The organism is Bradyrhizobium sp. LA6.8, assembly GCF_040547935.1.
Taxonomy (GTDB): domain Bacteria; phylum Pseudomonadota; class Alphaproteobacteria; order Rhizobiales; family Xanthobacteraceae; genus Bradyrhizobium; species Bradyrhizobium barranii.
This window is the reverse complement of the sequence record NZ_JBEPQQ010000009.1, coordinates 1-56374: the sequence shown is the minus strand read 5'-3', so window position 1 is coordinate 56374 and position 56374 is coordinate 1. Positions and strand designations below refer to the sequence as shown.

The 56374-nt window shown below is 63.6% G+C and carries 53 protein-coding genes (1 of these 53 cut by a window edge); 31 read left to right on the top strand and 22 right to left on the bottom strand.

Annotated elements, in window-relative coordinates; genetic code table 11:
- A protein-coding gene (locus tag ABIA90_RS34410) for an FAD-dependent monooxygenase (protein WP_354120445.1) crosses the window boundary here: on the bottom strand, nt 1–1478 show its 5' portion. It extends 52 nt beyond the left edge of the window; 1478 of the gene's 1530 nt are visible here — the first part of the coding sequence; its start codon is at nt 1476–1478; the stop codon falls past the left edge of the window.
- A 48-nt stretch (nt 1479–1526) separates the two neighbouring features.
- Nucleotides 1527–2051 (bottom strand): response regulator, encoded by a 525-nt coding sequence (locus tag ABIA90_RS34405; protein ID WP_354122493.1) that lies wholly within the window; start codon nt 2049–2051, stop codon nt 1527–1529.
- A 552-nt stretch (nt 2052–2603) separates the two neighbouring features.
- Between ABIA90_RS34405 and ABIA90_RS34400 the strand changes: the two genes are divergently transcribed.
- Nucleotides 2604–2927, top strand: a complete 324-nt coding sequence (locus ABIA90_RS34400; RefSeq protein WP_049813059.1) for a hypothetical protein — start codon at nt 2604–2606, stop codon at nt 2925–2927.
- Between the two features lie 38 nt (nt 2928–2965).
- Here the strand turns inward: ABIA90_RS34400 and ABIA90_RS34395 are convergent, their stop codons facing one another.
- A complete protein-coding gene (locus ABIA90_RS34395) occupies nt 2966–3430 on the bottom strand; it encodes a hypothetical protein (protein WP_354120447.1) in 465 nt (154 codons plus the stop codon).
- 170 nt (nt 3431–3600) lie between these two features.
- Here ABIA90_RS34395 and ABIA90_RS34390 point away from each other — a divergent pair, with 170 nt between their 5' ends.
- From ABIA90_RS34390 to ABIA90_RS34380, 3 genes are all read left to right on the top strand, one after another.
- Nucleotides 3601–4869 (top strand): CaiB/BaiF CoA transferase family protein, encoded by a 1269-nt coding sequence (locus tag ABIA90_RS34390; RefSeq protein WP_354120448.1) that lies wholly within the window; start codon nt 3601–3603, stop codon nt 4867–4869.
- Nucleotides 4870–5081: 212 nt separating this feature from the next.
- Nucleotides 5082–6287 carry an acyl-CoA dehydrogenase family protein gene (locus ABIA90_RS34385; RefSeq protein WP_354120449.1) on the top strand — a complete coding sequence of 402 codons (1206 nt, stop codon included), beginning with the start codon at nt 5082–5084 and terminating at the stop codon, nt 6285–6287.
- A 9-nt stretch (nt 6288–6296) separates the two neighbouring features.
- The gene (locus tag ABIA90_RS34380; protein ID WP_354120450.1) at nt 6297–6860 is read left to right on the top strand and encodes a flavin reductase family protein; all 564 of its coding nucleotides are present in this window, start codon (nt 6297–6299) and stop codon (nt 6858–6860) included.
- Between the two features lie 24 nt (nt 6861–6884).
- Here the strand turns inward: ABIA90_RS34380 and ABIA90_RS34375 are convergent, their stop codons facing one another.
- Nucleotides 6885–7793: an NAD(P)-dependent oxidoreductase gene (locus ABIA90_RS34375; protein WP_354120451.1), complete on the bottom strand. Its 909-nt coding sequence runs from the start codon at nt 7791–7793 to the stop codon at nt 6885–6887.
- 165 nt (nt 7794–7958) lie between these two features.
- On the opposite strand from ABIA90_RS34375, the gene ABIA90_RS34370 reads away from it, so the two are divergent.
- The 6 genes from ABIA90_RS34370 to ABIA90_RS34345 all read left to right on the top strand — a co-directional run bounded on the left by ABIA90_RS34370 (nt 7959) and on the right by ABIA90_RS34345 (nt 14315).
- On the top strand, nt 7959–8942 hold the full coding sequence (locus tag ABIA90_RS34370; RefSeq protein WP_038958560.1) for an ABC transporter substrate-binding protein: 984 nt from the start codon (nt 7959–7961) through the stop codon (nt 8940–8942).
- Between the two features lie 76 nt (nt 8943–9018).
- Complete coding sequence (gene ilvD / locus ABIA90_RS34365) at nt 9019–10713, top strand: dihydroxy-acid dehydratase (RefSeq protein ID WP_354120452.1); 1695 nt, start codon at nt 9019–9021, stop codon at nt 10711–10713.
- A gap of 124 nt (nt 10714–10837) precedes the next feature.
- Nucleotides 10838–11683 (top strand): ABC transporter ATP-binding protein, encoded by an 846-nt coding sequence (locus tag ABIA90_RS34360; RefSeq protein ID WP_354120453.1) that lies wholly within the window; start codon nt 10838–10840, stop codon nt 11681–11683.
- Nucleotides 11680–12465, top strand: coding sequence for an ABC transporter permease (locus tag ABIA90_RS34355; protein ID WP_354120454.1), 786 nt, complete (start codon nt 11680–11682; stop codon nt 12463–12465). The genes ABIA90_RS34360 and ABIA90_RS34355 overlap by 4 nt, the downstream gene beginning before the upstream one ends.
- On the top strand, nt 12462–13229 hold the full coding sequence (locus tag ABIA90_RS34350; protein ID WP_354120501.1) for an ABC transporter permease: 768 nt from the start codon (nt 12462–12464) through the stop codon (nt 13227–13229). The genes ABIA90_RS34355 and ABIA90_RS34350 overlap by 4 nt, the downstream gene beginning before the upstream one ends.
- 39 nt (nt 13230–13268) lie before the next feature.
- Entirely contained in the window at nt 13269–14315 is a 1047-nt protein-coding gene (locus ABIA90_RS34345; RefSeq protein WP_354120455.1) for a 2,5-dihydroxypyridine 5,6-dioxygenase NicX family protein, read from the top strand.
- Here ABIA90_RS34345 and ABIA90_RS34340 read toward each other — a convergent pair.
- From ABIA90_RS34340 to ABIA90_RS34320, 5 genes are read right to left on the bottom strand one after another with little or no spacing between them, the layout of a single operon-like run.
- Complete coding sequence (locus ABIA90_RS34340; RefSeq protein WP_354120456.1) at nt 14312–15304, bottom strand: 3-hydroxybutyryl-CoA dehydrogenase; 993 nt, start codon at nt 15302–15304, stop codon at nt 14312–14314. The genes ABIA90_RS34345 and ABIA90_RS34340 overlap by 4 nt on opposite strands.
- 3 nt (nt 15305–15307) lie before the next feature.
- Nucleotides 15308–16396, bottom strand: coding sequence for an NAD/NADP-dependent octopine/nopaline dehydrogenase family protein (locus ABIA90_RS34335; RefSeq protein WP_354120457.1), 1089 nt, complete (start codon nt 16394–16396; stop codon nt 15308–15310).
- Complete coding sequence (locus ABIA90_RS34330; protein WP_354120458.1) at nt 16393–17919, bottom strand: class I adenylate-forming enzyme family protein; 1527 nt, start codon at nt 17917–17919, stop codon at nt 16393–16395. Before ABIA90_RS34330 ends, ABIA90_RS34335 begins: the two co-directional genes overlap by 4 nt.
- 2 nt (nt 17920–17921) lie before the next feature.
- A complete protein-coding gene (locus ABIA90_RS34325; RefSeq protein WP_354120459.1) occupies nt 17922–19211 on the bottom strand; it encodes an acyl-CoA dehydrogenase family protein in 1290 nt (429 codons plus the stop codon).
- A 12-nt stretch (nt 19212–19223) separates the two neighbouring features.
- Entirely contained in the window at nt 19224–20021 is a 798-nt protein-coding gene (locus tag ABIA90_RS34320) for an alpha/beta fold hydrolase (protein ID WP_354120460.1), read from the bottom strand.
- Between the two features lie 210 nt (nt 20022–20231).
- On the opposite strand from ABIA90_RS34320, the gene ABIA90_RS34315 reads away from it, so the two are divergent.
- From ABIA90_RS34315 to ABIA90_RS34305, 3 genes are all read left to right on the top strand, one after another.
- Complete coding sequence (locus ABIA90_RS34315) at nt 20232–20993, top strand: SDR family NAD(P)-dependent oxidoreductase (protein WP_014493755.1); 762 nt, start codon at nt 20232–20234, stop codon at nt 20991–20993.
- A 31-nt stretch (nt 20994–21024) separates the two neighbouring features.
- Entirely contained in the window at nt 21025–21861 is an 837-nt protein-coding gene (locus ABIA90_RS34310) for an enoyl-CoA hydratase family protein (protein WP_354120461.1), read from the top strand.
- 241 nt (nt 21862–22102) lie between these two features.
- Nucleotides 22103–23353 carry a flavin-dependent oxidoreductase gene (locus ABIA90_RS34305; protein WP_354120462.1) on the top strand — a complete coding sequence of 417 codons (1251 nt, stop codon included), beginning with the start codon at nt 22103–22105 and terminating at the stop codon, nt 23351–23353.
- 9 nt (nt 23354–23362) lie between these two features.
- Here the strand turns inward: ABIA90_RS34305 and ABIA90_RS34300 are convergent, their stop codons facing one another.
- Entirely contained in the window at nt 23363–23818 is a 456-nt protein-coding gene (locus ABIA90_RS34300) for a cupin domain-containing protein (protein ID WP_354120463.1), read from the bottom strand.
- A gap of 27 nt (nt 23819–23845) precedes the next feature.
- On the bottom strand, nt 23846–25021 hold the full coding sequence (locus ABIA90_RS34295; RefSeq protein WP_354120464.1) for an ABC transporter substrate-binding protein: 1176 nt from the start codon (nt 25019–25021) through the stop codon (nt 23846–23848).
- A 260-nt stretch (nt 25022–25281) separates the two neighbouring features.
- Here ABIA90_RS34295 and ABIA90_RS34290 point away from each other — a divergent pair, with 260 nt between their 5' ends.
- The 3 genes from ABIA90_RS34290 (at nt 25282) to ABIA90_RS34280 (ending at nt 28111) form a co-directional block, all read left to right on the top strand.
- Nucleotides 25282–25791 carry a MarR family winged helix-turn-helix transcriptional regulator gene (locus ABIA90_RS34290; protein WP_354120465.1) on the top strand — a complete coding sequence of 170 codons (510 nt, stop codon included), beginning with the start codon at nt 25282–25284 and terminating at the stop codon, nt 25789–25791.
- Nucleotides 25792–25939: 148 nt separating this feature from the next.
- The gene (locus ABIA90_RS34285; protein ID WP_354120466.1) at nt 25940–27631 is read left to right on the top strand and encodes a benzoate-CoA ligase family protein; all 1692 of its coding nucleotides are present in this window, start codon (nt 25940–25942) and stop codon (nt 27629–27631) included.
- Between the two features lie 21 nt (nt 27632–27652).
- Nucleotides 27653–28111, top strand: coding sequence for a RidA family protein (locus tag ABIA90_RS34280; RefSeq protein WP_502916662.1), 459 nt, complete (start codon nt 27653–27655; stop codon nt 28109–28111).
- 18 nt (nt 28112–28129) lie between these two features.
- On the opposite strand, the gene ABIA90_RS34275 is transcribed toward ABIA90_RS34280, so the two are convergent.
- The 3 genes from ABIA90_RS34275 to ABIA90_RS34265 form a co-directional block, all read right to left on the bottom strand.
- Entirely contained in the window at nt 28130–28858 is a 729-nt protein-coding gene (locus ABIA90_RS34275; RefSeq protein ID WP_354120468.1) for a CBS domain-containing protein, read from the bottom strand.
- A gap of 92 nt (nt 28859–28950) precedes the next feature.
- Nucleotides 28951–29925, bottom strand: a complete 975-nt coding sequence (locus tag ABIA90_RS34270; protein ID WP_354120469.1) for a CHAD domain-containing protein — start codon at nt 29923–29925, stop codon at nt 28951–28953.
- A gap of 25 nt (nt 29926–29950) precedes the next feature.
- Nucleotides 29951–31474, bottom strand: a complete 1524-nt coding sequence (locus tag ABIA90_RS34265) for a bifunctional aminoglycoside phosphotransferase/ATP-binding protein (protein ID WP_354120470.1) — start codon at nt 31472–31474, stop codon at nt 29951–29953.
- A gap of 183 nt (nt 31475–31657) precedes the next feature.
- Here ABIA90_RS34265 and ABIA90_RS34260 point away from each other — a divergent pair, with 183 nt between their 5' ends.
- Together ABIA90_RS34260 and ABIA90_RS34255 are read left to right on the top strand one after the other, a co-directional pair.
- Nucleotides 31658–32497, top strand: coding sequence for a universal stress protein (locus ABIA90_RS34260; protein ID WP_354120471.1), 840 nt, complete (start codon nt 31658–31660; stop codon nt 32495–32497).
- Between the two features lie 68 nt (nt 32498–32565).
- Complete coding sequence (locus ABIA90_RS34255; protein ID WP_354120472.1) at nt 32566–35259, top strand: bifunctional acetate--CoA ligase family protein/GNAT family N-acetyltransferase; 2694 nt, start codon at nt 32566–32568, stop codon at nt 35257–35259.
- 9 nt (nt 35260–35268) lie between these two features.
- On the opposite strand, the gene ABIA90_RS34250 is transcribed toward ABIA90_RS34255, so the two are convergent.
- Together ABIA90_RS34250 and ABIA90_RS34245 are read right to left on the bottom strand one after the other, a co-directional pair.
- Nucleotides 35269–35751 (bottom strand): phage holin family protein, encoded by a 483-nt coding sequence (locus ABIA90_RS34250; RefSeq protein WP_354120473.1) that lies wholly within the window; start codon nt 35749–35751, stop codon nt 35269–35271.
- Nucleotides 35752–36027 (bottom strand): hypothetical protein, encoded by a 276-nt coding sequence (locus ABIA90_RS34245; RefSeq protein WP_063982095.1) that lies wholly within the window; start codon nt 36025–36027, stop codon nt 35752–35754.
- Between the two features lie 175 nt (nt 36028–36202).
- Here ABIA90_RS34245 and ABIA90_RS34240 point away from each other — a divergent pair, with 175 nt between their 5' ends.
- The 6 genes from ABIA90_RS34240 (at nt 36203) to ABIA90_RS34215 (ending at nt 41277) form a co-directional block, all read left to right on the top strand.
- A complete protein-coding gene (locus ABIA90_RS34240; protein ID WP_354120474.1) occupies nt 36203–37339 on the top strand; it encodes an ABC transporter permease in 1137 nt (378 codons plus the stop codon).
- Nucleotides 37340–37341: 2 nt separating this feature from the next.
- Nucleotides 37342–38109: an ABC transporter ATP-binding protein gene (locus ABIA90_RS34235; RefSeq protein WP_354120475.1), complete on the top strand. Its 768-nt coding sequence runs from the start codon at nt 37342–37344 to the stop codon at nt 38107–38109.
- Between the two features lie 3 nt (nt 38110–38112).
- The gene (locus tag ABIA90_RS34230; RefSeq protein WP_354120476.1) at nt 38113–39216 is read left to right on the top strand and encodes an ABC-type transport auxiliary lipoprotein family protein; all 1104 of its coding nucleotides are present in this window, start codon (nt 38113–38115) and stop codon (nt 39214–39216) included.
- A gap of 127 nt (nt 39217–39343) precedes the next feature.
- A complete protein-coding gene (locus ABIA90_RS34225) occupies nt 39344–40057 on the top strand; it encodes a helix-turn-helix domain-containing protein (protein WP_354120477.1) in 714 nt (237 codons plus the stop codon).
- Nucleotides 40058–40140: 83 nt separating this feature from the next.
- Entirely contained in the window at nt 40141–40266 is a 126-nt protein-coding gene (locus tag ABIA90_RS34220; RefSeq protein ID WP_256461316.1) for a hypothetical protein, read from the top strand.
- 282 nt (nt 40267–40548) lie between these two features.
- A complete protein-coding gene (locus tag ABIA90_RS34215) occupies nt 40549–41277 on the top strand; it encodes a Crp/Fnr family transcriptional regulator (protein WP_354120478.1) in 729 nt (242 codons plus the stop codon).
- Nucleotides 41278–41281: 4 nt separating this feature from the next.
- Here ABIA90_RS34215 and ABIA90_RS34210 read toward each other — a convergent pair whose 3' ends face one another.
- Nucleotides 41282–42064 (bottom strand): cyclase family protein, encoded by a 783-nt coding sequence (locus ABIA90_RS34210; protein WP_354120479.1) that lies wholly within the window; start codon nt 42062–42064, stop codon nt 41282–41284.
- 429 nt (nt 42065–42493) lie between these two features.
- On the opposite strand from ABIA90_RS34210, the gene ABIA90_RS34205 reads away from it, so the two are divergent.
- The 5 genes from ABIA90_RS34205 (at nt 42494) to ABIA90_RS34185 (ending at nt 46368) form a co-directional block, all read left to right on the top strand.
- On the top strand, nt 42494–42652 hold the full coding sequence (locus ABIA90_RS34205; RefSeq protein ID WP_354120480.1) for a hypothetical protein: 159 nt from the start codon (nt 42494–42496) through the stop codon (nt 42650–42652).
- 21 nt (nt 42653–42673) lie between these two features.
- The gene (locus ABIA90_RS34200; RefSeq protein WP_354120481.1) at nt 42674–43645 is read left to right on the top strand and encodes a TRAP transporter substrate-binding protein; all 972 of its coding nucleotides are present in this window, start codon (nt 42674–42676) and stop codon (nt 43643–43645) included.
- A 62-nt stretch (nt 43646–43707) separates the two neighbouring features.
- Nucleotides 43708–44256, top strand: coding sequence for a TRAP transporter small permease (locus ABIA90_RS34195; protein ID WP_014493779.1), 549 nt, complete (start codon nt 43708–43710; stop codon nt 44254–44256).
- Nucleotides 44247–45539 (top strand): TRAP transporter large permease, encoded by a 1293-nt coding sequence (locus ABIA90_RS34190; RefSeq protein WP_354120482.1) that lies wholly within the window; start codon nt 44247–44249, stop codon nt 45537–45539. Before ABIA90_RS34195 ends, ABIA90_RS34190 begins: the two co-directional genes overlap by 10 nt.
- 22 nt (nt 45540–45561) lie before the next feature.
- Nucleotides 45562–46368 carry an SDR family NAD(P)-dependent oxidoreductase gene (locus ABIA90_RS34185; protein ID WP_354120483.1) on the top strand — a complete coding sequence of 269 codons (807 nt, stop codon included), beginning with the start codon at nt 45562–45564 and terminating at the stop codon, nt 46366–46368.
- A 15-nt stretch (nt 46369–46383) separates the two neighbouring features.
- Here the strand turns inward: ABIA90_RS34185 and ABIA90_RS34180 are convergent, their stop codons facing one another.
- The 4 genes from ABIA90_RS34180 to ABIA90_RS34165 are packed head-to-tail and all read right to left on the bottom strand — an operon-like array spanning nt 46384 to nt 50665.
- Nucleotides 46384–47082: a molybdate ABC transporter substrate-binding protein gene (locus ABIA90_RS34180; protein ID WP_354120484.1), complete on the bottom strand. Its 699-nt coding sequence runs from the start codon at nt 47080–47082 to the stop codon at nt 46384–46386.
- Entirely contained in the window at nt 47079–49205 is a 2127-nt protein-coding gene (locus tag ABIA90_RS34175; protein WP_354120502.1) for a xanthine dehydrogenase family protein molybdopterin-binding subunit, read from the bottom strand. Before ABIA90_RS34175 ends, ABIA90_RS34180 begins: the two co-directional genes overlap by 4 nt.
- 2 nt (nt 49206–49207) lie before the next feature.
- A complete protein-coding gene (locus ABIA90_RS34170) occupies nt 49208–49678 on the bottom strand; it encodes a (2Fe-2S)-binding protein (RefSeq protein WP_071911875.1) in 471 nt (156 codons plus the stop codon).
- Nucleotides 49679–49693: 15 nt separating this feature from the next.
- Nucleotides 49694–50665 carry a tripartite tricarboxylate transporter substrate binding protein gene (locus ABIA90_RS34165; protein WP_354120485.1) on the bottom strand — a complete coding sequence of 324 codons (972 nt, stop codon included), beginning with the start codon at nt 50663–50665 and terminating at the stop codon, nt 49694–49696.
- A gap of 234 nt (nt 50666–50899) precedes the next feature.
- On the opposite strand from ABIA90_RS34165, the gene ABIA90_RS34160 reads away from it, so the two are divergent.
- Together ABIA90_RS34160 and ABIA90_RS34155 are read left to right on the top strand one after the other, a co-directional pair.
- Nucleotides 50900–52990, top strand: coding sequence for a molybdopterin oxidoreductase family protein (locus ABIA90_RS34160; RefSeq protein WP_354120486.1), 2091 nt, complete (start codon nt 50900–50902; stop codon nt 52988–52990).
- A gap of 129 nt (nt 52991–53119) precedes the next feature.
- Nucleotides 53120–53902, top strand: a complete 783-nt coding sequence (locus ABIA90_RS34155; RefSeq protein ID WP_354120487.1) for an enoyl-CoA hydratase/isomerase family protein — start codon at nt 53120–53122, stop codon at nt 53900–53902.
- A 48-nt stretch (nt 53903–53950) separates the two neighbouring features.
- On the opposite strand, the gene ABIA90_RS34150 is transcribed toward ABIA90_RS34155, so the two are convergent.
- Nucleotides 53951–55174 (bottom strand): site-specific integrase, encoded by a 1224-nt coding sequence (locus tag ABIA90_RS34150; RefSeq protein ID WP_354120488.1) that lies wholly within the window; start codon nt 55172–55174, stop codon nt 53951–53953.
- Nucleotides 55175–56374: the final 1200 nt, after the last annotated feature.

Genomic DNA, 56374 nt, shown 5'->3' with positions numbered 1-56374 from the left:
CGTTGGCTTTCATCTCCGACCCACGCCACGTGCCCGTCTGGCCGAACCAGCACGGCTTCGGGCGCGGCGACCTGCCCGATGGCGGGGAGCTCCCACGCGCCGTCGTGGCTGGCGTTGACGACCCTGATGCGATCTGCCCAGGGTGCGATGTCGAACCCGCCGGACTTGCCGAAATTGATCAGCAGGGCCTGCGCTCCGTGCAGCAGCGTGAACAATCTCTGCGGATGGCCCTCGACGATCAGGTCGAGATCGGGCATCCGGCGCCCGAGCAGTTCGTGTCCTTCGCCGAGATCATAGCGGATGTCGAGTCCGCTCATCATCGCGCCAAAACGTTGGCGCGGCTCGTCCATGGCGAGCAGGTCGGACACCACGTTGCGCGCGGCCTTGAGGCCAGCCTCGCCGCGGCGGAGCATGGCGATTTGCGCCAGGGTGTTGCGCAAGACGCGCGCAGCAACGGGATGACGCTCGGCGTGGTAGGTATCGAGCAGGCCGTCGGGCGAAATTCCCCTGACCACCTGCGCCAGCTTCCAGCCGAGATTGACCGCGTCCTGCACGCCGGTGTTGAGGCCTTGCCCGCCGACGGAGTGATGGATATGCGCGGCATCGCCGGCGAGCAGCACGCGCTCCCGGCGATAGGACACGGCCTGCCGCGCCGCATCGGTGAAGCGGGAGATCCAGGCGGGATTTTGGAGCCCGAAGTCGGTGCCGTACACGGCGACGAGCGCATCGCTGAGATCGCGCAGGCCGGGTTCGCCGGTGCGGTCGAGCGTCGCTTCCGTCACGACGACCAGCACGCGACCGCTCTCCGCCTTGCTGAGGCCATGAAAGCCGATGGCGTCGTGGCGGAGACCCCATACCGGCTCGTCGCGCATCTCGACTTCGGCCATGAGATTGCTGAGCGTCGGATCGGAGCCGACGAAATCGATGCCGGCCTTCTTGCGTACCAGGCTGCGACCGCCGTCGCAGCCGACGAGGTAGCTTGCGCGCAATGTCTTGCCGCCGGCGAGCGCAACGTCGATGCTGGTCGCATCCTGAACGAAGCCGATCACCTCGGAGTTTCGATAGATCGGCACCGCGAGCTCCTCGACCCAGTCGGCCAGGATGCGCTCGATGTGGCTCTGCCGCAGCGCGAGGCCATAAGCGTGCCGGGTGGGGAGATCGCCGATGTCGAGCCTGGTCCAGGCGAAGCCCGCGAGCTGGGTGACTTGCCCCTCGCGCAGGAAGCGCTCCGCGACGCCGCGCTGATCGAGGATCTCGATGGTCCGCGCGTGCAATCCGCCGGCCCGCGTACCGACGAGCTCCTGATCCGGGCGCCGCTCGACCACGGCGACGTCGACATCCGCGAGCGCGAGCTCGGCGGCCAGCATCAAACCGGTCGGGCCGCCGCCGGCGATCAGCACGGCATGGTGACTCGCGCGGCTGGCGCCGGCCCGCTCGGTACGGCCGCGCGGCCGGGACGACGGAAGCAATACAGGCATGTGGACCCCCTCGCGTTGCTGCTTTGGATGCTCATTGGGGCGGGGGTTCTACGGCAGGGCGGGGGACTTGAAGCAAGCCCCTTGCGCACCACATATCAAACTGGGAGGAAGGGCTCCTTCTTCCGCGTTCGCCGTGTTGACACGTCGGGCAAAACACCGGCAGAATGGCATCATCGACATGAGTTTGGTTCGACCCGCGCGGGAGCTCCCGCCGCGGGTTTTCTTTTGGCCTCTGGCGTTCAGCGAACGCCGGTGGTTCGCCGCATGGTGTCGGGGAGCTCCTCGAACGAAAACGGCTTCCTGATCATTGGCAGGCCCCCGCGCCGCGGTTCGCGCCCCGATAATTGCAGGATCTTCAATTCCGGGCGTAGCTGCTTCGCCAGTTCGGCCGTCCATGCCCGGCATACTGATGTCCGTGATGAGGATGGAGATGTTCTCGTTCTGCCTGAGCCGATCAAGCGCATCCGGGCCGCTTTGGGCGCTTGTCACCTCGCAGCCGAGATCTTCCAGCATGCCCACGATGACGTCGAGGACGCCGGGATCGTCGTCAACAACCCGTACAGTATGGCTCATCGCGCGCACGGTCCTTTGACTGAAGGAATAAACGCGCCGCTCTTCGGCTAAGTTCCGGCACGGTGTGGTCGAACGAGGGATGTTTGACATGTCGAAACACTGGCAAATGACATCATCGAGACGAGTTTGGTCACCCGCGCTGGAAGCACCCGCCGCGGGTTTTTCGTCTCGATTTTGAGATCGGACGGTGGCCGCGCATCCGGCCACGCACTCGCTAGACCACGTTCAAGGAACGCCGACCGGCGCGGCGCCGGGTCCGTTGCTCGCGCCGCTGCGGTCTCGGGGCTCACGGACATAGGGTTCGCGCCCGAAACGATCGCGCTTGGTCACGCGATCTGTCGCTTTTTTTCTTTTTCGTGGAGAGACGATGACCGCCTAACTGATATCGCTCGCACTCGCGGGCTTGGTTGCAATCGTGTTGTGGGAGACGTTTTCTTGAACGATGAGATCGAAGGCGAGCTCGCGAGCGAGCCGGCCCGCCCGCCCGCGCGACGGAAGACGTCTAAGGCGCGGATGCTGACCGAGACTGATTGTATCCTTCTACTTCGCCAAGTGTGGTTTCGAGAACGTTGCAAGGATCATCAACCAGATGATGAAATCAGGGCGATCGTGGCTGAGACACTTGCCGAGCAACACAGGCTGCAACAGGAGAGCATCGATGCCTTCGTACTGAAGGCCGTCGCATCGGTGCTAACTTCCTTCGGAATCGAACACGACGACCGGAAGGAGCTAAGGGCTGATCTCCAACACGTGCGGAGGTGGCGAAAGAGCGTGGAGCAGGCGCAGAGCTACACCTTCAAGGCCGTTATCACGGTGATCGCGACCGGACTGATGGGGGCCGTTTTGCTAGGCGTTAGGGTCGTGCTGGGCAAGTGAGCTCCCACGGTGCCGACATCTCTGCACTTGCACGCACGCTATTTCCCGCAAACGGGCCGTACAAAATTCGCATCGTTGATGCATCCGATGACGACCTCGTCGATACGTTGGCTGATCTGCATCGGTCGACGTTCTTCGACGCGGCGGCCATGCCGCAATTCGGGTTGGGAGCGTGGTGGCTTGCCTAACATGGCGATGAGGCGGTCGCATTTGCCGGCGTCATACCGTCGACGCACATTCGAAACGGCGATACTTCCCGAGGGTCGGCGTGCTGCGACGGCATTGGGGGCAGGGACTTCAGGGGGCTGCGTATCGAAAGGGATGCCATTGTCTTGAATACGACGGACAACTTCATCCAGGCGGGCTATCGGCTCTTCGAGCCAGAGGTATCCGAGGCCTCGGCGCACACGCTCTATTGGCGGAAGTGGCTTCGCTGAGCGGGGTTTCCCGTAATGCGGAACGAGTTTTTCTCGGTGCAGGATGGCCAATGCGAGACACAGCATAGCTCGCACTCCCAAAATGTTCGGGGGCCCGACGGCTTGATGGCTGCTGGGCTCTTTTTGCGTATTGAAGCGATGCGGGTGAAGCACTTGCGAAGTTGGTGGTGCCGGGCTTTAAGTTTGCTCCTGCAGGAAATTCGGCAACCATAAGCCGATGTAAGGGAGCGCCGTCGATGCCCACCAAGCCTCAATTACCGGAACGTTCGTCGCGGGCGACGGGCGCGCCTACCGCGCTCGACGGTCTCTTGGTCGTCGATTTTACGCGGGTCGTGGCGGGGCCGGCCTGCACGCAGACGCTTGCCGATTTCGGTGCACGCGTCATCAAGATCGAGAATCCGGATGGTGGCGACGATACGCGGGCCTACGAACACGCCGAAATCGGCGGAGAAAGCGCCGCTTATCTGAGCCTGAACCGCAACAAGCGCGGCATCGCGCTCGACCTGATCGTGCCGCAGGCTCGCGAGATCGCACTGGACCTGATCCGGAAGGCGGATGTGGTCGTGGAGAATTTTTCGAGCGGGGTCATGAAGAAGTTCGGCCTCGACTATCAGGCGGTCGCGCCGCTCAACCCGCGGCTGGTCTATTGCTCGATCTCGGCTTACGGACGCTCAGGACCATTTGCCGCGCGGCCCGGCTTCGACCCCATTACGCAGGCGGAGAGTGGCTTCATGTCGCTCAATGGGTTTGCCGATGGACCTGCGGTTCGTACCGGGCCGCCGATCGTGGACATGGCGACGGGGATGTCCGCCTGCAACGCCATCTTGCTGGCGCTTTTGGCACGCGATCGGCTCGGCCGCGGGCAGCATGTCGAGGTCGCCCTGTTCGACGTCGCCATGGGCATGACCGGCTTCTACGGCATGGCCTATCTGATCAACGGCGAAAACCCTGGCCGGTTCGGCAATTCGCCGAACGGGTCCCCCACTGTTGGTGTCTATGAAGCTTCCGATGGGCCGCTTTACATGGCCTGCGCCAACGACCGGCTCTATCGCCGGCTGGTGGTCGAGGTGCTGAACCGGCCCGATTTGATCACTGATCCGCAGTTCGCGTCGCGCAAGGCGCGCTCTGAGAACAAGGAGCTCCTGCGGGCAGCCATTGCAGAGGTCTTCGCGAGCGATACCCTCGAGAACTGGATGGCAAAGATGAAGCTGGCCAATATCCCGGTCGGCTATCTCCGAACGGTCGAGGAGGGGTTCAATGCGCCCGAGGCCCGCGAGCGCCATCGCCTGAACAGGATTCCGCACCGTACTGCAGAGTGGGTCCCCAATATCGAACCTCCGATCAATATGAGCCTGACGGGAGCGATTGATCCCGTCGCTGCGCCCCTGTTAGGCGAGCATACCGAAGACGTCCTGCGTGATACGCTCGGTTACGACGAGCGCCGGATTTCGGAGTTCACTCAGAAGGGCGTCTTTGGATCAGGCAAGCCATCGACATCAGGCTAAGCCTGAGCGGTCAGCTCCATGGAGCCAGGCATCGCTAAGCTTGCGGATAGCTGCTTTGAGAAGACGGTATAGGCGACATCGCATTCCTGTGAACAGCCGGGGTGTGGGGCGACCACGCAACGTAAACCCTGCCCAGCTTGATTTGGCGAAGTTCCCGCCGCATAACTATGTGAAAGCGAGGGACTCGAATGGCGCCTGGTCAAGAGCCGAGCATGGGCGAGCCGACGGGGCAGGAAGCCGGCGAACGCGCCTATGCGGCCATGATCGCGAGGACCCGGGCGCTCGTGCCGCGGCTGCGAGAGCGGGCTGCCCGCACGGAGGAACTGCGGCATCTTCCGACGGAAACCGAGAAGGATCTCCACGACGCTGGCCTGTTCCGCATGCTGCAGCCGAAGCGCATCGGCGGTGCCGAGCTTGACTATGTCGCTCTTGTCGACTGCGCCGAACTGCTGGGAATGGCGGATGCGTCAGTGGCGTGGAATCTCGCGAACCTGGCGAGCCATCATTGGATGCTCGGCATGTTCGCGCAAAAGGCGCAGGATCTGGTCTGGGACCGCGATCCGGACGCGCTGATTGCGTCCTCGTTCATTTTTCCTGCCGGACGCGCCACGCGGGTCGAGGGCGGCTACAGGTTGCACGGCAGCTGGCCGTTTTCCTCGGGCGTTGCCTCCTGCGAATGGAACATGCTGGCAAGCGTCGTTTACTCCGACGACGAGGCGGACGGCATCGAGTATCGAATCTTCCTGTTGCCGAAAGTCGACTACAAGGTGCTCGACACCTGGAATGTCACGGGACTGCGCGGTACCGGCTCCTGCGATGTCGAAGTCAGGGACGCTTTCGTGGCCGACTATATGACGGTCGCGGTTGGCGATCTTGCCGGCGGCCCGACGCCGGGAAGCAAGGTCAATCCCAATCCGCTGTATTCGCTACCTGTGTTCTCGCTGTTTCCTTACGTCCTCTCTGGCGTCGCGCTGGGGAACGCTCAAGTATGTCTCGACGATTATGCGGAGGTCGCGCGTCATCGCATCTCGACCTACAACCGTGCCAAGCTCAGCGACTTTCAAAGCACGCAGATCAAGATCGCGGAAGCCTCGGCCAAGATCGACGCTGCGCGCCTGATCATGCGTTCGGCCTGCGTCAATGCAATGGAAGATGCGAGGCGCGATCGTACTCCTGATATGGCGACCAAGACCAGGTATCGTCGCGATGGAGCATTTTCGGTGAATCTATGCACCGACGCGGTCTCGATGCTGTTTGCCGCGAGCGGAGCGCGCGGTCTGTTCACGACGGGCGTGTTGCAGCGGCAGTTCCGCGATGCGCACGCGATAAACTCGCATCTTGCGTTCAACTTCGATGCGGCCGGTACCAATTACGGACGGGTGGCTCTGGGCCTGCCGTCCGAGAATCTCACGCTGTGAGGCCGGCCGATGAATGATCTGCCGAAGCAGCCCGCCATTTCCGATCCAGCGAATGAACTCGCCAGCGACAGCTCGCCGATCAATCCTCGTGATTTTCGCAACGCGCTGGGCACATACGGAACGGGCGTAACGATCATCACGGCCATGGCCGCTGATGGAAAGCCCTATGGTATCACCTGCAATTCGTTCGCGTCAGTCTCCCTGAATCCCCCTCTGGTTCTGTGGAGCCTCGGATTCTATTCCTCAAGCCTCCCCGTGTTTCAGAACGCCAGCCATTTCGCCGTTCACATACTCGGCACGTCGCAGCAGGCGCTCGCAAACAAATTTGCTAAATCGTCCGAGGACAAGTTCGCCGGCGTCGACTGGACTCCGGGCCTCGGGAACGCGCCGGTCCTTTCCGAGAGTGTCGCCAACTTTCAATGCCGATCGGTCAATCGCTATTATGGCGGTGACCACGTGATCTTTCTCGGCGCGGTCGAGGCCTATGCCTACAATGCCAAGGAGCCCCTGCTGTTTGCGCGCGGGGGGTATGGCCGGTTCCTGGCCGATGATGAACGCAAGAAGTCGCCATAAGGCGATTCGAGGACGCTCGTCGGCTCAGCGGTCTGTGGCCGAGAGCTTGTAGATTTCCAAAGCGTCCGCGTCGGCGCCGCGTGCAGCCTTGGCCAGCCTGAATATCTGTCCCGCGAGGGTCGCCATCGGCACCGGCGTTGACGTCGCCTGGGCGACATCGGCGACCGTGTCGAGATCCTTGAGCATTGTCGCGATATGGCCAAGCGGCGGCGAGTGGATGCCCTGGACCATGCGCGGCACGAAGAGCTGAAGCGGGATGGAATCCGCAAAGCCGCCGGCGAGCGCCTCGGGCAGCCGGCCTGCGTCAATCCCTGCATTCGAGGCAAGGCGCGTGGCTTCCGCCAGAACGGCCATCGCGCATCCGACGATCACCTGGTTGCAGAGTTTTGTGGTTTGGCCAGCCCCGATCGGGCCCATGTGGGTGAACCTGCGTGCCATGTGCAGCACATAGGGCCGTGCCCGCTCGATGTCAGCAGCTTCTCCGCCGGCCATGATGGCGAGCGTGCCTTCCTCTGCGCCCTTGGTGCCGCCGGACACCGGCGCATCTATCCAGCCCGCGCCATTCGCGTCTTTCAGCCGCGCTGCAAGATCGCGCGCGGCGTCGGGATGGATCGACGAGAAGTCGACGACGAGCTTGCCTGCGCCGGAAGCCGCTGCAAGACCGTCGGGCCCGAAAATCACCTCTTCGACGGCGGCGGCATCGGTCACGCACATGAAGACGATATCCGCGTTCGCCAACATGTCGCGGGGCGTGGTTGCGCGCCTGGCGCCGGCCGCGACGAGCGGAGCGACCTTGCCCTCCGAACGATTCCAGACAGCGACCTGATGGCCGGCTTCGAGCAGGCGCCGGGTCATCGGCGTTCCCATCAGTCCAAGGCCGAGATAGCCCAGCCTCTCGACGCCCTGCGGGCTTGTCTTGCTCGCATCAGCCATAGGTTGCCTCCTTCTGTCGCAGCGCAAACGCCGCCTTACCATACATTGCAGGTCGGACAGTGAAACCGCTCGGCTCGCATGGCTTGCCTGATTGTTTGAACCATGAAACATTTGAGTGTCGGGTTGGGCGGCGCCGGTCGGCGCCGGAGCAGCGGAGTGGGCACGATGCGAACCGTTTCGAAGTGGATCCTGGCTTTGGGAGCGGCCGCGGCTGCGAGCGCGGGGGCAGGCCCGTCATGGGCACAGCAGACCATTCGCGTCGGCTGGACCATCCCGGCCGAGGAATCCAAGTACTGGATGATGCGCAGGCCGGCTGAGTTTCCCAATATCGGCAAGGCCTACAACATCGAATGGACCCAATTTCAGGGCACCGCGCCGATGACGCAGGCATTGGCGGCCGGCGCGCTGGATTGCGCGACGCAAGCGCCGCTGTCGCTGGCCAACGGTGTGGTCGGCGGCAATCTCAAGGCCTACATCGTGGCGCAGCACGTCTTCGAGAAGCCCGGCGGTTTCTCGGTCTATTGGGCGGTGATGGATGACTCGCCGATCAAGACGATCGCCGATCTCAAGGGCAAGACGGTCGGCATTTCCGTGATCGGCGGCGGCACGCAAGGCCCCTTCAACCTGTTGCTCAAGCAGAATGGCGTCGATCCGGCGAAGGACATTAAGCTGGTTGAGGTCGGCTTTGCCGTCTCCGAAGATGCGCTGCGCCAGGGCCGTGTCGACGCGGTCAACATGAACCAGCCGTTTGCCGCACGTGCGGAGGCGAAGGGGGGCACAAGAAAGCTGTTCTCGTTGTCGCAGGCAATGCCGAACATCGTGCACATCCTGGAGGCCTGCCGTGCGGATTTCGTCGACAAGAACCCCGACTTGGTGAAGGCCTACGTGCGTGACATTACCTCAGGTATGAAGAAAGCGCTGGCCAACCGCGAAGAGACGCTAAAGGTCGTCAATGAGGTTCTCAAGGCGCCTATTCCGGTGCTCGAGACCTATCTGCTCAAGGACAACGATTTCGGCCGCGATCCAGGCGCGGCGCCGAACTTCCCCGCGATCCAGAAGATGCTGGACATCTACGCGGAGACCGGAATGCTGCCGAAGCTGGATGCCATGCAGTTCAAGCACGCGACGATCGTCGCGCCGCTGGAATAGGCGACGGGCGAATTGTCCGAACGAGGGGGCGCGGCGTCCCGGATCATCCCGGACGTTGCATGAAGAAGATGCGCGCATGAAGAAGTTGCGATCACGGGTCACGACTGACGGCCTCGACCGGGCTCCGCACCGCGCTTTCATGCGCGCAATGGGGCTCGACGACGCCGCGATCGCCAAGCCGATGGTGGGCGTCGTCAGCATGAAGGGCGAGCAGACGCCCTGCAATATGACCCACGACTTCCAGGTGGCCGCGGCCAAGACGGGAATCGAGGAGGCGGGCGGCACGCCGCGCGAATTCTCCACCGTGTCGGTCTCCGACGGCATCAGCATGAATCACGAGGGAATGAAGTTTTCTCTCTTTTCACGCGAGCTGATTGCCGATTCGATCGAAGCCGTCGTTCATGGTCTCGCCTATGACGCGCTGATCGGGTACGGCGGATGCGACAAGACGCTTCCCGGCGTGATGATGGGCATGGTTCGTTGCAACGTACCGTCCATTTTCATCTACGGCGGCAGCTCGCTGCCGGGCCGGGTGGACGGGCGGACTCTCACGGTGCTCGACTCCTATGAAGCTGTCGGCAGCTTCATGACCGGAGAGATCGACGGGGCCACGCTCGAACGGATCGAGCGCGCCTGCCTGCCGACCATTGGCGCGTGCGCCGGCCAGTTTACCGCGAACACGATGGGAATGGTGTCGGAGGCGATGGGGCTGACCATTCCCAACGTCTCGATGGTACCCGGTGTCTATGCCGAACGTGCACAGATCTCGCGCCGCGCCGGGCGACTGGTGATGGAGATGCTGGAACGTGGCGGCCCGCTGCCGCGCGACCTCGTGACTCGGAAATCCCTCGAGAACGGCGCGGCGATTGTTGCCGCCACGGGCGGCTCGACCAACGCAGCGCTGCATCTGCCGGCGATCGCGAATGAGGCCGGGATCGCATTCACGATCGATGACGTCGGCAAGGTCTTTGCCAGGACGCCGCTGATCGGAAACTTGCGGCCGGGTGGCAAATACACGGCGAAGGATGTCTACGACATCGGCGGCGCGGCCGTCGTGATCCGCGAGTTGATCCAGAGCGGGCACATCGATGGGAGCTGCTTGTCCGTCACCGGGCGCACGCTCGCCGAAGAATATAGCGCGGCCAACGCTCCCGATGGTGAAGTCGTTTACGCGTCTCGTGCGCCGATCATGCCTGATGGTGGCGTGGCGGTTCTAAAGGGCAATCTCTGTCCAGACGGTGCGGTGATCAAGGTCGCAGGGTTGAAGAGTCAGCACTTCGAGGGCGTTGCGCGCGTCTTCGAAGATGAGGAGGCGTGTGTCAAAGCGGTCCGTGACCGCGCCTACACGGCGGGCGAGGTGCTGGTGATCCGCAACGAAGGGCCAGTCGGCGGCCCGGGCATGCGCGAGATGCTCGGCGTTACCGCGCTGATCTACGGCCAGGGTATGGGCGAGAAAGTGGCCCTGATCACCGATGGACGGTTCTCCGGCGCTACTCGCGGCATGTGCATCGGCTACGTGTCCCCCGAAGCGTTTGTCGGCGGTCCGTTAGCGCTTGTTCGCGACGGCGACAGGATCCGGATCGATGCCGCAAACCGGCGGATGGATATGCTGGTCGACGACCAGGAACTCACGGCGCGCCGACGCGATTGGAAGCCGAGGCCGCCCCGTCACCGTGCAGGTGCGCTCGCAAAGTATGCGCGGCTGGTCGGACAGGCGCCGGGCGGGGCCGTCACACATGAGGGCCCTGCAGAATGGCCTTGGTTCGAATGACGCGCCGCTTCCGTGCGAGAATGACCGCCTGTCTGGCAAGTTTCTTGCTAAGCTCGATCAGCTGATGGAGGACATCAGCGGATCGGTTGCGTGACGTTCGCGCGTGAGTCAAGCGAGAGACGGGATGAGGGTAGTGCCTTCGAGATCGAGCGAATGGGTGAATCCGGTGACGTCACAAAGGCCGGCTTCTGCGATCATCGAGATCGACCGCGTCTCCCAGGTTTTCCAGACCTCGGCGCGCAAGGATCATTTGGCGTTATCGGACATCTCGCTGACGATCGGGGAAGGAGCCTTCGTCTCCATCCTTGGTCCGTCCGGCTGCGGCAAGTCGACACTTCTTTATATCGTCGGCGGCTTCGTCAACCCGACCAGCGGCGTGGCGAGGATGAAGGGACAGACGATCACGGGGCCGGGTCCGGATCGCGGACCAGTGTTTCAGGAGTTCGCTCTGTTTCCCTGGAAGACCGTGTTGGGCAATGTGATGTATGGCCCGCGCCAGCAAGGTGTGCCTGCCACCGAGGCCGGAGCACAGAGCCGGGCCTTGATCGAGATGGTCGGCCTCAAAGGCTATGAGAACTTTTATCCCAAGGAGCTCTCGGGTGGCATGAAGCAGCGCGTCGCGTTGGCCCGGACTTTGGCTTACCACCCTGAAGTTCTGCTGATGGACGAGCCGTTCGGCGCGCTCGACGCGCACACCCGTACACGTCTCCAGAATGATCTCCTGAACATCTGGGAGCGTGACCGCAAGACGGTGCTGTTCGTGACCCATTCGGTCGACGAGGCCGTGTTCCTGTCGGACAAGGTCGTGATGATGTCGAAATCTCCCGGCCGCATTCGGCAGGTGATCGACATCGATCTGCCTCGGCCGCGTCGCCGCAACGAGCTGTTGCTCGATCCGCGCTATCAGAAATACGTCGTCGACATCGAGCGCATGTTCGACGAGGTCGACGAGACCGGGGCGCCGTCATGACATCGCTGGCTGCGGCCGCCAGACGTGCCGCCCCGGTGTTCGCTTGCATCGGGCTGCTTGCGGTGTGGCAGGTCGCGTCGCTGGCGCTGAAGAATGACAGCTTTCCGACGGCGATCGAGGCGATCCGCGCGATCCCGGACATCCTTGGCGACAAGGAATCGCTGATCAATATCCTGGCCTCGCTTCGCCGCATGGCGATCGGGTTCAGTGTAGCCGTGCTCGTTTCGATCCCGCTGGGTCTGTTGATGGGGCGTAGCCGCGCCGTCGCGGCCTTCTTCAACCCGCTTCTGATGGTGATCTATCCGGTGCCGAAAGCGGCGCTGATGCCGATCATCATGCTTTGGCTGGGCGTCGGCGACATCACGAAGACGCTGGTGATCTTCCTCGGCGTCAGCCTTCCCGTGATCTATCACAGCTTTGAGGGCGCCCAGGCAGTCGAAGAGAAGATGCTGTGGTCGGGCGCCGCGATGGGACTTTCGCCGCTGCAACGGCTGGTGCGGATCGTGCTGCCCGCGGCGCTGCCGGAGATCCTGACCGGATGTCGCACAGGTCTCGTGCTGGCGTTGATCACGATGATCACCAGCGAGATGATCGCCCGCCAGTCCGGCGCCGGCAACATTCTGTTCAATGCGCTGGACATGGGCCAATACGACACCGTCTTCGCGATGATCATCATCGTGGGGGCGATGGGAATTTGCCTCGATGCGATTTTCGAGCGGGTCCGCGCACGGCTGGTGCGCTGGTCCGAGCCTCAGTTCGACATGCCGCTGAGCTTCTCATGAGATCGCGTCTTCCCCCAGCAAACGTCGTTCTCGGGCTCGCGCCAATTGTGCTGGTAATCGCGGTGTGGCAAAGCCTCGTATCGTTCGGCTTTGCGCCTGCGGTCTTGCTGCCGCCCCCGGGATACGTCTTCAGCAGGTTGCTCCAGCAACTCGTGACGTGGACGTTTCAGCAGGAGATCGCGGCGACCCTGATCCGGCTGTTTGCCGGCTTTGCGATTGCGGTCGTGCTCGGTGTAAGTATCGGCATCGCCGCGGCCGCTAATCCAGCGATCAATGCCGTGGTTCGGCCAATCGTGCGCGTATTGGCGCCGTTGCCTAAAGTCGCACTCTATCCGGCGCTGCTGCTTCTGCTCGGCTTCGGTCACGGATCGAAGATTACGCTGGTGGCTGCGGATGCGCTTTTTCCCATTTTGCTGTCCACCTATTACGGCGCGTTAGCCGTCGAGCAGAAGCTGATCTGGTCGGCGATGGCAGCGGGAACGCCGCGCTATGAAATCTTGTTCAAGGTGGTCTTGCCGGCGGCGATGCCGTCGATCCTGACTGGCTGCCGGATCGGCCTTGTCATTTCCTGCATCGTGGTGTTTCTGGCCGAAATGATCACGTCGACGGACGGGTTGGGGCATGTGCTGGTGACGGCGGCCCGAACTTTTCAGGCCGTCGACATGTTCGTGCCGCTGATCACGATCTCGCTGCTGGGGTTGATCCTGAACGGCTTGCTGGGCGCCCTGCGATCGTATCTCTTGCGGGGCTTCCCCGAAGCGTGATCTGACTGAACAAAGAAACCAGAAGACCGGGAGTGAACCATGCTGGCGGATCGCATCGAGGCAAAATGGATCGACGCGTTTTGCGAGATCTTTGAGCGCTGCGCCGTCAAGGCCGGCGACACCGCGGCAATCCTCTCGGAAACCCAATCGCGTACGTTGAACGTTCATTTGGCGGAGCTCGCGCTGCTGCGGATGGGCGCGCGGCCGTTTCATGTGGTGATGCCGACGCCGCGTAACCGGAATATCGTGCCGGTTCGCTCGACCGGGGCAAGCGAGGCAATCCAGCGGCTTGGTCCGGTCATCACCGCACTCCAGCAGGCCGGCTTTGTGGTGGATTGCACCATCGAGGGCTTGATGCACGCGGTGGAGACGCCGGAGATCCTCAAGGCCGGTGCGCGGATACTGGTGATCTCCAACGAACACCCGGAAGCGCTGGAGCGGATGGTGCCGGATCCCGCACTCGAGAAGCGCGTTCGCGCGGCGGCGAAGTTGTTGCGTGGGACGAAGCGGATGCGCGTGACATCGAAAGCCGGCACGGCGCTCGACGTTGACATGGTCGGTGCGTCCACGGTCGGCGTGTGGGGCTGGACCGACAAGCCGGGCACGCTGGCGCACTGGCCAGGTGGCATTGTGGTTAGCTTTCCCAAGAGCGGAACGATCAACGGGACGTTGGTGATGGCCCCCGGTGACATCAATCTGACCTTCAAGCGCTACCTGGCGTCCCCGGTGAAAATGACGCTGAAGGACGATTATGTCGTCGAGCTGGAGGGCGAGGGCACGGATGCGGCGATGATGCGCGCCTATCTCGCAGCGTGGGGCGATCGCGAGGCCTATGCGGTCTCGCATGTCGGTTTCGGCATGAATCCGGGCGCGCGTTACGAAGCGTTGTCGATGTACGACCAGCGTGACACCAATGGCACTGAAATTCGTGCTGTCTCCGGTAATTTCCTGTTCTCGACCGGCGCGAACGAATTTGCCGGCCGCTACACCGCGGGCCATTTCGATCTGCCGATGATGGGAACGACGATCGAACTCGATGGCGTCGCGGTCGTTCGCGAAGGCGTGCTGCAGGACGTCTTCGGCTAGCTGCGGTCGAGGACCGGTGGGCGCGCGAGGCCGAAATGCCGGAGCAGGTCGACCATGGCCTGAAGCCGCTTCACGCGATAGGCATCGACGTCCATGCCTGAATAATCGAGGAAGCCGGCACCCGTTCGCAAGCCGATCCGGCCTTCTTGCATATTGCGGGAAATGACGTCCGGCGCGCGATAGCGGTCGCTGCCGAGCGCGCCTTCGAGGTACCGGCTGGCGTAGTACAAGATGTCGCCGCCGCCCCAGTCGATGAACTCGAGCAGTCCGAGCACGGCATAGCGGAAGCCAAAGCCGTAACGGATCGCTTTGTCGATCTCCTCGGCGCTGGCGACGCCTTCCTCGACCATGCGTGCGGCCTCGTTCATCGCCAGCGCCTGGATGCGCGGGACGATGAAGCCGGGCGTCGCCGCGCAGACCACGGGGACCTTTCCGATGGCTTCGAGCAGCGCCTTGACCTCATCGATGATGGCGAGATCGGTGGCTTTGCTGGGTGAAACCTCGACCAGCGGGATCAGGTAGGCTGGATTGAGCCAGTGCACATTGAGGAAGCGGCGAGGGTTCACGATCGCACCGGAGAGATCGTCGACGAGGATGGTCGACGTGGTCGAAGCGATGATCGTATCCGGGCCGACTTGTTTTGAAGCCGCCCCCAGCACCTCGCGCTTGAGCTCGACGATCTCGGGAACGCCCTCGAAAACCATTCCGGCGCCGGACAGCGCTGCGCCGCTTCGGCTCGCTGGCACCACCGAGACCCGTGCGATAAGCGGATCGACATCCGCCTCGCTCAGCAGTCCCAGCTTCGACAGGCTGGCAAAGGTCTTCCTGACTTCGTCGAGCGCGTCCGCCTCCAGCCTGGCGAAATCTTCCGCGGAACGGCCCTTGATGTCGATCATCGTGACCATATGCCCTGCGTAGGCGAACGCGACGGCGATGCCGCGCCCCATGCGGCCGGCCCCGAGGCAGGCAATGTTGGCGCGGCTGGTCATCGGTCAAAATCCCCTGCGAAGAAGCGCCTGGAGCTCGGCTTTGCCGAGATTGCCAAGCCCCAGCGTCTCGAGCGTTCGGCCGCGCTGCGCAAAATCCTCGCCGCAAATCGCACCGCCGATGGCCAGAAAGGCCCTGGCCAACGGTGTGGGCGTGCCCGCCAGGGTGGCGGCGGAGACCAGCAGCGACAGCCCAAGCCGCAGATCCTCACGCATATAGCGGTGCTCGGTCAGCACGATCCGCTCACGCCAGTCGCCGGAATCGGTCAGCCGGTCGTGCGAGCCGCGGCCATACATCCAGATCTCGCCTTCTTTGGCGTAATGGTGGGCCAGCGGAAAATGCGGTGCGCCATAGCCAAGCGCTTCGCGCACCGCGATCCGTTCTGCGTCGAGCGCGTCGGTCACCCGGCGGATCGCGGCCTGCGTTCCTTCCTTGTGGATGTCCCATCGTTCGAAATGCTCGATCGGGCCCGCGTTCATCACGATCAGCGGCGGGTGAATAATGGGCCCAGCATTCATCAGCGCGCCGGAGAGCGCATCGCCGCAGGGCTCGATCGCATCAGGGAAAGCGCGTCCGATCACTTCGATTGCATGCGCGGCCCGATCGAGCGGAAACACGCCGACCGGCAACCGCTTGGCGCGGATGGTAATCGCGACTTCGAACGGCCCGTGCTTGCGGGTCAGCCAAGGTAGCGTGCCGGTCTCGGCAAAGCTTGCCTTGGCGTGGTTTCCGGCATCCCGCGCGGCTTGGGCGAAGATCATCGAGCCGAATGTGGCGGGCGGCAGGAACACGACCTGGCCGTCCCGCAAGTGCGGAGCGAGCAAACGAGCAATGTCCGGCTGCGCGAAGGCAGGGGCGGGGCACAGAATCAGCTTGGTGCCATCAATTGCTTCGGCTATGTCGGTCGTCACCAGCGCGAGCTTCACATCGTGCCGGCCATTATGATCCTTGACCAGGATGCGCGAGCCGGCCGCGCGATGCGCCGTCACCTGATCGGTGTCGCGGCGCCAGAGCCGGACCTCATGCCCTGACAGCGCAAAATCGCCCGCGGCTGCGAAGGAGCCGTTTCCCCCACCCAGAACTGCAATCTTCAAGATGCTTCTCCTTGCGCGCGCGACTGCGCATCAAGCTGCTTCAGCAGGAAATGCTGGACCTTGCCCAGTGCCGTGCGCGGCAGGTCGTCGACGAAGACGATGTCGCGCGGAACCTTGTAACGGGCGAGCTGCGTCTGAAGATGCGCTCTCAGCTCCTCCGCTTCGAGCCGGCAGCCGGACCGCGCGATGACATAGGCGATCGGCACCTCGTCCCAGCGCGGGTCCGGCCGGCCGATCACGGCGCATTCGCTGACATCGGGATGTTCGAGCAGGACGCGCTCGACCTCGGCCGGATAGACGTTCTCGCCGCCGGAAATGATCACATTCTTCTTGCGGTCGCGGACCCAGAAATACCCGTCGGCATCGCACAGGCCGATATCGCCGGTGCGATACCAACCGTCGTGCAGCGCATCGTGCGTGGCATCCGCATTGCCCCAATATTCGAAGAATACGTTGGGCCCGCGCACGGCGATTTCGCCCGGCGTACCCGCAGGGACCTCATTGCCGGCCTGATCGATCACCTTCGCTTCGCAGCACAGGCCGGCAAGTCCAGTCGATCCCGCGCGCGAAAGATCGCCGCCAAGCCGGGTGTAGACTGCGATGGGGCAAGTTTCCGTCGATCCATAGACCTGAAGCACCGGAACATCGCGCGCCACGAAGCGGTCGATCAGGTGCGGTGGCACGATGGTCGAGCCGGTCGAGACGGCTTTGAGCGACGAGAGATCGGTCGTTGTCCAGGCGGGATGCTCGCTCACGGCCTGGAGGATTGCAGGCACCATCACTGTCAGGGTCGGTCGTTCCCGTTCAATGGCCGCGAGCGCAGTATCCGGCGTGAAGCGGGCGTGGATCGTGACGGTCGCACCAAGCTGCAGCGCCGGCGTGGTCTGGATGTTGAGGCCGCCGACATGGAAGAACGGCAGTACCGTCAGCACGTGATCATCCGACGTCATGTTGTGCATGTGCTGGCTCATGACGCCGTTCCAGAACAAGGCTTCTTGCCGCAGAACAGCGCCCTTCGGCCGTCCCGTCGTTCCAGACGTGTAGACGACGAGCAGCGGGCAGGAGAGATTGGTGTGCGGGTTGCGGCCATTGCCTTCGCTGCGAGCCAGCAACGCCTCGAATGTCGCGCCACGAGGTGGCGTGAAGTCGAGTCCGATGACGGCCGTCCCCGGCGCAAGCTCCGGGAGAACTCCCGCAAATGCCTGCTCGAGTACCAGGACTTTTGCGCCCGCATCGGTGAGAATGAAGCGCTGCTCGGCAACCGCCAGCCGCCAGTTCAGCGGCACCAGCATCGCACCAAGTCGCGCGCATGCGTAGAGCAGAACCAGATAGTCCGGTCGGTTCAGGCTCAGGATTGCGACGCGGTCGCCTCGGCCGACGCCGAGCTCCTGCTTCAACGCCGTGGCGGTCCGTTCGATGCGCGCGGCGAGTGCGGCGTAGCTCAGCCGCTCACCCTCGAAGGCGATCGCCGTCTTGTCTGGCGCGAACGCCGCGTTGCGATCGATCAGACTACAGAGGTCCACGGTCAGTCGTCCGTTTCACCGGCCTCGTACAGCGCCTCGCGCCCGATCCGGTCGAGGCAGAGCTCGGCGGTCCAGGGTAGCATCAGCGAGCCGCAGCGGCTGTCGCGATAGATGCGCTCCAGCGGCAGCGAGCGGAGCATGGCCTGACCGCCGCAGGTGCGGATCGCGAGCGCGGCGAGCTCATTGGCGCCCTCCATCACCGAATATTGCGCGGCATAGGCGCGCAGCACCTGCTCCTTGCTTGGATTGGCGTGGGCCTCGGTGACCGCCTGGAACCAGATCGCCTTGATCTGCTCAAGCTTGATCTGCATCTGTGCGACCGCGATCTGCTTGGTCGGGTACATCCGGCGCTTGACCGGCGGCATGCCCGGCACCTCGCCGCGAAGATAGCGTACGGTGAAATCATAGGCGGCTTGCGCCAGGCCCATATAGGTCGGCGACAGCGTCAGGAACATATGAGGCCAGCGCATCGCTGCCTGAAAATAGACGCCGCGCGGCATCAGCGCGGAATCCTCAGGGACGAATACATCCTTGAACAGCAGCGTGCGAGAGACTGTGCCGCGCATGCCGAGCGGATCCCAGTCGCCGACCACCGAGACACCGTCCGATTTCGCGGAGATCGCGAGGTAAAGGGTGTTGCGGCGCGAGGCTTTTTCGCCCTCCTCCATCTCGGTGCAGAGCACGCCGTAATAGTCGGCATGACCGGACAGCGATGCAAAGATCTTCTTGCCGTTGACGATCCAACCGCCCTTCACGGGCCTTGCTTCCGTGCCGAACGCGACGCCGCCGGCCGCGGCCGCTCCGCCCTCGGAAAAGGGCTGCGAGTAGATCGCCCCATCCTCGACGATACGCTTGTAATGAACCGCGCGCCGCCGCTCGTGCTCGGCGCGGGTCTCCGCGTCCATGTCGAGATCGTCGGCGAGCGGACCTGACCACAGGGTCGAGCAGACGTGCATGTTCCAGGTGAGGGCGGTCGCGCCGCAATAGCGGCCGATTTCCGCTGCCGCCAGTGCGTAAGTTTGATAGTTCGCGCCGAGCCCGCCATGCTTCTTGGGAACCGCGATGCCGAGCAGGCCGACGCGATGCAGGTCGCGATAATTCTCTGTCGGGAAGATCGCCTCGCGATCGTAAGTCGCCGCGCGACCAGCGAACACGCTCTGGCCGATCTCGCGGGCGCGCGCGACGATGCCGGCCTGCTCGTCGCTCAGGCGGAATGCGACGGGATCGAAGATCGGAGCATCCAGCGCGACCTTGTCGGTTGCGCCGATGTTCTTTCTGACTTGCATGGTCATTGCGCAGCCACCCTACGTTTTGGTCGCGACGGAATTCAGGAACCGGCCGAGGGCTTCGTCGAACGCGTCAGGGCGTTCAAGGTTGGCGAGATGGCCGACCCCGGCCAGCTCGACATATTCGGCAGAGGGAATGAATGTTGCCGTCTTTGCCATCATGGTAGCAGGCGCGTTGTTGTCCTTGGAGCCGGACAACAACAGCGTCGGGACGGAAATGTCCTTGAGCGTGCTGCGCTGATCGAAGCCCATCAAAGCCAGCATCATGGCGCGATAGCTCGCCTCGGGCACGCTTGCCATGCACTCGCGCGCAAGCTCCATTCCCTTCGGATCAGGATCGTCGCCGACAAGCTCCTTCACCAGGGAAGGAGCCAGCGACTTCATGGTCTCGCCGCGATCGAGCGGCCCAAGCCGCGCCGCGATGAACGATTTCTGCCAATCGCCATCGGCCTTGCCGAAGGCCGGGCTGGTCTGCGCGAGGACGACCGCGCGGGCCAGCTTCGGAGATTGCGCCAGCCATTTCTGGACGATCATGCCACCGATCGAATGGCCGACCAGAATTGGCTTGGTTGCACCAAGCTGCTCAATGAATTGCTGGAGCGCATCGGCAAGGGCCGCGATGCTGACGCTGGCGAGCGGCGCCGATCCGCCGTAGCCCGGCATGTCCCATGCAATCGCGCGGAACTGGGTGCTGAATCTCGCGAGCTGCTGCCGCCAGGCCCGTGCCGCGCCGCCAATGCCATGCAGGAAGATCAGGGGTGTCGCGTCCGGATCGCCCGCGGCTTCATAGGCGAAGCGGCCGTCTTTTGTTATCATTGGCGCAGGCTGCGACACGCGACATCCTTTTGCTCGGCCGGTCGATGCTAACAGGCCTGTAGGGGATGGGAAGCGATAATTTTATACTTAAAGCAATTTTCGGGCCGGTCTCTCGCGCGAAGGCGTTCGCGGCGCTACGGCAGCTTCGTTGCAAAAACTTGAAGGTTAAAATATATCGAGGAACGATCAGCAGAGCCAAGGAGCCAGCGCATGTCCGGATTGCCGCACTCGCCGCACGCGCTCGTGACCGGTGGCGGTCGCGGCATCGGCCGCGCCATCGCAGCCTCTCTTGTCGGGGCAGGCGCAACCGTGACGGTGCTCGGCCGGAACGCCGCTGTTCTAGAAGAGGCGGTCAGCGCAGGTGCCGCGCATTTTGCTGCGATCGCCGACGTCTCGAACGAATTATCACTGAAAGCCGCTATCGCTGAAGCGAGCGCGCGAAAGCCGATCGACATCCTGATCGCCAACGCGGGAAGTGCAGAATCCGCGCCGTTCGCGAAATCGGACGCTGCCCTGTTTGCGCGCATGATGGACGTCAATTTCATGGGCGTTGTCCATGCCATCCAGGGCGTTCTGCCGGGCATGAAGGATCGTCCCTATGGCCGCATCGTCGCGATTGCCTCGACGGCAGGGCTCAAGGGCTACGCCTATGTCAGCGCGTATACGGCGGCGAAGCACGCCGTCGTCGGTCTCGTGCGCTCTCTTGCCCTCGAGACGGCCGGAAGCAATGTGACTGTGAATGCGGTGTGTCCGGGCTTCACCGACACCGATCTGGTCGCCGGCAGCATTGAAAACATCATGAAGAAGACCGGCAGGAGCCGCGAGCAGGCGATCGCCGAGCTCGCGAAGCACAATCCGCAGGGACGGCTGATCACGCCTCAAGAGGTGGCTGACGCAGTGCTTTGGTTGTGCGGCGAAGGCGCTGGCGCGATCACCGGGCAGGCGATTGCAGTCGCAGGCGGCGAAATCTAGTAGCGCGGAACAAACATAGTTAGGAGATCGCATGAGCAGACCAGCCAATCCTGTGACCGTGCCGCTCGCGGATTATTCGCCGCAGCACTTCCTGCTGGCGGTGGTCGACAGCGTTGCCACGGTGACGCTCAACCGTCCCGAGCGGAAGAATCCGCTGACTTTCGAGAGCTATCGGGAACTGACGGATTTCTTCCGCGCCTGCGCTTTCGATGATGCAGTCAAGGCCATCATCGTCACCGGCGCCGGCGGTAACTTCTCGTCCGGCGGCGATGTGTTTGAGATCATCGGCCCGCTCGTGAGGATGGACACCAAGGGGTTGACCGCCTTCACGCGGATGACCGGCGACCTCGTCAAGGCGATGCGCGCCTGCCCTCAACCCATTGTGGCCGCGGTCGAAGGCATCTGCGCCGGCGCCGGCGCGATCATCGCGATGGCATCGGATATGCGGCTCGCGGCGAGCGGCGCGAAGGTCGCGTTCCTCTTCAACAAGGTCGGCCTTGGCGGCTGCGACATGGGCGCCTGTGCGATCCTGCCGCGGATCATCGGACAGTCCCGCGCCTCCGAGTTGCTCTACACCGGCCGGTTCATGACGGCGGAGGAGGGCGAGCGCTGGGGCTTTTTCAGCCGCATCGTCACGCCCGAGCAGGTGCTGCCCCAGGCGCAGTTGCTGGCCAAGCAGGTTGCGGAAGGCCCGACCTTCGGCAACACCATGACCAAGCGGATGCTGGCGATGGAATGGGCGATGTCGATTGAAGAGGCGATCGAAGCGGAAGCGGTTGCCCAGGCGCTGTGCATGACCACGGCGGATTTCGAGCGCGCCTTTGAAGCATTCGCCAACAAGGTCAAGCCGGTCTTCAGGGGCGACTGAGCCCCGGACTTGCTGCGGGAAGCCAGCAACGGTGACTTGCGCCGCAATACCTGCCCGGAATCGATCAGATTTTCCGCAACGGCGTGCGCGACCGGCGGGATCTCGAGGAGCTGAGAATTAAGGCTAAGCCCAAGACCCGGGCCGAGCTCAAGGTGGAGGCGACAAAGCTGCTTGCGGCGGAGTGACCGCCCGTGCGACTTTAGCCCCATTGCCTGGCGTATTTTCGAGTGGAGTAAGGGCGATGAAGGCGATTATCGTCGGTGGCGGTATCGGTGGTCTCACCACGGCATTGATGCTGCGCTCGCGCGGCATCGGATGCGAGATTTTCGAGCAGGCCGACACCATCCGCGAGCTCGGCGTCGGCATCAACACGCTGCCGCATGCGATGCGGGAGCTTGCCGGCCTCGGTCTCCTCCAGCAGCTCGACGACGTCGCGATCCGCACCGACCAGCTCTATTACCTCAATCGCCACGGCCAGGAGGTCTGGCGTGAAGCCCGCGGCATCGACGCCGGCCATGACGTGCCGCAATTCTCGATTCACCGTGGCCGCCTTCAGGGCGTCATCCATCGCGCCGTCGAGGAGCGGCTCGGACCGGAGGCAATTCACACCGGCTGCCGCCTCGGCGCCTTCACGCAGGACGAGGGCGGCGTCACCGCTTATTTCTTCGACCGCTCGGGCGCGCACATCCATACTGCGCGCGGCGATATCCTGATCGGCGCTGACGGCATCCATTCTCGCGTTCGCGACACGCTGTTCCCGAACGAGGGACCGCCGTGCTGGAACGGCCTGATGCTATGGCGCGGTGCGCGCGATTGGCCGCTGTTCCTCACCGGCAAGTCGATGATCGTGGCCGGCGGCCTCAACGCCAAGGTGGTGATCTATCCGATCGCAGAGGGATCGAGCCAAGCGAGCCGTCTCACCAACTGGGCGGTGCTGGTGAAGGTCGGCGAAGGTAATGCCCCGCCGCCCCGGAAGGAAGACTGGTCGCGGCCCGGCCGGCGCGAGGAGTTGATGCCGCATGTCGCGCGCTTCTCGGTGCCCTATATCGACATCAAGAGCCTGATCTCGGCAACGCCTGAGTTCTACGAATATCCGACCTGCGACCGCGATCCCTTGCCTTACTGGTCGTCCGGGCGCGTTACGCTGCTCGGCGATGCCGCGCATCCCATGTATCCGGTCGGCTCCAACGGCGCATCTCAGGCGATCCTCGACGCGCGCTGCCTTGCCGATGCGCTGGTGCGCGCCGAGCATCCGCGCCAAGCTTTGCTTGAATATGAGAAGAAGCGTCTGCCGATGACCGCTGACATCGTCCGCTCCAACCGGCGCGGCGGCCCCGAGGGCGTCATCGACGCCGTCGAGCAGCTTGCACCCGATGGCTTCGACAACGTCGACAACGTGCTGAGCTATTCCCAGCGCGAGGCGATCGTGCGCGGCTACGCCACCAAGGCCGGCTTCGCCGCCGTGCCGGGTCTGGCGGCGGTGCGCGCTTAGGACTCGCTGCTAGCCGCCGGGCGGCGGCGGCAGGAAGTGGATGTTGAATTCGGCGGCTATCGCCACCACGTCCTCGGGCTTCTGTTCCTTCATGTTGTGAAGGCCCCAGAACAGGTCGAACAGCTTGCGGGTTGGCGACACCCAGAACAGCACCTTTGCGGTCTGCTCAGACTTGTTGAAGATGCCGTGCGGCACGCCCATGCCGAGGCGGATCAGATCGCCCGCGGTCGCCTGCGACTCCGAATTGCCGAGCACGAAGTCGAGTTTGCCCTCGAGCATGTAGAGATACTCATCCTGGTCGGGATGGATGTGCGGCGGCACGAATGTGCCCGGCGGCAATGTCGCGTGCCAGGAGAAGCTGTGCTCGGTATTGCTCTTCGGCACATAGGTCTGGCCGAGGATGTTCCAGGAAATGCCCTGGATCCCTTCATTGGCCCGTGTGATGCCGGTGATCTCGCTTTTCATTGCAGTCCTCCCGTAGTGCGGTGCGGCTTAGTTTGCCGCCTTGCAGTCCTTGGCATAGCGGTCGCCATAGTTCTCGAAGACCTTCTGAACGATCTCGGTCTGGAACTTGCCGTCCGCACGCTTAGCGACCTTGGTTAGATAGAAATCCTGGATCGGATAGCCGTTGGTGTTGAACTTGAAGGCGCCGCGCAGAGAGGTGAAGTCGGCCTTCTTCAGCGCAGCCCCAACCGCATCCTTGTTCGAGAGATCGCCTTTCACGGTCTTGACCGCGCTGTCGATCAGCATCGCGGCGTCATAGGCCTGGAAAGCGTAGGTGCCGGGCACGACGTTGTAGGCGGCTTCATAGGCCGCGACGAACTTCTTGTTCTGGGGATTGTCGAGATTGGGCGCCCAGTTCGCGCCGCCAAACATGCCGACGGCCGCATCCTGCTGCGCCGGCAAGGTCGATTCATCCACCGTGAAAGCCGAGAGCACCGGAATGCTGTCGGCAAGGCCGGCCTGCCGGTATTGCTTGACGAGATTGACGCCGAGGCCGCCCGGCATGAACGTGAACAGCGCATCGGGCTTCTGCGACGAGATCTTGGAAAGTTCCGGCTGGAAGTCCAGCGTGTTCAGCGGCATGTAGGATTCTTCGACGATCTCGCCCTTGTAGTCGAGCTTGAAGCCCGCCACCGAATCCTTGCCGGCCTGATAGTTCGGCACCATCAGATACATGCGCTTGTAGCCGCGATCCTGCGCCACCTTGCCGAGGATCTCGTGGACCTGATCGTTCTGGTACGACGTCACATAGAAGAACGGGTTGCAGTCCTTGCCGGCGAAAGTCGATGGGCCGGCGTTGGGGCTGATCAGGAACGTCTTGGACTCCGTAATGGGGCGGTGGATCGCCTGGAGGATGTTGGAGAAGATCGGGCCCACCACGAAGTCGACCTTGTCGCGCTCCAGAAGGCCCTTGACCTTCGTGACCGCTGCGTCGGGCTTCAACTCGTCATCGGCGACGATCACCTCGACATCTCGGCCCCCCATCTTGCCGCCGAGATCCTTCACGGCGAGCGCAAAGCCGTCGCGGACCTGCTGGCCAAGCGCGGCGGCGGGGCCCGACAGGGTCACGACCACGCCCAGCTTGATCTTCTCCTGGGCGAGGGAAGGGCTCACCGCGGTGCCGAGCAGCAGGGCGGCAGCGGCCAAGGTCGTTTGCGTCTTCATGATGTGTCCCCCGTGACGATCGGGCCTGCGCAGCAAGCCGCGTACTCCAATCCAAGCTTATGCCGATGATGGCGGCCGCGGCAAGCAAGCTCAAGGCGTGGCCATCCTGCGGGCAGTGGCGCATGCAAGTGGCGCGCCAATTATTTGAAGCCTAAAGAAATTCGAGTGTGGTCGATTGTTGCAGCTTTAGGCTTGCGGCCGGGGCCGATTTATTTGAAGCTCAAAACGTTGGGGAATCCGTGCTGGCGCCAGGGCCGGCCATGAGTGACTGCATCGAGATGCTCGATTCCGAGACCAAGGCCGTCGAGACGCCGGAGGACCACGCCGAAGAGCTTCGGCTGTGGCTGCGTCTGCTCACCTGCACGACCCTGATTGAAAGCGAAGTCCGTGGCCGCCTGCGACAGCGCTTCGACGTCACGCTGCCCCGGTTCGACCTGATGGCGCAGCTCGACAAGGCGCCCGATGGCATGACGCTGTCCGAGGTCTCCAAGCGCATGATGGTGTCCAACGGCAACGTCACCGGCCTCGTCGAACGGCTGGTGGAATCGGGCCATCTCGACCGGCGCACCTCGGAGACGGACCGCCGCGTCCAGGTGATCCGCCTCACAAAGCTGGGTCGCGCCGAGTTTCGCAGGATGGCTGCGGAACACGAGACCTGGATCGCCGATCTGTTCGCCGACCTGACCCCGAAGGATGTCCGCGAATTGATGCGGCTCCTGGCCAAGACAAAGGCGTCGGCGCAGAAATCGGCCGGTCGCCGCCGGCCGTAGTCCGCCAGCGGGGCACCCCGCCAGTCCCACCTTGCCGCAGGAAAATGCATGGGATGCCCAAAATCCGCTATTGCGCCGAATTGTTTTAAGCCTAAAATGTTTTCCAGATGATGCTGCCGGGTGCTTTCCATGCTGAAAGGAGCGTGCGATGGCCAACGCCGCTAAGGCTCAAGAGTCGGGCTCGTATGACGGCAACGCCGCGACGGCCCACGTCGATACATTCGCACGGCAGCATCTGCCGCCGCGCGAGTTCTGGCCCGAATTCATCTTCACGCGGCCGGAGCTGCACTACCCGCCGCGATTGAACTGCGTCAGCTATTTTCTCGACCGCTGGGTCGATCAGGGCCACGGCGACGCGCCGTGCGTCATCAGTCCGGCCGTCAGCTACACCTATCGCGAGCTGCAAGCGCTCGTGAACCGCATCGCCAACGTGCTGGTTCGCAAGCTTGGTCTCGTAACCGGCGGACGCGTGCTGCTGCGCTCCGCCAACAATCCGATGATGGTTGCGACCTATCTCGCGGTGATCAAGGCTGGCGGCATCGTCGTGGCGACCATGCCTCTGCTGCGCGCCAAGGAACTATCTTATCCGATCCAGAAGGCGGAGATTACACTCGCGCTCTGCGATGGAAAACTCTCGGAGGAGATGGAGAAGGCGAAAGCGGCGGCGCCCGGCCTCAAGCACGTGGTCTATTGGGGCAACGGCGCGTCGGACTCGCTCGAGGCGCTGATTGCTGATGCAAGCCCGGAGTTCAAGGCGGTCGATACCGCCGCCGATGACATCTGCCTGATTGCCTTCACGTCGGGCACGACGGGCGATCCCAAGGGCACCATGCATTTCCATCGGGATATGCTGGCGGTCTGCGACGGTTATGCGCACAACATCTTGAGGGCGGAGCAGAAGGATCGCTTCGTCGGTTCAGCCCCGCTCGCCTTTACCTTCGGCTTCGGCGGCGTGTTGTTTCCGATGCATATCGGCGCTTCCTTCGTCGTGCTGGAGAAGACGACGCCGGACGACATGCTGACGGCGATCGAGCAATACAAGACCTCGGTCTGCTTCACCGCGCCGACCGCCTATCGCGCCATGATCGGCAAGCTCGCAGGTCGCGACATTTCATCGCTGCGAAAGTGCGTCTCTGCGGGCGAGACCCTCCCCAAGCCGACATTCGATGCCTGGCTCAAGGCCACCGGCATCAAGCTGATGGACGGCATCGGTTCGACCGAGCTGCTGCACATCTTCATCAGCGCGACCGTGGACGAGATCCGTCCCGGCGCAACCGGCAAACCCGTGCCGGGTTACGAAGCAAAAATCGTCGATGACGACGGCAATGACCTGCCGCCGGGCACGATGGGGCGGCTCGCGGTGCGCGGCCCGACCGGCTGCCGCTATCTCGCCGACGAGCGGCAGCGCAAATACGTCCAGAACGGCTGGAACATCACCGGCGATACCTATCTGATGGATAGCGACGGCTACTTCTGGTACCAGTCGCGCTCCGACGACATGATCGTGTCAGCCGGGTACAACATCGCGGGCACGGATGTGGAGGCGGCGCTGCTGACGCATCCATCCGTAGCCGAGTGCGGCGTCGTCGGTGCGCCGGACGAGGCGCGTGGCATGATCGTGAAGGCCTATGTCATCGCCGCCCCCGGTGTGACGCCGGACGCTCAACTCGCAGCGGAGTTGCAGGAGCATGTCAAACGTGAGATTGCGCCTTACAAATATCCGCGCGCGATCGAGTTCGTGGTGCAACTGCCGAAGACCGAGACCGGCAAGTTGAAGCGATTTGCCCTGCGGCAGCTGGCGCAGGCTGCAGCGACGTCCTCTGGCGTTGCGGCGGAATAAGAGAAGGATGAAGAATTGTCCGTGACGACGCCGAAAGGCCCGCACCTCGCGGTGCTGCCGACAGCAGCCGAGAGCGAAACCGGCTCCAGGGCGCAGGTGCTCCAACCGTCCGGCTGGCCGCTACCGAAAGGCTATGCCAACGGCATGGCCGCCGAGGGACGCATCGTCGTCACCGGCGGCGTGATCGGCTGGGACGCCGAGGAGCGTCTCGCGGACGGCTTTGTCGCACAGGTGCGCCAAGCCCTGAGCAACATCGCCGAGATATTAGCCGAGGGGGGTGCGCGGCCCGAGCACCTCGTGCGGCTGACCTGGTACGTCGTCGACATGGACGAATACCTGGCGAACCTGAGGGAGCTCGGCAAGAGCTACCGTGCCACCTTCGGTGCGCACTATCCTGCGATGGCGCTGGTGCAGGTCGTCCGCCTCGTCGAGAAGGCGGCGCGCGTCGAGATCGAAGCCACCGCTGTCATTCCCCGCTAAGTCGCCTTCGGTTCGCGCCTAGCTGGCCCTGGCGAGATCGTCGTCCTCGGGCGAATTCAGATAGACGCCCGATACGGTGTCGACCCAGCACAGATGGTCGTGCACCTTCTTGACGCCCTCGACGTTCTCCGCCGCGACGACGGCGGCCTGACGCGCGCGTTCCTCGGTGATGACGCCGCTCAGATGAACGATGCCGTCCCGGACGATGACGTTCAGTCCGAACGGGCACCAGTCGTTTTTCTCCATGGTGTCGATGATACGGCCGCGAATGTGATCGTCGTCGGCCGTCGGATCCGGTACCTCGCGGGCGAGCCCCGCCACCGCCTGCAATAGATTGGCGCGCGAGACGATGCCGACGACCTTGTCGCCGCGTACCACCGGCAGCCGCTTGACGTTGTTCCGTTCCATGAGATCGACGATCTCCGCGAGCGCGGTATCCTCGGTGATGGTCACGACCGAGGCGGTCATCACCTCCGAGACCTTGCGGCCATGTTCGTGGACGAAATCGCTGGCGGATTTGCCGGGGCCGAGGATGAACCGCAGCCAGCGGCCTCGCTTGCGCCCGGTGCCGATTTCGCTGCGGCGGACGAAATCCCCCTCGGAGACCACGCCGACCAGCTTGCCGGCATCGTCGACCACGGTGAGGCCGCTGACGTGCCGCTTCAGCATGATGTTTGCCGCCTCGACGATGCTGGTGTGGGGGGCAACCGAGATGACCGAGCGGGTCATGATCTGGTGGGCGCGCATGGGGAAGCTCCGCAAGTTCACACGAATATCGATGTGTGGAGCTTAGGTCACCGGCAGGAAGCTGATTTGACCCAAGTCAAGCTGGTCCGCACCTAATCTTCGGGCTCTGCATTCGGGGCGAGGTCGGAGGAGCGGAACGGCTTGGCCTTGTCCAGTTTCCGGTAAGCGTTCGTGGCGGTCCGCAACAGCTTCTTTTGGCGCTTCCGGTTGAGGAAGCGAATGCCCGCCTCGGGGACGGCCTCGTTCAGTGATGCTGCCAGGGTTTGCCCTCGCGCATCGTCGTTCAATTGCCCGAGGGACTTCTGCGCCTTGCGCAATTGCTTGAGGATCGACTTCTGTTTGGTCAGCGATTCGTCTGCAAACAAATCCTCTAGCGATTCGATCGAATAGGTCAGCCGCTTGTTGAGGAGCCGCAGCTTGTGCCGTTTTCCGACGTCGAGCTTGCGCAGTTTCCGCGCCTTCCTGAGCAGCGTCGTTTCCCATTCCGTGAGCTGCGTCGTCGCGTGGTCGGCAAGCGGGCAGCGGCGCAATCGGATGGCATCCTTGCTGCGCCGGGTCGACCAAGGACCGCTCTCGATCCAGGCCGAGGTCTGCTCGACGAGACGGCGATACCGCGCCGATTGCAGCGCGCGCGCCAGCAGGCGGTGGCTCTCGGCACGCTTCTCGTCCCAATGCTGAAGCTCGGCGATCACGTCAAGCTCACCCCCGCTCTCGGCGATAACCCGCTCGATCGCCACGTCGAGGTCGCGCACCATGCCGAGCTGGCTGTTCAGCCATTTCAGTTCGGCCCAGACATTCGGCCGCAGGGCATCGTCGACCATGGGCGAGAAGAAGCGGATGGCGGTGCGCAGATGCGTCAGTGCGATCCGGATCTGATGCAGCGCCTCGGGATCGCCGTGGCAGGTGCCATCGTGCTGGGCGAGGACGGCATCGAGGTGACGGCGGGCGATGATCCGGAACGCGGTGTCGCAGGCCATGCCGGGGCTGAGGCGGCCCGGCAGAACATTGCGCCGTGCCGCAGGCTTGGCGCGAGCGGTCGCCATCGAACTCGTGGTGGGTCGCGCCATCCTAGCCCGCGCCAATCAGATTGCCTTATTTGCCCTCAGCGATTACGTCCCGGCAGTTCTGGAGCGTCTGCGCTTGTGTCCCGGATGCATCGATGGTCGCCCAACCGACATGGCCGATATTATAGTGCTCTTGCTGCGCGGCAACCTCTTGCGTGGCGTCGGACGCGTCGCCCCGGCGACCGCCGATTCGCGCCTTGCGGGTGGCGAGGTCGGCGACGAGGAATAGTCCATTGAGCGGTACGCCGCACTCGCGTGCCAAGGCGGCCATCTCGTCTCGCTCGGACTCACGCGCAAATACGGCGTCGACGATTGCCGAATGGCCTTGCGCCAGAACCTGCCGGGCGCGCTGCATCAGCACCTCGTAGACCTGCGCCGTCACGCCAGGCCGGTACGTGGACGGCGGTAGGCGTTCGGTGTGTCCCACCTGAAACAGCTGCTTGCGAATGACGTCGCTGCGCAGCACGACGGCGCCCGGATGTGGCGCCACGGCGGGCGCCAGCGCGCGGGCGAGCACGGATTTGCCGGTGCCCGACAGTCCGCCAACCGCGATCAGGCGAGGGGCGGGGGGATGAATCAAAGCCTGGGCGAGCTCGAAATAGCGGCGCGCCTCGTCGAGAGTGCCGGGGCCATCGGCATCAGGCCGCCTCAGCCGCGCCAGCGCCACCTGCGCACGGATCGCCGCGCGAATGGACATGAATAGTGGCAGCGCCGCCAGGGCGTCGAGCGTTTCGTCGGGCGCCGTCATCAGATACTGGTTCAGGACGGCATTGGCCGTGGCCGACTGGTCATGGCGCAGCAGGTCCATCAGCGTGAACGCAAGATCGTAGAGCACGTCCACAGTCGCCATCTGCGCGTCGAATTCGATCGCGTCGAAGAGGACAGGCTGCCGGTCGATCAGCACGATATTGGCAAGATGCAAGTCGCCATGACAGCGACGCACGAAGCCGTGGCGCGCGCGTTCTTCCAGTGTAGCGCGGACGCGCAGGAATGCCTGGTGTGAGGCCTCGCAGAGTTGCTCGATCTGGGCTGCTTCGAAATGATCGCCATTGCGCAGGCCGGTGCTGTTGCCATCGATCAGCGCGGGAATGGAGGCAATCCATGCGGTGCCGTCCGCGACGGACGCTCTCGCATGCGATGCTGCGATCGCATCCGCGATGGCCGGGGCGAGCTCTGCATCCAGCGGGCCGGTTTTGGCCACATGGTCCAGCGTACGGTTTTCGTCGAAGCGGGACATGTCGACCGCATACTCGATCGGCCGGCCGCCACCGTCGATCTCGATCGATCCATCCGGCTCCTCCGTGATCGCCACGACGCGGTGATAGATTTGCGGCGCGAGCGGCCGGTTGATCCTGATCTCCTCTTCGCAGGCCGCCTCGCGCTTTTCGAGCGTCGAATAGTCGAGGAACGGAAACTTGACAGCCCGCTTGATCTTCAGGGCGCGCGTTCCGTCGAGAAACACCGACGCTGCGTGGGTGTCGATCCGCTTTACGCCAGGACGCGCGTTTAGAGCTTCGAAGACCCGTTCCTGGATTGCAGAATCGTCTGTCATCTCAGCAGGCATTTCCAGATGCGTCAGCGGTGAGGCAGCAGGCTAATCCTTAGAGGCGGATCGGGGCCAGTCCTTGACATCGGTCAAAGCCTGTCGTCGGCTGGCTGCGCGGTGTTCCCGCCTTGAGGAGGATCAAGCTTCCCGGCGAAAGGTGGCTTATCCTGACCGGTAAGGAGAATCCCGATGCCCATCAAGGATGTCTTTCTGCCGCTTGTCGGCCAACCGCGCGGACCGGCCCTCGCCGCGATCGCGACATGCGTGGCTGTCGCCGCCGACCTCGGCGCCAGGATCACCGCGCTCGCGCTCGAGGAAGATGTTTTCGTGCGGCCGAAGGTCATCATCCCTGGCGATTTGGATCCCCCGGAGGCGAGCGGTTCGCGTGAGGTAAGCGACGTGCAGCAACTCCTCAACGCCTTCACCAATGCAGCCTCCCGCGCCAACATTCGTGCCCAAAGCCGATCGGGTAAGGTGCCGGCGGACCAGATCGCGTCGATCCTGGCCGAGCACGCGCGCTTCAGCGATCTGACGTTGGTCCCCGTGAGGCCGCATGACAGTCAAACGGAACGCATCATCGAAACGCTCCTGTTCGAATCCGGCCGGCCGCTGCTGCTCTGCCCGGAACAGCATGTGGACGAGCTGCGACCGGAGTTCGAGAACGTCATGATCGCCTGGGATCACTCCGCCCGTGCCGCGCGGGCCGTCGGCGACGCGCTGCCCATTCTTCAGGCTGCTTCATCCGTCCGGGTGGTCACGGTGGCGGACGACAAGACCGATGCCATCGTGCAATCCGGAACCGCGCTCGTCGACCATCTGAGGGAACACGGGGTCTACGCCTCGTTCGAAACCGCGAAGGGCGGCGGCAGCTCGATCGGCAAGGTGCTCGGAAGCTGGGCGAATTCCCATGCCATGGATGCGATCGTGATGGGCGCCTACCATCATTCACGCCTGAACGAGATCGTCTGGGGTGGTGTGACAAAGACCGTCATTGGCCAGCCGCCGTGCTGGGTTATGATCTCGCACTAGGCGCATCGCCAGTCTATCGGCCGATCGTCAACCATCGGAACCGCCACCGACCGGGCGCATATGCTTTCATGTCAACCTATCGCTTGAAGAATTTGCTGTCGCCGCGTTCGGTTGCGCTCGTTGGCGCGAGCGCCCGCCCGGTCTCGGTCGGACGCGCCGTTCTCGAGAACATTCACAAAGCCGAGTTCAAGGGTCGGTTCGGCCTCGTCAATCCGCGCCATGCCGAGATCGGCGGCATCGCTGCGGTGGGCAGTCTGGACAGGCTGGACTTCGTGCCCGAGCTCGTGGTCATCACCGCGCCGGCGCGAGAGGTTCCCGGCATCATTGACCAGGCCGGACGTCGCGGCTCGGCCGGCGCGCTGATCGTCTCGGCGGGCCTCGGTCACGGACCGGGATCCCTGCACGAGGCCGCGATCGCTGCGGCACGCAAATACGGCATGCGGCTGATTGGGCCGAACTGCCTCGGCATCATGATGCCGGGCGTCAGCCTCAATGCAAGCTTTGCCGCGCACATGCCGGGGGCGGGCAACCTCGCGCTGATCTCGCAATCCGGCGCGATCGCGGCCGGAATGGTGGATTGGGCTGCGCAGCGCGGCGTCGGGTTCTCCGGCATTGTCACGATCGGCGATCAGATCGATGTCGATATTGCCGACCTGCTCGATCATTTCGCGATGGATCCCAAGACCCGCGCGATCCTGCTTTATATCGAATCCATCAAGGACGCGCGCAAGTTCATGTCGGCGGCACGGGCCGCGGCGCGCGTCAAGCCGGTCGTCGTGGTGAAGTCCGGCCGCATGGCGCAGGGTGCCAAAGCGGCGGCAACCCATACCGGCGCGCTCGCCGGCGCCGACGCCGTCTATGACGCCGCGTTCCGCCGTGCGGGCGTCCTGCGGGTCTCCGATCTGCGCGAGCTGTTCGATTGCGCCGAGACGCTCGGTCGCGTCGAACCGCCGGCGGGAAAGCGTCTCGCCATCCTCACCAATGGCGGCGGCATCGGTGTCCTGGCCGTGGATCGGTTGGTGGACCTTGGTGGAATCCCGGCGTCCATCTCGGCTGAGACGCGCAAGAGGCTCGATGCAGTGCTGCCGCCGACCTGGTCCGGTGCAAATCCCGTCGACATCGTCGGTGATGCCGATGCATCGCGCTACGCGGCGGCGCTGGAGGTGCTGCTCGCAGATCCTGATAATGATGCCGTCCTCGTCCTCAACGTGCAGACCGCGATCGCCCCGGCGGCCGACATCGCCGCGACCGTGACCGAGCTCGTCGGCAAATATCGCGAGAAGCAGCGTCGATGGGCGAAGCCCGTGCTGGCGGCTTGGGTTGGAGCTGATCAGAACATCGTTCAGGCGCTCTCCGGCGCGGGCATTCCGAATTATCCGACCGAAGATGATGCGGTGCGCGGCTTCATGCATCTCGTGAGGCATCGCGAGGTCGTAGAGGAGCTGAGCCAGGTTCCTCCCGCGATGCCCGACACGTTCGTGCCTGACGCCCGAGCTGCCAGGCAGATCGTCGCCGCTGCGATCGCGGACGGCCGCAAATGGCTCGAGCCCATCGAGATCAAGCACCTGCTCGGAGCCTATGACATCGCGATGGTACCGACCCGTGCTGCGACCGATGTCGAGCAGGCCGTCGCCTACGCCAGCGAGATGTTCGCGAAGGGCGCCACAGTCGTGCTGAAGATCATGTCGCGCGACATCGTCCACAAGTCGGACGTCGGCGGCGTCGTCCTCAATCTGACCACGCCGGAGGCCGTGCGCGCAGCTGCCACCGACATTCTCGCGCGCGCGAGGAAGGTCCGTCCCGAAGCCCGCATCGAGGGCGTCATCGTGCAGGCGATGGTCGTCAAGGCGAAGGCGCGCGAGCTGATCCTGGGTCTTGCCGACGATCCCACCTTTGGCACCGTTGTCGTCTTCGGCCGGGGCGGGACGGCGGTCGAGATCATCAACGACAAGGCACTGGCGCTTCCGCCGCTCGATCTGCAACTCGCCCGCGACCTGATCGGCCGCACGCGCGTATCACGGCTGCTGCAGGCCTATCGCGACGTACCCGCGGTCGAGCCGGACGCCGTCGCGATGGTGTTGGTCAAGCTCGCCCAGATGGCCGCCGACCTTCCCGAGATCCGTGAATTCGACATCAACCCACTGCTTGCGGACGAGACCGGCGTGACCGCGGTCGACGCCCGCGTCGCGGTGGGGCCGCCGCAGCGCAAATTCGCCGGCTCCGGCCCGGCCAATTTCGCCGTCCGGGCCTATCCGTCGCAGTGGGAGCGCCGCCTGGCGCTCAAGGATGACTGGCGCATCTTCGTACGGCCCTTGCGTCCGGAGGACGAGCCGACCATCCACGAATTCCTGCGTCACGTCACGGCGCACGACCTCCGCCTGCGCTTCTTCGCCCCGATGAAGGAGTTCACCCACGAGTTCATCGCGCGCCTGACCCAGCTCGACTATGCGCGCGCAATGGCCTTCATCGCATTCGACGAAGCCACCAACGAGATGGTCGGCGTGGTCCGGCTCCATTCGGACTCGGTCTATGAGAGCGGCGAATATGCGATCCTGCTGCGCTCCGACCTCAAGGGCAGGGGGCTCGGATGGGCGTTGATGCAGTTGATCATCGACTATGCGAGGTCGGAGGGGCTGAAGACCATCTCGGGCGATGTTCTCAGGGAGAACACCACAATGCTTGAGATGTGCCGCCAGCTCGGCTTCGACGTGAAGCCGGATTCGACTGAGCCCGACCTCTGTGACGTCAGGCTCAAGCTCTGAGTGTTCCGATCACGAGTGCGCTTCGCGCGATGCGGCGGATTCCGTGGCCGTTTTCCGCAGACTCTTGACGATGATCGCGATCAGCGGCACCAGCACCGGCACAATCGTGCTGAGCGGGTGATGGACCGCGCCTGACACCTGGGCCTGGAGCGCCCGCGCCTCGAGCTGCAAGGCTTCGATGGATGCGCCGTGAATTTCATTGGCGAGCTCGATGTCGCGGCCGGATGGAGGACGGCCGGCAACGACGAAGAGAACCGCCGCGATGGCGAAATTGACGGTGCCGAGGATGGCAGCCGCCGCAATTGCGCTCCAGATCTGGACCAGCGCGAAATAGGCCGACAGCTCCAGCATCAGGAGCCCGAATGAGGCGATCAGCGCCGCGAAGGCCCGCAGACCGAGACCGATCAGCAGATGGCGCAGCCTGATGTCCGCGATGATCCTGTCGGTGCGCCACAGCACGCGCAGATGTCTAACGATATTCTCCGTGTTCACCTAGTGTCTCCTCAGCATGACGCCGACGACGACGCCGAGTGCGAAAGCGGAGGCGAGCGATGTGACCGGGCGCTCCGCAATGAGGCGCTGCAGCTGCTCCTGCTCGTCGCTGACGGTTTCTCCGAGCTCGGCAAGCGCAGCCTTGATCTGATCGGCCAGAGCCTCGGCCCGGTCTTTCGAGCTGTCGAACATCTCTTCGCCTGCGGTGCTCAGCAGACGCGTGACGTCAACCTTCAGCGCTCGCAGTTCTTCGCTCATCCTGTCGCTGTTGAACATGGATTTGAGAACTCCCTTGAATGGAAACAACCCTAGGGCCCGGCGACCCGGCGCCCTTGATTTGCGTCAAGGGATGGCGCGTGGCCCTGGTGTTGAGACAGGTCAACCCGGCCGCCACATGCTGGCCTAGAAGTGGCGGCTGAATGGGGACCAATTGTCCCGATGAGGTGGAAGCGTGAACTCCGAACCGCTGTTGCTGGCAACGCCCTCCGGCGATGTGCTGAAATTGCGCCCGGAAGGGCCGTGGACGGCAGCCAATGTGTCGGCGCTCGAAACGCTGTCCCGATCGGTTGGAGCGGATGTCGATCGATCCAGTGCCGTGACGCTGGACATGTCCGGCGTCAGCGCGCTCGACACGCTCGGAGCCTGGGTCCTGGAGAAGTTGTCGCGCAGGGCCGCATCTTCCGGCAGATCGGCCGAATTCGTGGGCGTTGCCGATCATTTCAGCGGCCTGATGGACGAGGTGCGTCAGGTCAACCGCCACACCCCGGCGGCTGCGGCCGCGCCAAACCCGGTCCTGCTCAGGCTCGGCGATCTCGGCAAATCCACGGTTGGCGCGCGCGAAGACGTCACGATCTTTCTTCAAATGCTGGGTGCATTGTTCATCGCCGTGATCGGCGTGCTGCGCCGGCCACGCTCGCTGCGGCTGACATCGCTTGTCTATCAGCTCTACCGGATCGGCTGGCAGGCCATTCCGATTGTCGTTCTCATTACCTTCCTGATCGGTGCCATCATCGCCCAGCAGGGGTTCTTTCATTTCCGCAGGTTCGGTGCGGAGTCCTACACTGTCGACATGGTCGGCATCCTGGTGCTGCGCGAGCTGGGTGTGCTGATCGTCGCCATCATGGTCGCCGGCCGATCGGGGAGCGCGTACACGGCCGAGCTCGGCTCGATGAAGATGCGCGAGGAGATCGACGCGCTCTCGACCATGGGCCTCGATCCCGTCCATGTCCTGATATTGCCGCGAGTAGCAGCCCTCGTCATCGCGCTGCCGATCCTCGCGTTCATTGGGGCGGTTGCGGCGCTCTATGGCGGAGGACTGGTCGCACAATTCTACGGCGGCATGGCACCGGCGATCTACATCGCGCGGCTGCATGAGGCCATCTCCGTCACCCATTTCGAGGTCGGCATCCTGAAGGCGCCCTTCATGGCTCTGGTGATTGGGATCGTCGCCTGTAGCGAAGGATTGCGCGTGAAGGGCAGCGCGGAATCGCTCGGGCGGCAGACGACCACGTCGGTGGTGAAGTCGATCTTCCTGGTGATCGTGCTCGACGGCCTGTTCGCGATCTTCTTCGCTTCGATCGGAATGTGACGATGGACGAATCGCAAGAGGTATTCGCGATCCGCGTTCGCGACCTCGTGGTCGGCTTCGGCCGCCAGACCGTGCTCGACCATCTGTCGCTCGACGTCCGCCGAGGCGAGATCCTCGGGCTCGTCGGCGCGTCCGGCGGCGGCAAGTCGGTCTTGATGCGCACTATCATTGGCCTCATCCCGCGCCAGGGTGGGAGCATCGAGGTCATGGGACGGCCGATCGGTGGCCGCACCGAAGGCGCGGCCACGACGTGGGGCATTTTGTTCCAGCAGGGTGCGCTGTTCTCCTCGCTGACGGTTCGTCAAAACGTGCAGTTTCCGCTCCGCGAAAATCTCGTGCTGTCGCAGGAGCTGATGGACGAGATGGCGATTGCCAAGCTCGAGATGGTCGGGTTGCGAGCGCAGGACGCTGACAAATATCCGTCCGAGCTCTCGGGCGGCATGACCAAACGCGTGGCGCTGGCCCGCGCACTCGCGCTCGATCCGCCGATCCTGTTCCTGGACGAGCCGACCTCCGGTCTCGACCCGATCGCCGCCGGCGATTTTGACGCGCTGATCGGGACGCTGCAGAAGACCCTCGGCCTCACCGTGTTCATGGTCACCCATGATCTTGCGAGCCTCACCACGGTCTGCGACCGCGTCGCCGCGCTCGCCGACGGCAAGATCGTGGCGATCGGTCCGATGCGCGATTTGCTGCAATCCGAGCATCCCTGGGTGCGCGCCTATTTCCACGGCAAGCGCTCGCAGATGCTGCAACACGAGATGAGATGAGACATGGAAACCCGGGCTCCCTACGTGCTGATCGGCGGCTTCGTGCTGGCCGCTATCCTTGCGGTGTTCGGCTTCGTCTATTGGCTGAACAACACGGGCGGCATCGGGCCGCGCGCGAACTATCATGTGCAATTCCAGGGTCCGGTGCCGGGTCTGCTGGTCGGTGCCGGTGTGCTGTTCAACGGCATCCGGGTCGGCGAGGTGACGCAGATCGGCCTCGCGCCGGATAATCCGCGCTTCGTCAATGCGACGATCTCGGTTGCCTCGACGACACCCGTGCGTACCGACACCAAGGTCGGGCTCGATTTCCAGGGGCTGACCGGCGTGCCGGTGGTGACGCTGGAGGGTGGCATGATCGTTGCCAAGGCCGGCGGGCCCGTGACCCTGATCGCCGAGGCCGGTGCAGGCCAGAGCATGACGCAGGCTGCGCGCGATGCGCTGCGACGAGTCGATACCGTGCTGGAGGACAATTCCGGTCCGCTGAAAGACACCATCGCGAACCTCAAGACATTCTCCGACGGGCTCGCGCGCAACACCGGCAAGATCGACGGTATTCTGGCAGGCCTGGAAAAGATGACCGGCGGCGGGACGCCGGCTCAGAAGATCACCTATGACCTGCGCACGCCGCAGAATCTTGCGCCGGCCGGCAAGACGCTTTCGGCGTCGCTGGCGATTCCCGAGCCGACCGCGGTCGCGATGCTCCAGACCCAGCGCATGTTGTTTGCACCCAGCGGGGATAATCCGGGCTTTGCCGAATTCCTCTGGGCCGACAGCATTCCGAAGCTGGTGCAGGCGCGGCTGATCGACAGTTTTGAGAATTACGACATCGCCCACGCGCCCTTGCGCACGAGCGATCTCGGGCAGGCGGACTACCAGCTCCTGATCGACATCAGGCGCTTCCGGATCGCCACGGAAGGCGAGGCTCGGGTCGAGATCGGACTGTCGGCACGCATCGTCGACAAGAACGGCAAGGTGGTCGCGTCGCGCCTCGTCGAGACCAGCGAGAAGCTTGACAAGGTCGAGCCGGCCGCAGCGGTCGCAGCGTTCGACACAGCTTTCGCCCGCATTGCAAAGGAGCTGATCGGCTGGACGGTGCAGGCGGTCTAGCAACAGCACAAGACGGCCATGCCCGCCAAAATTGATCTGGGTCAATCGGCTTTGGCGCAGTGCAGTAAAATGCAGCCCGCGCGGTGGGCTCGGCCTGATGCGGGGCAGCCGGTGCTTGGAGCGGTAGATGAAGGCTTCCGTGGTGACGATCGAGCCGAATGGGCATTTCTGTAGCGATTGTGCGGTCCGTGACTTCGCGGTGTGCTCGTCGCTGGACCCGGCCGAGTTCAGGGAATTCGAGCATCTGGGGCGCCGCGTCCTCTTTGACGGGGGCGAGACCGTCTTCTCCGAGGAGGACAGCACGACCTCGTTCTACAATCTCCTCGACGGCGTCATGCGGCTCTACAAGCTATTGCCCGACGGTCGGCGGCAGATCGTGGGATTTGCGTTACCAGGCGATTTCCTGGGGATGAATATTTCCGGCCGTCACAATTTTTCGGCCGATGCGATCGGTGGCGTCACAGTGTGCCAGTTCGCGAAGGCGTCCTTCGGCCGCTTCGTCGAGAGCCGGCCGCATCTCCTCAGGCGGATCAACGAGCTGGCGATTCGCGAGTTGAGCCAGGCGCGCGACCACATGGTCCTGCTCGGCCGCCGATCGGCGGACGAGAAAGTCGCGACGTTTCTGCTTGCCTGGCGCGAGCGGCTATTTTCGCTAAAGGGGGCGTCGGACACGGTTCAGCTGCCGATGAGTCGTCAGGATATCGCCGATTATCTCGGCCTGACCATCGAAACCGTCAGTCGCACCTTCACCAAGCTGGAGCGACATGGGGTGATCGAGATCGTTCAAGGCGGCATCAGCCTGCTCGATCCGGCGAAGGTCGAGGCCTTAGCTGCGGCCTGATCCGGCGCTCGCCAATTTTGATCCCAATCAATGACGGCGGTCGTGCGCCGCCAATAATGCCCCAAATAACAGGGGAGGGCATCATGCCGACTGACGCGCTGCTGGTGACGATCGCTGTCGTGGTCGTTTTTGTCACATTCGCCGGGGCTTTGGCATGGGCAGACCGGCAAACCAGCGCAGGTCGCCCCGATTCGGACGCCAAGCACTGACGGTCCTGAGATCACAATCGCGTTTTACCGTGCTTGCCGCGGAGGCTTCCACGGCCAGCTCGCGGCCGTTCGGCAGCGCCTCAACGCAATGGTGCGCGCGATAGCTGCAACTCTGCATCGACCGGGACACATTGGCTCATCCCCCGGATGCCGCCTTGGCGCCCGACCGCGGCATTTTCGCCGTATTTGGCTCAAACCGTGCATATGCTTTCCGGTTGAAAAGCCTGCTAACGTTGACTACGCAGGAACTCCAGTGCCTCGCAGTCTTAGGAGCCCAGCGGCGTGCCTCAGGACAAGACCGGCGACCCCCGACAAGCTGCGGGCAACAAATTATCGGTCCTGCGCAAGCACCCGATCTTCGCGGATCTGGAGCCGGATGCGCTCGATCAGCTCTGCCGCTACGCCAAGCACACCACGGTGAAGCGCGGAGCGACGATCGCCGCCAAGGGCGATCCCGGCAACAACCTGTTCGCGGTGATCACGGGAACAGTGAAGATTTCCTCTTCGTCGCCGGATGGAAGGAACGCTATTCTCAATCTGATCGGTCCTGGAGAAATCTTTGGCGAGATCGCGGTTCTCGATGGCGCGCCGCGCTCGGCCGACGCGACTGCCAACACCAATTGCGAACTCTACATCATCGACCGTCGCGACTTCCTGCCGTTCGTGAAGAGCCAGCCGGCGCTGGCGATGAAGTTCATCGAGCTGCTCTGCGCGCGCCTGCGCTGGACCAGCCAGCAGGTCGAACAGGTGATCCTGCAAGATCTGCCGGGCCGGCTTGCGAGCGCGCTGCTCGGTCTCACCGAAGAGCGCAAGTTCGACTCTGGCAGCGGCACGCTCGCCATCACGCAGCAGGAGATCAGCGAGATGGTGGGGATGACGCGCGAGAGCATCAACAAGCAATTGCGCGCCTGGGCCGGCCGCAACTGGGTTCGTCTCGAGCACGGCGCCATCGTCGTGCTGGATACCGATGCGCTGCACGACCTCGCCGAGAGCGGCCTCGACGGCGAGTGAGGCCTCAGACCTGATTGTCGACGATGGCGACCGCTCGGGTCCACCCTGCGGACGCTCGCTCGATCTTCACCGGGAAGCATGAGACCGTGAATCCGGTCGACGGCAGCTTGTCGAGATTGTGCAGTTTCTCGAGATGGCAATAGCCGATGTGTCGTCCCGCCTTGTGACCTTCCCAGATCAGGCCGGCATCTTTTGTTTCGGCATATTTCTTCGCGGTGTAGACGAACGGCGCGTCCCAGCTCCAGCCGTCGGTGCCGGTCAGCCGCACACCGCGTTCAAGCAGGTACATGGTGGCCTCATAGCCCATGCCGCAGCCGGAGTTGACGTAATCGGCCTGGCCGAATTTGGCGCCGGCGCTGGTGTTGACGACCACGATCTCCAGCGGCGACAGCGTGTGCCCGATCCGTTTCAGCTCCTTCTCGACGTCGTCGGCAGTCACCACGTACCCATCGGCCAGGTGGCGGAAGTCGAGCTTCACGCCGGGCTGCAGGCACCATTCGAGCGGCACCTCGTCGATCGTCCATGACCGCTCGCCGCGATTCATGATCGGGTGGAAGTGCCAGGGCGCGTCGAGATGCGTGCCGTTGTGGGTGGACAGCGAGACCTGCTCGACCGCCCAGCCCTGGCCATCCGGCAAATCCTCCGCCTTGAGGCCGTCGAAGAACTGCAGCATGCGGGGCAGGCCCTGCTGGTGATCAATATACTGGATCGTCGGGTGATTGCCCGGCGGATCGGCCGTCACGTCGTTTCCGAGCGGTACGGAAATATCGATCAGCTTCCGCGGCATGGGCATTTCCTCGCGATGTTCCGTTTCGGCGCATCTTGGGCGGGCTCTACCTGTGGCGTCAAGTAACGCCCCGGTGCAGGCGATTTCGGAAAAACGGGGGCATTCGCCGATCGCGCCGTCGAAGTGATGCATGATCGATCGATGCAACTCCAGCATTGATCGATGCCGGATTTGGCTTGGACTCAGAATGCCGCCCGCCCTAGGGACGACGTTGGCGACATCGCGCTGATCAGCGCGCATCGCACAAGGATGGGGCGACCGTCACGTCTGCACCTCCAAGCCGCAACCAATAGCGGTCGATTCTAAAACCGGAGGAACGTCCATGGATATGACGAGCATCGTCACCTCGCGTCCGGCATTGGCCGACGGCGAGGCGGGATTAAAGGGAAGCCGGCACCTGCCGCGCAAGTCCCCGCCGGAGAGGGCGCGATGAAGCTCGCACCTTTCCTCGCCGTGATCATCCACCAGTCAAATCCGCTCGACTCCGCCGCGCAATCCTACCAAGGTGGTGCGCTTGTAACGCTTGACTTTACACCTGAAGTGGAGCGACCCAAGGCGGCCTGCAGCATCGGCCCAACGACGACATAATCAACTCAGGAGGAAGCCCAGATGAAGACACTTACCGGCATCATCGCAGCCGCCGTACTGGCGGTCTCAGCGCCGCTGGCGACCGCACGCGATTTCCGTTCGGCCGACATCCACCCCGCCGATTATCCGACCGTCGAGGCCGTCAGGTTCATGGGCAAGCAGCTCGCGACGGCGAGCGGCGGCAAGCTCGGCGTGAAGGTGTTTCCCAACGGAGCCCTGGGCTCCGAGAAGGACACCATCGAGCAGCTGAAGATCGGCGCCCTCGACATGATGCGGATCAACGCATCGCCGTTGAACAACTTCGTGCCCGAGACCATCGCGTTGTGCCTGCCCTTCGTGTTCCGGGACACGCAGCACATGCGCACGGTTCTCGATGGTCCGATCGGCGACGAAATCCTGGCGTCCATGGCGCCCGCGGGCCTGATCGGCCTTGCCTATTACGACAGCGGCGCCCGGTCCATTTACACCGTCAAGGCGCCGGTCAAATCGCTCGCCGACCTCAAGGGCCTGAAGATCCGCGTCCAGCAGTCCGACCTCTGGGTCGGCATGATCCAGAGCCTCGGCGCCAACCCGACACCGATGCCGTATGGCGAGGTCTATACCGCGCTCAAGACCGGCCTCGTGGACGCCGCCGAGAACAACTGGCCGTCCTACGAATCCTCGCGTCACTTCGAGGCCGCCAAGTTCTACAACGTCACCGAGCACTCGCTCGCGCCGGAAGTTCTCGTGATGTCCAAGACGGTCTGGGACACGTTGAGCAAGGAGGATCAGGCGATGGTCCGCAAGGCGGCCAAGGAATCGGTGCCCGTCATGCGCAAGCTCTGGGACGAGCGTGAGCAGGCCTCCCGCAAGACCGTCGAGGCGGCCGGCGTGCAGGTCGTAACGATCGCCAACAAGGCGGAATTCGTCGACGCGATGAAGCCGGTGTACGACAAGTTCGCAGGTGACGAAAAGCTGAAGGGCCTCGTCAAGCGGATCCAGGACACGAAGTAGGGCCACAGCGTCGGGGCCGGCGTCGCCGCGAGGCGGCACCGGACCCTCGCAAGGAGACGCCGATGACAGACCCACATGTCGCAAGCCACGAGCAGGAGGTAACCGGCCGACCGTCGACCGGCTTGCTGTCGCGGATCAATGCCGTCGTTGCTCGCCTCGGCATGTATCTGTCCGTGACCGGCCTGCTCGTCATCGTCACCATCGTGTTCTACCAGGTGTTCGGACGTTACGTGCTCAATTCCAGCCCGACCTGGACGGAGAACCTTGCGCTGGTCCTGATCCTGTATGTCACGCTGATCGGCGCCGCCGTCGGCGTTCGCGACGCCGGACACATCGGCATGGACAGTTTGCTGGTGATGCTTCCGGATCATCTGCGAGAGAAGATCGAGCTCGTGATCCACGTTCTGGTGGCCGTGTTCGGCATTGCGATGGCCTACAACGGCTGGATCCTCGGAGCGTCGGTCGGAACCGTGAAGATCCCCAATCTCGGGCTCCCCGAGGTCATCCGCTACGTCCCGCTGATCGCCTCCGGCGTCCTGATCGTCTCCTTTTCAATCGAGCACATCATTGCGCTCCTGCGCGGCGAAGAGGTCGTCCCCTCATGGAACTGATCATTCTCGGCGCAACCTTCTTCGGCTTCCTGATCCTCGGCGTACCCGTCGCCTTCGCGATCGGCCTCTCGGCGATTTGCACCATCCTCTACGAAGGCCTGCCGGTCGCCGTCATCTTTCAGCAGATGATGTCGGGGATGAACATCTTCTCCTTCCTCGCCATCCCGTTCTTCGTCTTCAGCGGTGAGCTGATGCTGCATGGCGGGGTCGCCGACAAGATCGTGCAGCTTGCCAAGAACCTCGTCGGACACATCCGCGGCGGGCTCGGCATGTCGAACGTGGTCGCCTGCACGCTGTTCGGCGGCGTCTCCGGCTCGCCCGTGGCCGACGTGTCGGCGATGGGCGCGGTGATGATCCCGATGATGAAGAAAGAGGGGTTCGACACCGACTACGCGGTCAACGTCACCACCCACGCTTCGCTGGTGGGCGCGCTCATGCCCACCAGCCACAACATGATCATCTATGCGCTCGCCGCGGGCGGCAAGGTCTCGATCGGCGCGCTGATCGCCGCCGGACTTCTGCCGGCGATCGTGCTAATGGTGTGCATGCTGGTTGCCGCCTACGCGGTCGCGGTGAAGCGCGGCTATCCGGCCGGCAAGTTCCCGGGCTGGGCCGAGGTTTTCCGCTCGTTCGCGGCCGCGCTGCCCGGCCTGCTGATCGTCGGCATCATCCTGGCGGGCATCCTGTCCGGCGTCTTCACGGCAACTGAATCCGCCGCCGTCGCGGTCACTTACACGATCCTGCTGACGTTCTTCATCTACCGCACCATGACCTTGCCGAACTTCCTGCGGGCTGCAGCCAAGGCCGTGAAGACGACGGGCGTGGTGCTGCTGCTGATCGGCGTCTCCACCATGTTCCAGTACCTGATGGGACTTTACGAGGTGGCCGACTTCGCCGGCGACTTGATGAGCAAGGTGTCCTCGCAACCCTGGGTCATCTTCCTGCTCATCAACGTCATCCTGTTCGTGCTCGGCACGTTCATGGACATGGCGGCGACTATCCTGATCTGCACCCCGATCTTCCTGCCGATCGCGATGAAGGCGGGCATGGATCCGGTGCAGTTCGGCATGCTGATGCTGATCAACTGCGCGCTGGGGCTGAACACCCCGCCGGTCGGAACGACGCAATTCGTCGGTTGCGCCATCGGCGGAATCTCGGTGGGGGCGGTGATGCGTACCATCCTGCCGTTCTATACTGCCCTGATCGCAGCTCTGATGTTCGTGACCTACGTCCCCGCGTTCTCGCTGTGGCTGCCCCGTCTGCTGATGGGCTACAAGGGATAGCAGCAACAGGGAGAATCCGTTCGTGATTGACTATCGCAAGCTCTTCGATCTCACCGGCAAGACCGCCGTGGTGCTCGGCGCCGCCTCGGGCATCGGCAAATCGTCGGCCGAGGCGCTGGCCGGGCTCGGCGCCCGCGTCGTTTGCGCAGATCGTGCGCTTGACGCCGCCGAGGCGACGGCAGCCGGAATTCGCGACAAGGGCGGCTGGGCGGAAGCAGCCAGCTGCGACGCCGCGAGCGCTGCGGACGTCAATGCGCTGGCCAAGATCGTGATGCAGAAATTTGCGCGGCTCGACATCGCCGTGACGACGCCCGGGCTCAACATCCGCAAGACCATCCTCGACTACACCGAGGAGGATCTCGACCGCGTCCTCAACCTCAACATCAAGGGCACCGTCTGGTTCTTCCAGGCCTTCGGCCGCATCATGGTCGAGCAGAAGGGCGGCAGCATCATCGCCTGCTCCTCGGTGCGCGCGGTGACCATCGAGCCGGGCCTTGGCGTCTATGGCTCGACCAAGGCGGCCATTGGCCTGCTGGTGAAGGGCTTTGCCTCCGAGGTCGGCCGCTCCGGCGTGCGGGTCAATGCGATCGCCCCGAGCATTGCCGAGACCGCGCTGACCGGCCCGTTCAAGCAGCGGCCCGACATCTACAATCTCTATGCCGGCCATACCGTGTTCAACCGCTGGAGCAGCGCCGACGAGGTCGCGACGGCGGTCGCCTATCTCGCTTCGGATGCCGCGAGCTATGTCAGCGGCAGCACGCTGTTCGTCGACGGCGGCTGGACCGCGGTCGACGGGCCGCCGACCGGTCTCACCCAGTTGCACAAATAGGGCGGCCGTCGGCACCTAGCCGGTAAAGCCCATGCTCCGGCGCAGCTCCTTCCGGTCTGCGCCGGTCAGCAGCGCGATCAGCGCGGCCGCCTCCCTCGGATGTGCGGCCCGCGCGGTCACGCCGGCCGTGTACATCGTCACGAGCTCGCAGCCCGGCGGCAGCGATCCTGACAGCGCGATGCCGTCGGTCGCGATGATCTCGGTCGCCTGCGTGCATCCGATCGGCCGAGTTGCGGTGGACGACGCAAGCTCCCGCATCGCGGTCGCTCCGTTCGGAAAGATCTTGAGACGCGATGCGACCTCATAGGCGATGCCGAGCTGATCCAGCACTTTTGCGACATGCTGTCCCGCGGTCGAGGCTTTGGTGTCCGGAACGTAGATGGCATCCGCGGATCGCAGCACCTCACGGAGATCGGCCTCAGTCTTCACCGTGACTTTCGGATCGCGGTTACGGACCGCCAGCGCAGTCTCGACCCGGCCGATATCTGCGATCGAGGAGGGGACGACGAGCTTCTCCGCGGCGAGCTTCGCAAGGAGCGCCTGCGTCAGGATCACGAGATCCGCCGGCGTGCTGGCGCGCAGCTTGTCGGCCATGAGACCAACCGCACCGAACTCGCCATCGATGCCGAATCCGGTCTGCGTCTTGAAGGGCTCGCTGAGGCCGCGCACCAGGCCTTGCGCCGCGCCGCCGCTCAAAATGGTCACTGTCGTCACGATGCAAGCTCCATGGCTGCAATGATCCTGTCGCGCGTGATCGGCAGGTCGCGCACGCGCACCCCGAGGCAGTCGAAGACCGCATTGGCGATCGCCGCCGTCACGGGACCGTGCGCGGCCTCGCCGGCGCCGACCGGCTCGATCTCCGGCCGCTGGATGATCTCGACATCCACCGCCGGCACCTCGCTGAAGGTCAGGATCGGATAGTCCGTCCAGGACGTTGATGTAATGTGCGTCCGGTCGAAGCGGACGCGTTCCTTCAGCACCCAGCTCGTGGCCTGGATCGCACCGCCCTCGATCTGGTTGATGACGCCGTCCGGATTGATGGTCTCGCCGACGTCGACCGCAAGCGTCAACCGCCGGACACGGATGTCGTCGGTGCCTTCGATCTCCGCGATCGCGGCGCAATAGGCGCCCGTGTTCTTGTAGCGGGCGAAGCCGACGCCGTGGCCGATGCCAGACTGTTTTTGCGGTTTCCACTGCGCGCGGCGTGCCGCGGCGCGAATGACGTCGCAGGCGCGCTCGTCGCGGAGATAACGCAGGCGGAATGCGATCGGGTCCTCGCCGCGCAGGACCGCGATCTCGTCGAGTATGGATTCGATCGCGAACACATTGCCTTGCCCGCCCAGGGTCCGCAGCGCCGACGTGCGCACCGGCATCGTCAGCAGCCGGTGGCTCGTGATGGTCCAGGCCGGGAGGTCGTAGAGTGGAACGGAGTTGCGGTCGCCGCCCCCGCCATTGGCGGCCGGTGGATTCGTCGAGATCATGCGCGGGTAGGGGTTCGCGATCTCGGTCGCCGCAAGCAGCGCCGGCTGCGCCGCGCGTCCCGGCCGGGCGGCGTGACCGTTGCTCCAGATCGCATGGCGCCAGCCGACGATCTCGCTGTCTGCATCGAGGTCGGCCTCGATCTCGATGGCCATCGCTGCGCCAAACGGCGCATGAGACATCTCGTCATGGCGCGACCACTGCACCCGCACCGGGCGGCCGCCGGCGGCCTTCGCCAGCAACACGGCGTCGAGCGCGACGTCGTCGGCCGCATTGTGCCCGTAGCAGCCGGCCCCCTCCATATGCTCGACGACGATGTTTTCGGCCGGCAGCTCGAGCACGATCGCAAGATCGGCGCGCAGCAGATAGACGCCCTGGCTGTGTGTCCAGACATGGATACGATCGCCGTCCCATCGCGCCATGGCGCAGGACGGCGCGATCGAGGCATGTGCGATGTAGGGACGGGTGTATTGCCGGCGAAGGGTGCGCGCAGCTCTCTTCGTCGTTGCCGCTGCTCTGGCGTCGATGACGGTGGTTTCGACCGGCTGGCTCTTCAGAAAGCCCGCGAGATCGTCTTCGTCGGGCAACGGCTCGCCGGCCGACCAGGTTGCGCCCTTGCGCAAGGCTTTCAGTGCGGCTTCCGCCGCAGCCTCGCTATCGGCAAGCACACCGGCAAAGCCGCCGTCGCGGACGATCGCGACGAGGCCGGGAACGGCGCGCGCCGCCGTCTCGTCGAGCGCGATCAGCCTGGCACCCGAGATGTTAGGCCGCAGCACGCGGCCGTGTGCCAGGTCCGGCAGTGCGCGATCGTGAATGAAGCGCGGTCGCGCAAACACCTTGTCGGGAATGTCGACCCGCTGGACCGAATGTCCGGCGACACCACGTGTGGCAGCAGGCTTCGCCACGGCGCCCGCGGTGGCGTCGCGGTCGAGCGAGACGTCGCCAGCCAGCTCCCAATAGCTGGTCCTGACATTGCCGGGACCCGAGATTGTGCCGTCATCGACATCGAGCAGCGCCGCATCGACGCCGAGACGCTCCGATGCGGCTGCGAGGAAGCGATGGCGGACCTCGGCGCAGACCTGTCGCAGCGCGCGGCCGGATTGCTGGACCGAGAGGCTGCCCGAGGTGACACCCTCGTTCGGGCTGGCCGCCGTCGAGGCGCGGATCAGCTCGATCCTGCCGATATCGACGTCGAGCTCGTCCGCGGCGATCTGCGCCAGCGCCGTGACGATGCCCTGGCCGATCTCGACTTTGCCGGGCGAAATTGCGACACCGCCTTCGCCGCTGAACCGTACCCAGGACGACAGCTTTGGATTGGCCGCGAGGCTGACCGGCAGTTTCGGGACGGGGGACGGCATGCTCATGACGTCGCCGTCTCCGCTGCCGCGCGCAGCACGGCGCGGACCATGCGATTATGCGATCCGCAGCGGCACAGATTGCGATCGAGCGCGGCTCTGACCTCAGTCTCCGTCGGCGAGGGATTGCGCTTCAGCAGCGCCGCCGCGCTGATGAGGATCCCCGAGACGCAGTAGCCGCATTGCATCGCCTGCTCGGAGACGAAGGCGCGTTGCAGCGGATGCGGCTGCTCGGCCGTGCCGAGGCCTTCCACCGTGACGACGTCCTTGTCCGCCACCGACCACATCGGCATGTCGCAGGAGGCCATCGCGCGGCCATCGACCATGACGTGACAGGCCCCGCACTCACCGGCTCCGCAGCCGAAATGTGGACCGGTGACGCCGAGCCGGCTGCGCAGCACATCGAGCAGCGTTTGGTCGGGATCGGCCTCCACGGCCATCGCCGCGCCGTTGAGCTGAAATTGAATGGTCGGCATGATCGCTCTACGGCCTCAGGACTTGTCGAACTTCTTGACGACATCGGCCCACTTCTCAATATCGCCCCGAAGGAATTTCTCGAATTCCTCCGGCGTCATGGACATGGGTACGGCGCCCTGCTCGGTCCAGAGCTTTACGGTGTCCGGTCGCTTCACCATTGCGTTCACGGCGGCATTGAGCTTGTCGATGACAGGCTTCGGCGTGCCGGCCGGGGCCATTAGGCCAAGCCAGATCGTCGCCTCATAGCCTGCTACGCCGGCTTCGCCCGCGGTCGGCACGTTCGGCAGCACGGCCGAGCGCTCCTTGCCGGTGGTCGCGAGCGCGCGGACCTGGTTCTCGCTGATATTCGGCGCCATCGCCGGCACGGCGTCGATCATCATCTGCACCTGTCCACCGATCACGCCGCTGCGCGCCTCGCCGCTGTTGCGGTAGGGCACGTGGACCACGTCGATGCCGGCCATGGCTTTGAACAGCTCGCCGGCCATGTGATAGGGCGTGCCCTGGCCGGAGGAGGCGTAGTTCAGCTTGCCCGGCTGCGATTTGGCGAGCGCGATGAACTCCTGCAGCGTCTTCGCCGGAACCTGCGGGTTCACCACGATGACGAGGTCGGAGTAGTTCACCGGCGCGATCGGCGCGAGGTCGCGCATCAGCTCGTATTTGCGCTTGTCCGGCGTCAATAGCGATTCATTCGCGGTCTGGGTGTTGGACATCATCAGCAGCGTGTAGCCGTCGGCCGGCGACTTCGCCGCTTCGACCGTGCCGATGACGCCGCCCGCGCCGGTGCGGTTCTCGACCACGAAGGGCTGGCCAAAGCTCTCCTGGAGCACGTTGCCGATCAACCGGGCCGCGACGTCCGCCGGCCCGCCGGCGCCAAAGGGCACCACGATCCGGACGGCGTGGGTCGGGTAATCCTGTGCGAATGAGGGGGCCGCGGCGAATGCACCGAGTAGACCGGCGAGCGCCAGTATCAATCTTCGGGCCGTCATGCCCACCTCCCTGTTGTCGTTCTTGTTGCCTGGCAATGTAGCGGCAGGAGATGCGGACTGTCGACGGCTCACAAAGCCGATCAAGCCGGGAATATCGGGCCGTTTTCGGTGTGGCCGCGCCGCTCTTCGCGGTCGCGGCAGGAACCGGCAGCGCACGTGATCTGAGCAAATCGCATGGGCATTGCCGGATAAATGCCCTCGGCTGGCTGCTATTTTGATGTTACGAACTGGGACATGAACCAGCACGCCAAGATCGAAATCCGCCATTCGACCTGTCCGCATGACTGCCCCTCGGCCTGCGCGCTCGATATCGAGGTGATCGAAGGCCGCAGCATTGGCCGCGTCCGAGGTTCGAAAAAGCAGACCTACACGGCTGGCGTCGTCTGCGCCAAGGTCGCCCGTTACGCCGAGCGCATCCATCACCCCGAGCGGCTGATGTATCCGATGCGCCGCACCGGGCCGAAGGGCTCCGGGCAGTTCGCACGGATCTCCTGGGACGAGGCGCTGGACGAGATCGCGGATCGCTTCAACCAGGCCGAGCGCGAGTACGGCGCGGAATCGATCTGGCCTTATTACTACGCCGGCACGATGGGGCTGGTGATGCGCGACGGCCTCAATCGCCTCACGCATGTGAAGAAATATTCGCGCTTCTATCAGACCATCTGCGCCAATGTCGGGCGCATCGGGTTCGCGATCGGCACCGGCAAGATTGCCGGCGTGGATCCGCGCGAGATGGCGCTCTCCGATCTCGTCGTGATCTGGGGCACCAACCCGGTCAACACGCAGGTCAACGTGATGACGCATGCTGCCCGTGCTCGCAAGGAGCGCGGCGCCAAGATTGCCGCTGTCGACATCTACGACAACGAGACCATGAAGCAGGCTGACATCAAGATCATCCTGCGGCCCGGCACCGATGGCGCCTTCGCGTGCGGCGTGATGCATGTCCTGTTCCGCGATGGCTACGCCGACCGCGCCTATATGGACAAGTACACGGACTGCCCCGATGAGCTCGAGGCGCATCTGAAGACGCGCACGCCGGAGTGGGCGTCCGCGATCTGCGGCGTGCCGGTGTCTGAGATCGAGGCCTTCGCGAAACTGGTCGGCGAGACCAAGCGGACCTTCTTCCGGCTCGGCTACGGCTTCACCCGCTCGCGCAACGGCGCCACGCAAATGCATGCGGCGCTCTGCGTTCCCGCGGTGACCGGCGCCTGGCAGTATGAAGGCGGTGGCGCCTTCTTCAACAATTACGCGCTGTGGCATTTCAATGAATCCCTCATCGAGGGCCACGACGCGATCGATAAGACCACGCGGGCGCTCGACCAGTCGCAGGTCGGTCGCATTCTTACCGGCGACGCCGAAGCCTTGCTCGGCAAGGGGCCGATCAAGGCGATGCTGATCCAGAACACCAATCCGATGACGGTGGCACCGGAGCAGGCGCTGGTGCGTCAGGGGTTTGCGCGCGAGGATCTGTTCGTGGCGGTGCACGAGCAGTTCATGACCGAGACGGCCGAGATGGCCGACATCGTGCTGCCGGCGACCATGTTCATGGAGCATGACGATCTCTATTACGGCGGCGGCCACCAGCACATCTCCGTCGGGCCGAAGCTGATCGACCCGCCCGGCGAATGCCGCTCCAACCATCAGGTCATGCAGGCGCTGGCGCCGCGGCTTGGCGCGAAGCATCCGGGCTTCGAGATGACGCCGCGCGAATTGATCGACGCGACGCTGAAGCTCAGCAACCACGGCGATATCGCTGGTCTCGAAGCCGACATCTGGCGCGACCTGCAACCGGACTTCCGGACCTCGCATTATCTCGACGGCTTTGCCCATGCCGACAAGAAATTCCATTTCAGGGCCGATTGGGCGCATCCGCCGTTCGGCCAGACGATGGGCGATTTCGACAAGATGCCGTCGCTGCCGGACCATTGGGCGGTGATCGAGCATACCGATCAAGCCCATCCGTTCCGGCTCGCGACCAGTCCATCGCGCAGCTTCCTCAACACCACCTTCAACGAGACGCCGTCCTCGCAGGCGCGCGAAGGCAGAGCGTGCGTGATGATCCATCCGCTGGATGCGGCCGCGCTCGACATCGCCGACGGGGACGCCGTGACGCTCGGCAACACCCGCGGCGAGACCACGCTGCTCGCAACGCTGTTCGACGGCGTGCGGCGCGGCGTGCTGATCGCGGAATCCGTTCACCCGAACAAGAATCATATCGGTGGCCGCGGCATCAACGTGCTGACTGGAGCCGATACGATCGCGCCGATCGGGGGAGCTGCATTCCATGACAACAAGGTCTGGATCAGGAAAACGGTCTCGGCCTGAGCGCACGCTTCGCTCGCCCGCCCATTTGTGTCGAGGCGCTAAAGCAAGGCCTCGTCGCAGATTGCCCTTGCGCCCGCCGCCCGAGCTGCCGCAAATGGCTGCAAACGGGAGCAAGGAAGCGAGCGTACCATGACCGACACCACAGCAATCATCACCGAAAAGCGTGGGCAGGCGTTCTGGATCACTATCAACCGGCCGGAGAAACGCAACGCGCTGAACGGCGAGGTCATCGCCGGCATCACCAAAGGCTATCGCGACGCGCATGACGACAAGGACGTCCGCGTCATCGTGCTGACGGGGGCAGGCGACAAGGCGTTCTGCGCCGGCGCCGACTTGCAGAATTCCGGCGCGGCGTTCGCGATGGATCATTCCAAGCCGAATGTCGACTATGCCGATCTGCTGCGTTTGTCGCAGAACGCGACGAAGCCGGCGATTGCGCGGGTTGGTGGCGTCTGCATGGCCGGCGGCATGGGCCTGCTCTGCATGACCGACATGGCGGTTGGGGCCGATCACGTCATCTTCGGCCTGCCGGAGGTGAAGGTCGGCGTGTTCCCGATGCAGGTCTTGAGCCTGTTGCGGAGTATCGCGCCGCCACGGCTCGTCAACGAATGGGCGCTCACCGGCGAGCCGTTCGACGCGAAGGCGGCGCTGGGCGCGGGCCTGCTCAACTACGTCGTGCCCACGGCCGAGCTCGACGCCAAGGTCGATTGGCTGATCGGCCGCATCGTCGACAAATCCCCGACTGCGATCCGCCGCGGCAAATATGCCATGCGCGCCATCGCCTCGATGTCGTTCGACGAGAGCATCGCCTACACCGAAAGCCAGATCGCGCTGCTCGCAATGACCGAGGACGCGAAGGAAGGGCTGAAAGCTTTCAGCGAGAAGCGCAAGCCGTCGTGGACAGGAAAATAAACGATCATTTCAGTGACATTCGTTCTGCTGCGATCGCCCGATGCACCTTCATTCCGAGGGATGATCGGTGTTTAGGCGAACAAAAAATGATCTTGCCCGTTCCTCGCGACGCTTCTTGGTGGCCTTGATCAATTGCTTACCGGTGCGCTTGGCGTAGGTTGGCAGTTGGCGGCTCGATCTATGACGGCCAGCGGCGCGCAACTCTGCATCCGTAAGATCGCTGTCGGCACCTTCGGTGAATCCCCCGTGCCGGAAGGAAGTAAAGGAAAGTTCCTGACGAAGGCCAGCCTCCGCGATTATCTTCTTTACCACGCTGCGCAGATAGCGCAGGTCCTTGCGTGGGGTAATCCATGGAAGCGGGGTTGCCGACCGACGATGAGCATGGTCACGCCGGAATACCAGGCCCGGAAGCGAGGTCTTTTTAATCTCGTCGAGCTCGTCCATAAGTTCAGGAAACAGAGGGGCGCTCGTTTCGTCTATCAGCGGCCACCAGGCTTCCTCTCCATTCTTTGGATGCACGATCCTGACGCTATTTGGCCGTTCGCGAGGACGGTAGTGCGACATGTCGAAGGCGCCAAACACGTGCTGCTCTCGCTGCAGCCACTCCCATGACAACAAAGCCGCAGTTGCGATCGAGCGATAGTCCAGCCTTTTCGCGGCAGCCCTGAAAGCGACGAGTTCATCCCAAGTTGCGGTTGGTGTGGGCCGTATCGGCTGGCCGGGCGCACGTGATCTTAATCCCATCCGTGAAAATGGATTGCTGGCTGGTACCAGTTTTTCTTGAGCGCGCTGGCCGACGAACCAGGCGCGCCGGCAGCTCGCCATGGCCACATTTGCATAGCGGCGACGCTCGCGGACGATTACCTCTCCATTCTTGCGTACTTTTGTTGCGACTAGCAGCTTTGAATAAACTGCGTCGACGAAGCCCTTCGTGAAATCGGACAATTGCTTCGAGCCAACTCGACTTCCATCTTTCAACTCGTGATTGGCGAAGAGTGCTAGACTCTTCCCATATTGACGCTGGGTGTTGCTGTCGAGTTCGTGCCACTTCGGGTGAGCTTTGAAGATGCCGACTAGCCAATCGAACGTGCCAGGTTCCGGCGAGACGGGCATCATGTCGCTTAAACCTCGCGAGCGCCAACTGTCGAACGTGGGCAAGAGAACATTCTCCACCCGCTCGACGGCACTGGCGTAATCGCTTCCTAACGCTTCGGGGTTTAAATCGCAGCCCTGTCGACGAGCCCAGGTCGGAGGGTCAAAATAGTAAGCCATCCTATTGTTCGCCAATATTTTTCGTCGACAGTATCGAGGAAGTTTCGGTGCCGTATCGAAAATTGACGTCATACGAGGCATAAGAGGTCCTTCGGTTCTCGAACATCTCTTGTCCCGACAGGCGCCGCGAAGTGGTCCATGGTTGCCTTCGACCAAACTGGCTGCCGCAGCCGTCCTGTTCCGCGAAAGCTGACGGGCGGCGGTGCGTCTCCTCGGCCAATTGCGCGCGCGAGTTCGTTTGTGTCCCCAAAATCTAGGTAGGCTGCGGCCATGTCCGCTCTCATCATCGCGGGCCAGGTTCCAGCAGGTGGATAGCGGGCAGGCAGCGCGGCGCGCGGTGATGTTGGGCGGTCTGATCTCACTTAATGGGTGCCCGGCTTGTGCAAGATGAGCGGAATCTGCAGAAGAACGAAGTCCGATCTGGAAGATCTAGATTGGTCTCGACTCGTGATCGGTAGAGCGAGAGCCGCGGTGGGTCATAAAACGGACTTTTACAATCAAAGAATTTTCCGCTCTACTACGCAGTGCGGCCCTGGCGGGGATAGGCCAGATTAACGCGCGAAAAGGAGGCTTTAGCGTGCAGTTCTCGGGGAGAACCAATTCTGATCGGCGAAATCCCCGAAAGCGGAACTAATAGTATCTCCGTTCGCGGTCGTGAGGGGGCCGCTAGCAGGCAGTCAACTGCTCTAGATGCATCATCAATGGCCTTTCCGACAGATTCGTTGGCGAACTTGCATTGAATCTGTCTGAGGGGTGTCCGGTGTCGGAATTTGGATGTGCGCGCTGCATCAGACCGGCTCTTGTCGACGCAGGGCAAATTCGAGCACGTGCTCGGCCGGTCTCTTACCGACCCATCCGGTCATTCCCGAACACCTCACTGCATAATAGGACCCGAAATGGTTGTAGCTAGCCGTGAACAAACGGCCCGTAGCTACAAGTCGAATTTTTCGACCAAAGTCGGCGCCAGCGCAGGTGGGGAAGAACTAACGAAACATTTTCCCATGCCCCAGATCAGGATCTGTGGAACGCAGAGGAGGGCACGTAAGGAAATTTCGTCCTCCGACTGGCGGATTCGTCGCTTGCGCGCGTGCGGCGGCCGCCGCACCGGGCTCTCGTGTTGGGGTGGACGGCCCCCTTCCGCCGGTCTGCGTGGCAAGATGGGGTCGTCGATGACCTCAAAAGAAGGAGCCGCCCGTGGAA

Bases quoted from the DNA above. Each gene is read 5' to 3' on its own strand.
- ABIA90_RS34315 (WP_014493755.1), top strand. From the start codon at position 20,232: ATGTCCGGATTGCCGCACTCGCCGCACGCGCTCGTGACCGGTGGCGGT.
- ABIA90_RS34235 (WP_354120475.1), top strand. From the start codon at position 37,342: ATGGACGAATCGCAAGAGGTATTCGCGATCCGCGTTCGCGACCTCGTG.
- ABIA90_RS34285 (WP_354120466.1), top strand. From the start codon at position 25,940: ATGGCCAACGCCGCTAAGGCTCAAGAGTCGGGCTCGTATGACGGCAAC.
- ABIA90_RS34260 (WP_354120471.1), top strand. From the start codon at position 31,658: ATGCCCATCAAGGATGTCTTTCTGCCGCTTGTCGGCCAACCGCGCGGA.
- ABIA90_RS34380 (WP_354120450.1), top strand. From the start codon at position 6,297: ATGAATGATCTGCCGAAGCAGCCCGCCATTTCCGATCCAGCGAATGAA.
- ABIA90_RS34360 (WP_354120453.1), top strand. From the start codon at position 10,838: ATGAGGGTAGTGCCTTCGAGATCGAGCGAATGGGTGAATCCGGTGACG.
- ABIA90_RS34210 (WP_354120479.1), bottom strand. From the start codon at position 42,064: ATGCCGCGGAAGCTGATCGATATTTCCGTACCGCTCGGAAACGACGTG.
- ABIA90_RS34190 (WP_354120482.1), top strand. From the start codon at position 44,247: ATGGAACTGATCATTCTCGGCGCAACCTTCTTCGGCTTCCTGATCCTC.
- ilvD (WP_354120452.1), top strand. From the start codon at position 9,019: ATGAAGAAGTTGCGATCACGGGTCACGACTGACGGCCTCGACCGGGCT.
- ABIA90_RS34175 (WP_354120502.1), bottom strand. From the start codon at position 49,205: ATGCCGTCCCCCGTCCCGAAACTGCCGGTCAGCCTCGCGGCCAATCCA.
- ABIA90_RS34165 (WP_354120485.1), bottom strand. From the start codon at position 50,665: ATGACGGCCCGAAGATTGATACTGGCGCTCGCCGGTCTACTCGGTGCA.
- ABIA90_RS34205 (WP_354120480.1), top strand. From the start codon at position 42,494: ATGAAGCTCGCACCTTTCCTCGCCGTGATCATCCACCAGTCAAATCCG.
- ABIA90_RS34275 (WP_354120468.1), bottom strand. From the start codon at position 28,858: ATGCGCGCCCACCAGATCATGACCCGCTCGGTCATCTCGGTTGCCCCC.
- ABIA90_RS34245 (WP_063982095.1), bottom strand. From the start codon at position 36,027: ATGTTCAACAGCGACAGGATGAGCGAAGAACTGCGAGCGCTGAAGGTT.
- ABIA90_RS34290 (WP_354120465.1), top strand. From the start codon at position 25,282: ATGAGTGACTGCATCGAGATGCTCGATTCCGAGACCAAGGCCGTCGAG.
- ABIA90_RS34350 (WP_354120501.1), top strand. From the start codon at position 12,462: ATGAGATCGCGTCTTCCCCCAGCAAACGTCGTTCTCGGGCTCGCGCCA.
- ABIA90_RS34155 (WP_354120487.1), top strand. From the start codon at position 53,120: ATGACCGACACCACAGCAATCATCACCGAAAAGCGTGGGCAGGCGTTC.
- ABIA90_RS34305 (WP_354120462.1), top strand. From the start codon at position 22,103: ATGAAGGCGATTATCGTCGGTGGCGGTATCGGTGGTCTCACCACGGCA.
- ABIA90_RS34340 (WP_354120456.1), bottom strand. From the start codon at position 15,304: ATGACCAGCCGCGCCAACATTGCCTGCCTCGGGGCCGGCCGCATGGGG.
- ABIA90_RS34385 (WP_354120449.1), top strand. From the start codon at position 5,082: ATGGGCGAGCCGACGGGGCAGGAAGCCGGCGAACGCGCCTATGCGGCC.
- ABIA90_RS34320 (WP_354120460.1), bottom strand. From the start codon at position 20,021: ATGATAACAAAAGACGGCCGCTTCGCCTATGAAGCCGCGGGCGATCCG.
- ABIA90_RS34390 (WP_354120448.1), top strand. From the start codon at position 3,601: ATGCCCACCAAGCCTCAATTACCGGAACGTTCGTCGCGGGCGACGGGC.
- ABIA90_RS34395 (WP_354120447.1), bottom strand. From the start codon at position 3,430: ATGCTGTGTCTCGCATTGGCCATCCTGCACCGAGAAAAACTCGTTCCG.
- ABIA90_RS34325 (WP_354120459.1), bottom strand. From the start codon at position 19,211: ATGACCATGCAAGTCAGAAAGAACATCGGCGCAACCGACAAGGTCGCG.
- ABIA90_RS34225 (WP_354120477.1), top strand. From the start codon at position 39,344: ATGAAGGCTTCCGTGGTGACGATCGAGCCGAATGGGCATTTCTGTAGC.
- ABIA90_RS34370 (WP_038958560.1), top strand. From the start codon at position 7,959: ATGCGAACCGTTTCGAAGTGGATCCTGGCTTTGGGAGCGGCCGCGGCT.
- ABIA90_RS34295 (WP_354120464.1), bottom strand. From the start codon at position 25,021: ATGAAGACGCAAACGACCTTGGCCGCTGCCGCCCTGCTGCTCGGCACC.
- ABIA90_RS34220 (WP_256461316.1), top strand. From the start codon at position 40,141: ATGCCGACTGACGCGCTGCTGGTGACGATCGCTGTCGTGGTCGTTTTT.
- ABIA90_RS34255 (WP_354120472.1), top strand. From the start codon at position 32,566: ATGTCAACCTATCGCTTGAAGAATTTGCTGTCGCCGCGTTCGGTTGCG.
- ABIA90_RS34265 (WP_354120470.1), bottom strand. From the start codon at position 31,474: ATGACAGACGATTCTGCAATCCAGGAACGGGTCTTCGAAGCTCTAAAC.
- ABIA90_RS34375 (WP_354120451.1), bottom strand. From the start codon at position 7,793: ATGGCTGATGCGAGCAAGACAAGCCCGCAGGGCGTCGAGAGGCTGGGC.
- ABIA90_RS34300 (WP_354120463.1), bottom strand. From the start codon at position 23,818: ATGAAAAGCGAGATCACCGGCATCACACGGGCCAATGAAGGGATCCAG.
- ABIA90_RS34170 (WP_071911875.1), bottom strand. From the start codon at position 49,678: ATGCCGACCATTCAATTTCAGCTCAACGGCGCGGCGATGGCCGTGGAG.
- ABIA90_RS34150 (WP_354120488.1), bottom strand. From the start codon at position 55,174: ATGGCTTACTATTTTGACCCTCCGACCTGGGCTCGTCGACAGGGCTGC.
- ABIA90_RS34200 (WP_354120481.1), top strand. From the start codon at position 42,674: ATGAAGACACTTACCGGCATCATCGCAGCCGCCGTACTGGCGGTCTCA.
- ABIA90_RS34405 (WP_354122493.1), bottom strand. From the start codon at position 2,051: ATGAGCCATACTGTACGGGTTGTTGACGACGATCCCGGCGTCCTCGAC.
- ABIA90_RS34230 (WP_354120476.1), top strand. From the start codon at position 38,113: ATGGAAACCCGGGCTCCCTACGTGCTGATCGGCGGCTTCGTGCTGGCC.
- ABIA90_RS34160 (WP_354120486.1), top strand. From the start codon at position 50,900: ATGAACCAGCACGCCAAGATCGAAATCCGCCATTCGACCTGTCCGCAT.
- ABIA90_RS34355 (WP_354120454.1), top strand. From the start codon at position 11,680: ATGACATCGCTGGCTGCGGCCGCCAGACGTGCCGCCCCGGTGTTCGCT.
- ABIA90_RS34195 (WP_014493779.1), top strand. From the start codon at position 43,708: ATGACAGACCCACATGTCGCAAGCCACGAGCAGGAGGTAACCGGCCGA.
- ABIA90_RS34310 (WP_354120461.1), top strand. From the start codon at position 21,025: ATGAGCAGACCAGCCAATCCTGTGACCGTGCCGCTCGCGGATTATTCG.
- ABIA90_RS34345 (WP_354120455.1), top strand. From the start codon at position 13,269: ATGCTGGCGGATCGCATCGAGGCAAAATGGATCGACGCGTTTTGCGAG.
- ABIA90_RS34270 (WP_354120469.1), bottom strand. From the start codon at position 29,925: ATGGCGCGACCCACCACGAGTTCGATGGCGACCGCTCGCGCCAAGCCT.